The organism is Lunatimonas lonarensis (assembly GCF_000390185.1).
Lineage (GTDB): Bacteria > Bacteroidota > Bacteroidia > Cytophagales > Cyclobacteriaceae > Lunatimonas > Lunatimonas lonarensis.
In genome coordinates this window covers 115344-173014 of sequence record NZ_AQHR01000088.1, presented here as the reverse complement: position 1 = coordinate 173014, position 57671 = coordinate 115344, and the positions used below count along the sequence as shown (strand labels likewise).

Sequence of the window (57671 nt, the reverse complement as noted above, 5' to 3'; positions counted from 1 at the left end):
TTTTCCAAGCGGCAAATACCAGCAAGTGCGATCCCTCCACGATCTGTGGCTGGTTAAATGCCACCTGCTGAATCTTCTTACGCACCTCCAAATCACTGATAAGCAGCAGTGTAAAAGGCTGTAATCCATTGGAGGTGGCCGTCAGCCGTACTGCCTCCAAAATCGTTTCCAGTTTATCTGCGGGAACCTCGTTTCCGCTCATTCGCTTGGTGGCGTAGCGCCACCTCAAGTTTTCTATTACCGTGTTCATTACGTGTATAAATATTTAATGTATATACATTTAAAAGAATGTAATTGTTCTCGAAAGTGGTAAAATGATTTTCCGCTAAGTAGACTGGCAGGTCGGCGCTCCCGGTCAATAGCCGAGGGACTGCACGGAAGGAAAGTTTGTGTTGCTGTTTCGTGAAGTCGATTTTTCTGGTGTACCGAGCGAAAAATCGTGATAAAACGCTAAATTGAGCAATCAAAAAAGAGATCAGGTGAGTTAATGTGGTTAAGTATACTGAAACCCAGACAGGCGCTGAACAAAGCCTTCTTAAAGGTAAAACCAAACCGTGCGGACATAGAACGGTTTAAGCGTGGCCTTATCCAATTGCTCGATACTACCAATGAGGTGAGTTCTGAGGAGTTCCATAAAAACCTAGTCATCGATTTTTTGAGGAAGACCTACTATGATCCGGGCTACTTCATCAATACCAAGGAAAAAACAGACCTGGTCATCCACAATGGTCCCAAGCCGGATAGCTCGGTGGGAGTCATTGTAGAAACGAAAAAGCCCACCAACAAAAGCGAAATGCCCCAGGCATTCGAGACCCCTAAAAACAAACAAGAAGGAGGCCAGATGGTATCGGCTGAAAAGCTAAATACCAAAGCCTTCCAAGAGCTTGTCCTATATTACCTGCGAGAACGGATTACCCACAATAACCTTGAGGTACGCCACCTTATCATCACCAATATCTACGAATGGTTTATCTTTGACGCTGGCATTTTCGATAGATGCTTTGCCCAAAGTAAAGGCCTGGTCAAACAATTCAATGACTTTGAAGCGGGCCGCCTTGCGGATACGCGGACGGATTTTTTCTACAAGCAGATCGCGGAGCCTTTTATCAACGGCATTTCCGTAGAAATCGAATTTACTTACTTTAACCTGAAGGAGTATCAGAAGCCTCTACGCAACGAGGACAAGGCGGATGACAACAAACTGATTGCCCTGTATAAGTTGCTGTCACCCGAGCACCTGCTGAAGCTCCCCTTTGCCAATGACAGCAACAGCTTGGACAAACGCTTTTACAGCGAATTGCTGCATATTATCGGCCTGACTGAAACTAAAGAGGGCGACAAGAAGCTGATCGGAAGGAACAAGGAAGATGACCGCAACACCGGGAGCTTATTGGAAAACACGATCCTCCGATTGGACAGCTTGGATAAGATCCGGTTCCTCGAGCGGCCCTCCCGGTTTGGACTCACCTATCAGGAGCAACTCTTCCAGGTAGCCCTGGAGCTTTCCATCACGTGGATCAACCGAATCCTGTTTCTGAAGCTCTTGGAGGCACAGTTGATCACCTACCATCGGGGGGATACCACTTATTCCTTTCTCAGCTTGGATAAGGTCAAAAACTACGACGACCTGAATAGTCTATTCTTTGATGTTTTGGCAAAGAAGTATGACGAGCGGAACACCGATGTCAAAAAAACGTTCGAGCGGGTTCCCTATCTCAACTCATCCCTTTTTGAGCCCACAGAAATCGAACATGCTACCCTGTTTATCAGCAATCTAAAAGACGACAAGACCATTCCCATTATTCCATCTACGGTGCTGAAAGATGGGCAGGGAAGGAAGCGATCAAGTAAGCTGCCTACCCTGGAGTACCTCTTTGCGTTCCTGAATGCGTATGATTTTAGCAGCGAAGGCTCGGAGGAGATCCAGGAAGAAAACAAAACCCTGATCAACGCATCCGTGCTGGGGCTGATCTTTGAAAAGATCAACGGCTACAAAGACGGATCTATCTTTACGCCCGGATTTATCACCATGCACATGTCCCGTGAAACCATCCGAAGAGCGGTGGTGCAAAAATTCAATGAAGCCAAGGGATGGAGCTGCAAATCCTTTGAAGAGCTGAAGGAGGATATCCAGGAGGAAATAAAAGGCGGGGACAGAAAGGAATTGAGAAAAGTAGCCAACCGGATCATCAACAGCCTGCGGATCGTAGACCCGGCCGTGGGATCCGGCCATTTTTTGGTGTCGGTACTGAATGAATTGATAGCCCTCAAAAGTGAGCTGCGGATATTGGTAGATGCCAACTGGGAGCCAATGAGCCACTACAGGGTAGAAGTAGCCAACGATGAACTGGTGGTCAGCGACGAAGAGGGCGCCATTTTCCAGTATAACCCCAAAAACAAAGAGAGCCAACGCGTACAAGAAACCCTTTTTTATGAAAAGCAGACCCTGATCGAAAGCTGCCTATTTGGCGTCGATATCAATCCCAACTCGGTGAAGATCTGTAGGCTACGGTTGTGGATAGAGCTACTGAAAAATGCCTACTATAAAAGCCCTACCGAGCTCGAAACCCTACCCAATATCGACATCAACATCAAATGCGGCAATTCCCTGGTCAGCCGCTTTGCCCTCGATGCCGACCTGAAGCAGGCGCTGAAGAAGAGCAAGTGGAGCATCGATGCCTACCGTATCGCCGTAGACACCTACCGGAATGCCCAAAGCAAGGAACAAAAACGGGAAATGGAGCGGTTGATAGCCGACATCAAATCGGATTTCCGCGGCGAGATCGCCAAAAACGACCCCAAAATCAAGCGTAAAGCCCAGCTGGCCGGCGAGCTGTACAACCTGACCATGCAGCAAGGTCTATTTGAAGAGAGCACAAAGGAGAAAAAGGAGCGCAGCGGCAGGGTGGCCAAGCTGGAAGAGACCCTCCACAAACTGGAAACGGAAATAGAGGAAATAAAGGCCAATAAGATCTACGAAAATGCTTTCGAATGGCGCTTTGAATTTCCCGAGGTGCTCAACGACGAGGGGGATTTTGTGGGGTTTGATGTGGTGATTGGTAATCCGCCCTATATCAGGCAGGAGGAATTTTCTACTCTCAAGCCCTATTTGCAAACTGCCTTCAAAACCTTTCTAGGCACAGCTGATCTCTACGTCTACTTCGTAGAGCTCGGTATGAACCTGCTGAAAAGGTCAGGCAATTTCATTTTTATCATTCCCAATAAATGGCTGCGGGCTTCTTATGGAAAAGCGCTCCGAAGCTACGTCAAGACCTTTGAGATTCAGGAATTATTGGACTTTGGAGATTTACCTGTTTTCGAAGAAGCCACTACCTATCCATTGATCATGGGGCTGGGAAAAAGAATGCCATCCAAAAAGTTCACGGCGGTAAACCTCAACACACTGGATTTTCCAAGGGGAATGGGTAGCTATCTGCATGAAAATCGGATTGAGGTGCTGGTGGAGGCACTTGCCGAAGATGGCTGGACTTTGACTGACAGGAAGTCTCAGGAATTGCTTCTCAAGTTAAAGTCCAAAGGGGTACCACTCTCCGAGTATGTAGATGGAAAAATCCTCTACGGAATAAAGACGGGATACAACGAAGCCTTTGTCATCGATCAGGCGACTAGGGAACGGCTAATTGCCGAAGATCCCAAAAATGCTGAGGTAATCAAGCCGTTTTTGGCGGGAAGGGATATCAAGCGGTATCAGTCGCCCGAACCGGAAAGGTATCTCATTCTTTTTCCTAAAGGATTTACCATCAAAAGAAATTTGCCCGACGGTGATCCGAATAAGATAAGCGAAGTAAACGAGCCACCAAGATATGGGTATATGGAGTATGACCCGGCTTGGGAGTGGCTCCGGAGAAATTACCCAGCCATCGCAAACCACCTAAAGCCATTTGAGAAGGCAGCAAGAAGGCGCACTGACAAGGGGGATTTTTGGTGGGAGTTAAGGGCTTGTGACTACTATGGCGAGTTTGAGAAAGACAAGATCATGCTTCCGGATATTTCTATCAAAGCAGAGGCGTTGTTGGACCGAAATGGCATGTACTGCGTCAATACAGCCTATATAATTCCGAAAGCGGATTCGTTTTTATTGGCTCTTCTCAATTCTTCGTTGGTCCACTTTTTCTATGCCAATCTAACATCTACCATCCGAGGAGGGTATTTGAGATATATCCGGCAATATTTGGCCCAGATACCGGTAATTGATCCACCCTCCGAGGTTCGGGAGAAAATAGAACAGCTTGTTTCGAATATCATTGAAACAAAGAGAATATCCCCGGTAGAAAACACCTCCCCAATTGAATCCGAAATAGATCAACTGGTTTACCAGCTTTACGGGTTGACGGAGGAAGAAATCAATCTCGTTGAGGGCAATGGCAAAGTTCCATCGTTATTGGTCAACTAATTGACGTAAACAAAAAACAACTACCATCGAAAAACTGAAAACCATATTGCAACAAATGGGATCAATCCCGGATAGGGAGTTTGACCGGTTTATGGGACTGGGAGAATGCGCATTCCGGCCTAAGGGAAGCCGGTTATTGGAGCCTGGGGTACGCTGCGACCGGTTGTTTTTCTTTGACACAGGGATAGCGAGGAGCTTCTACCTGCGAGAAGGGAAGGACGTCACCGTGAGCTTTACCCGACCGGGGGAATTCGTCACTTCCATGGCTAGTTTTATTACCGGGGAGCCCAGTTACGAAGGCTTGGAGATCATTGCTGATGCCCAGGTGTGGTGTGTGTGCCGGGAGGCTCTCATGGGACTGGTACAGCAGGATCTCTTTTGGGCGGAGGTGTACCGGCGGGCCTTGGAGGAATATTATGTGCGCGTGGAGGAAGCCTTCATTTTTTCCAAATTCAAATCAGCCCGGGAGCGGTACGAGGAATTGATCCGGACAGGCCCTGAAATCATCCAATCTGCATCCATTGGACACATCGCTTCCTACTTGGGGATCAGTTTGGAAACCTTGAGCCGGATCCGGGGATCCAGGTGATTTTTTGACATTTGTCAAATGGTGCCCGTTTCTTTTTTCAGTAGTTTTGAGGGTCAAAAAACCCTAGCCACGTATGAAAGTTGCTCCCATTGCCCGTTTGCCCATCATTCTATTTGTCCTTTCCCTTTGTTTTTCCGCCTGTAATTCCACCAATACCGAGATGACCTTTGATTCCAGCAAGCTTCGAAGGGCGACGGAACAGGAGGTGGAGAAAGTCATTGAGGCCTTTATACTGGCAGAGGACGACGCGTTGATCGAGATACCCGCAGGTTTTTATGAATTGAAGACACAGCTTATCCTAGAGGGAAGGAAAAATGTGCGCATCGTGGGTGCGGGCATGGCCGAGACTGTACTTTCTTTTCGGAATCTCCGTACCGGAGGTGAGGGGGTAAAGCTGGTAGGCGATAACGTGACCATACAGGACCTGAGTATTGAAGATGCGCCGGGTGACGGCGTGAAATCCCAGCACTGCGATGGCATAACCTTTCGGAGGATCAATGTGACCTGGACGAATGGGGATAAATCTAAAAACGGCACCTATGCCATCTATCCGGTACAATGCAAAAATGTGGTCATCGATGAGTGTATCGCTTCCCATTCCAAGGACGCGGGTATTTACGTAGGTCAGTCAGAGAATATCGTCGTGAAAAACTCCCTTGCCTTTGGCAATGTGGCCGGCATTGAAATCGAAAACTCCGACAATGCAGAGGTCTTTGGAAATACAGCCCGAGATAATTCCGGGGGAATACTGGTCTTCAACCTGCCCGGATTGCCCAAAGCAGAGGGCCGCGGCACCAAGATCTACGACAACGATATCGTATCAAACAACCATGTCAATTTTGCGGTACCGTTGGGTGATAATCCCAACGGGAACACCGTCACCATGATTCCTCCGGGCTCCGGTGTTATTTTGTTGGCGGCTAAGGAGGTCGAGGTGTTCGGCAACCGGATTCACCGAAATAAAACCGTAGGTATTTCCATTGCCAACTACCATATCACCGGGTTTCCTACCGAGGCTGCCAATTGGTCGCCATATACCTCGGAGATCTATATCCATGGAAATGACTACAAACGGACCTGGAAATTCCCCGACCTAACCAAGGAATTTGGGCAGCTTATCAGCGTATACAATGCCCACGGAAAAGGAAAAACCCAAGACATCATTTACGATGGTTTTTGGGACAAGGAACTTGCTGCGGATTGGCGGTCTAATCCCATGCGAATCTGTATTCAGGAGGAGGGGCAGCCGAATTTGAGGTTTAGTCATTTCGATCTTTCCCGCGGAGCGGATGACATCACTGCATCAAAGGAATATGCCGATTTTTCCTGTTCGCTCAGCGTTCAAACCGATGTAAAAGCCCTTTCAAATCGATAAGGTATGCGGCTATTGCGTTTCATTTATGGGTTCGTTTTGGTGGTTCTTCTGGCTTCCTGTGTCAAGGAACAGACAACCGTGGAAGTAGACGATGTCATACGGATACCCTATGGCGACTGGGAGGCCCCTATGCTGGATACGGAAGAGCTGGATTTCACGGCGATTCCCTTTCCAAAACTTTCAGATTACGGGTTGTTCGAAGGAAAGCTTAGGGAGTTTCAAACGGCCGAAAGGGTGATTTCCTACGAGCCGGTTTCGGCATTGTTTACAGACTATGCGCACAAGTCCCGTTTTGTATGGATGCCCTCCGGAGCGGAGGCAAGGGTGTTGGACGATGCGGAGGGAACCATAGCATTTCCAGATCGGACGATCATCGTAAAAAACTTCTACTATCCGGCGGACTTCCGAAAGGAGGACGAGCAGATACGTGTGTTGGAAACCCGGCTGCTTGTGAAGCGGGCGGGTAAATGGGAAGCCTTCCCGTATGTGTGGAATGCCGATCAGACCGATGCGGTGTTTAAGGTGGTAGGGGCTGAAATTCCCGTTAAGTGGACGGACCTGACGGGAGAAGATCAGGTGATCAACTACATCGTGCCCAACAAAGCCCAATGCAAGAGCTGCCACAACGTGGGCGAAGAAATGCAGCCCATCGGCGTGAAGGCCAAGTACCTCAATTTTAGTAGGGGTGGGCAAGAGGCCGAAAATCAGCTCCGCATGTGGGAAGGACACGGATTTATCCCTCCATTAGATAATCTGGAGGCATTTCCCAAAATGGCCGCCTATGAGGATGAAAAGGAGGCACTGGATGCCAGGGCGAGAGCTTATTTGGACATTAACTGCGCCCATTGCCACCGGGCGGAGGGGCCGGCCAGCACGTCAGGGCTTTTTTTGACCTATGAGGAAACAGACCCCATGAAGCTGGGGATTTTCAAAACACCGGTAGCAGCTGGTTTTGGTGCGGGTTCGTTTACGTATGATATCCTGCCCGGAAACTCCGCCGAATCCATATTGACCTATCGAATGGGCACCAATCAGGTGGGAGCCGCCATGCCGGAGATTGGCAGGGTAAGTGTGCACGCAGAAGGCTTGGCATTGATCAAGGCTTGGATTGATGATATGGAGGGAAAATAACCGGAAAATTGAGTGGAAATCTGGCGTTAGCGGATTTCGGTCTCTATCTTTCGACTTGTTTTTTTACATCAGGGAACAGCTAGGGCCATGAGGTAGGGAGTTTTTCGTCCCGAAAATCAAATCCCTTGATAATAGGCTGATGTCAAACCCAACGTAAAAGAGATAGCTACATGCAACGAATTTTCGAATGGATTAGATCTAGGCGGTGTATTGGAATACTGTTTGCCGTATTGTTCGCCTGTGAAGGGCAGAAGGAAGACGACTTACGGGCAAGACCCAACGTGGTAGTGATCTACACAGATGATGTTGGGTACGGAGATATTGGCTCCTATGGTGGTTTGATTCCTACACCGCATATCGATCGGTTGGCAAAGGAAGGATTATTGCTGGAAAATGCCTATGCCACCGCTGCCACTTGTACTCCCTCCCGGTATTCCATGCTCACTGGCGAGTACGCATGGAGGGCACAGGGAAGAGGCGTAGCTCCCGGGGATGCCTCTGCGCTCATTCGTAAGGGCAGGGAAACCTGGCCGGCAATTATGAAAAGGGCTGGATACCGCACAGCGGTGGTTGGAAAGTGGCACTTGGGGCTGGGCGGTGACGCCGGTCCGGAATGGAATGGCGAGATCAGTCATGGACCTTTGGATATCGGGTTTGACTATGCATTTATCATCCCATCCACCGGTGACCGGGTGCCTACCGTATACGTGGAAAACAGGCACGTGCTGAATTTGGATTCACAGGATCCGATAGAGGTGAATTACCGTGAAAAAGTGGGGGACAGGCCCACGGGGCTGGATCATCCCGAGCTATTAAAAATGAGGTGGTCTCACGGCCACAACCAAACCATCATCAATGGGATCAGTCGAATCGGCTATATGGCTGGAGGGGAATCGGCCCTCTGGAGAGACGAGGATTTTGCGGATATTTTTGTGGAGAAGTCCGTTCAGTTCATGGAGGATGCAGGTGATTCGCCATTTTTTCTTTTTTTGGCTACTCATGACATCCATGTTCCCAGGATGCCGCATGAGAGGTTTCAGGGAAAATCGGACTATGGCTTCCGGGGAGATGCCTTGCTTCAATTGGACTGGACGGTCGGTGAAGTGCTGAGATTCTTGGATGAAAAGGGACTTGCCGAAAACACCATCGTTGTCTTCACCAGCGACAACGGCCCGGTCCTAGACGATGGTTACCAGGATATGGCGGAAGAACGCATCGGTGCCCACAAGCCTTGGGCAAATTTACGGGGAGGGAAATACAGCGCATTTGAGGCAGGTACCAAGGTCCCTATGGTGGTGAGATGGCCGAAAGGAATCCCTGCCGGCATTGTCAGCTCGGCTTTGTTTTCACAGGTGGATTTGATGGGGTCTTTTGCGGGCTTTTTGGAGGCATCGTACGATAAGAAACAAGCTGCGGATACCAGAGACAGCTGGGAGGCGTTCGTCGGATCGGACAAGGCGGGAAGAGAAGGGCTGGTTCAGGAGGCGATACAGGGTGTACTAAGTTATGTCAGTCGAGACGGCTATAAATTCATTCCTGCCCACCAAGGGCCTGAACTGGTACCTTGGGGTACCGGTATCAGTACCGGGTTTTCTCCCGTCGACCAATTGTTTTATTTGCCCGATGACCCGGGCGAGAAAGTGAACCTTGCAGCTGCCCAACCGGAAAAGATGGAAGAGATGAAAACCTTGCTTGCTGCGTTGCGGAATCCAGAGGTGGAAAAGTAATTTGGGCGGAGCACTGGTAAAAGGGCAGTTGTCAGGTATACCCATTGTGAGGGCTGCTCCTCAAACGAAAATTCCCTTTCACCCAGGGTTGGGGAAAGGGAATTTTCTAAGTGGTTGTCAAGGACGTAGGTGCAGAGACCTTTTCGATAATAAATGTTCTTTTTCCAGCGGGCAATTGCCATTCGAACTCCTTGCCTTTCTGAAACCCGATCAGGGCTACACCCAGTGGCGAAAGAATGGAAACACGCTGCTCCTGTAGGTTAGCTTCGCCGGGTAGGGTAAGTGTCAGGCAGAGTTGCCGCTTAGAGGTTATTTCCCGCACTTCAAAGTACGAGCCTAATTGAATGACGTTTTGGCTGATTTTGTCGTCTTCCACGATTTTGGCTCTGCGCAATTCGCTCTGAAGCGTCCCCACTTCTTTGGTTCGCTGGGTAGGGTGGATGCCTTCGATCAACGCTTTGATCGTTTCATAGTCGCTTTTTTTTAAGATAGGTATCATCATGATGTTTGGAATGTTTAAAATAATGTATGGAAATGCCCATTGCTAGGCGGATGCAAATGTGTGTAAGTAGGAGTTTTCCCCTGCTTCGTAGGTACTAATAAAGGTGAGAGCAGGGGGTTATATTACAAAGGCTTTTTGGTGGGTATGGAATAGGCATACCTTTTTCAGGCCCGGTTTGCCGGGCGAAAAAATCTTATTTGCGGTATCGTAAAGTCCTTTCCTCACGTGAGTTAAACGCCTGCTGTAGTTGAGACGATAAATAAAGGAAAAGTTAGTCATAAAAGTTCATTTTCGAAAGGAATATGTTGTGCTGGATGATTAAATCTGAATAGCCTGTACCGCGGTTTCTTGTTTTCAAGGCCATTCGTGCAGGATTTTTTTGTTAAATCCGGCTCACTGAAATTTTTTTTCAGTGAGCCAGCGTATTTTGGGGGTTCATAATCCGCAGGAAATGATCCACCCTCTCTATATTTGTATAGTCAAGCAGCTTTTCACCATGCAGCTCTCGCTGCCCACCAAACTTTCGGTTTTTGGTTGGGTGGTTCCTTTTATACTTCCCTTCTCGCTTATCGTTGTGTTTTTTCTCTATCGTCTTTGGGAAGACTTCAGCTACCTGTACCTTTATTCAGCTTTTCTGATTTGTTTGGTGTTGTTTAGTATGGCGAAATTCCATGGCCATGCCTATTTGGATCCCATCCACCTGTTTCCACAGGGTGCGGATCCGATCAAACGAAGGGCCTTGGTTTTGTTGGCAGGACTCGGGGGCCTCGGTATGTTTCTGTTGGGTTTTTTTGGCGTGATCTTGGGTATTCACGCTTTACATCCCGTGCGTGATGTTTCCTTGCTGATTCTTTTTTATGCAGCGTTTATAGCTTGTGATACCGCTATGCTGGAGCCAAGTTTGCGGATTAAGTGGATACGGATCATTTATCGGTATGGCTACTTTTTTTTCCTTCCATTTTGTTTTGCAAACACCCGGTTTTTCCCTTATAATTTCGATGATAGTATTGCGCAGGCTGCCTTTCAACAGCGTGCAGATGGCTGGTATCTAGAGAACTATGGTCTCTTGTTTGGAGGTACAGCGTTCATATTAGCTTGCGGAATTTTTTCGTTTTTTGTCCTTGGCGGTATTGCCCAAACCCGAAAGCCCTTTATCCGGGAATTCAATGATTTCAACCAATTTTTTTAGGAGGCAATGATGTTTAGATTGTTATCGGCCATGAGTATATCCGAAGGATTTCTGTTGAAGTCACTGCTGGTTGGGTTGGTGGCCTTACCGTGCTACTTGGTAAACCCGTATGTGCCGGTGATCGTGGTGCTTGGACTAATGATGAAAGCAATCTTGGAGGCATATTTTCCTACGGAGGGAGTGTATGCGAACTATCGTCTATACGGAAGCAATTTTTTGGGTATCGTACGCCAGCTGGATGCCTTTGTATTTATCGTGCTCAATGGGTTGAATTTCATTGGCGTTGTCGTACTCCTTGTCCTGAACCCCGCCTTTTCTTTCGGGATGGTGTTTCCCCAGACGATGTTCTATAACGGATCGATACTTTGGGTCCTGATTTATACGCAATCATTGGCTGCTTATAGTTTTTACAGTGGACGGCCCGAGGTGCTTCGAAGTATTTGGGCGCTTTTGGCAGGGGTGATAGTGATGTGTTTGGGATGTTTATTCTGGTTGTGGGTCGGTTTTGAACAGGTCGGCAGATGCTTGATCCTAGGGTTGGCGCTACTTAGCTTATGGTATTTTCTGCCTATGCAACTGGCGGCTCGTATAAAAAAATCAATGGTGGATGATGATATCGGTGAGAAAACTTGGTAAGAATTTTGGCAAACAACGGGTGTTGGAAGGATTGGATCTTAGTGTCTCCCCAGGCGAGGTAGTGGCCTTAGTTGGTAAAAATGGTTGCGGAAAGAGTACCCTGATACAGGCGATTGCCGGCTTGATTCCGGTAGATACCGGTACGGTACTCATCGACGAGGTACCCATTGGCATCCGGTATCACAGGATGTTGAGGCGGGTAGGTTTTGTCTTTGACCAGCCGATTTATGTGGAGGGGTTCAGTGGGTGGAAGTACCTGGAGTTTGTAGGCAGGCTTTATGGATTCGATAAGACGGAAAGTCAGCGAAGGGCCACGGAGCTGGTGGAGTTTTTTGATCTACCCACCGGGCGAAAGAAAATCGCCGATTATTCCAAGGGCATGAAGAAAAAAGTGTCCTTTGCCGCGGCGTTGGTCCATCGTCCGATGTACCTGGTACTGGACGAGCCCTTTGACGGGATGGATGCAGCGACTGTGTTAAAGGCCATTGAGCAGCTACGCGAACTTGCCCTGCAGGGAACGGGTGTTTTGTTGGTTACCCATCACAACGGGCTGATTCGAGACCTTGCCACAGCAGTGGCTACCATGGAGCAAGGCAAAATCAGTCAGGTTCGGCCGGTAGAAGATTGGTGGCAGGAACTCCCCATCCTTCAGCGAAGCGAGGTACTCACAGCCTTTTTGGGGAATTGAGGATTTTAGGCATTGATTTTCTGCCTTTTTCCGATAAATTGTACCAGTGTATTTTTACATGCGTTAAAAAATGAAAATAAGGTTTTGTTACTTCAGTTTGGGATGGATTTTGCTTGTACTGCTCCTACCCGCATTTGCTTTTGGCCCGAAGAATCTTTTCGATTTCCGTTGGATGGTGGATCATATTCCAAGGGTTTGGACAGATGAAGCCATGAAGGAATGGGAGCTTCCCCATGCAAATCCTGCCTTTTCTGCCGAGCCAGTCTCGGAGCAGTTTTATTACAAGCTTCCCGAGCGGGTTATCTACAGGACCTACCCGGTGTATCATCCCGATCATGAACCGGATGGGTATTGGGAGTGGCTGCATGAACAGGAGGCTGAGGTAGTTTTTGACGAGGCGCAGCTGGTGACAGAGGAGGATTGGGTACAGGCTGGCGAGCTGCTTTTTGATTACCCCATCGACACGCTGGGAGCGGTCATCAATACCCAACATGTGCGGAATAGGGAGTTTTTTGAGGCTACTGCCATGCCTGTCACTTCCGAAGGTATAATGCCTTTTGCCAAATGGGTGGTAGCCGGAAAAGGGAAGGTTTACCTGGGTAATCTTTCCTGTGGCATGTGCCATACCCGGGTGATGGATGACGGGTCGCTGCTAAAGGGGGCACAGGGTAATTGGCCTGGAGACAAGGCATTTGCTTTTGCACTGGAAAGTGATGGCGTATCTGAGAGGGGTGTGCAGGGAATAACCAGTTTTTTGTTTGGAAGCCCTTTTGCCGAGGGGGATCCCCATGGCAAGCTGATCGAAAGTGGCCGGGAGCAAATCATTCAAGCATACAAGGCCGTACCGGAAGGGGCTTTTGGCAGGCAGGGAACCAGTATTTTGTTTCCGCCACAAGCCCCCAATTTAATTGGCGTAAAGGATAGGAAGTACCTGGATCATGGCGGTTTGGGGCAGCATCGGAGTATAGAAGACCTTATGCGTTACATCGCAATGAATCAGGCGTTGGATTTTCTGAATTTTTACGGTGATTATAATCCACTGGGTTTGACAAGAGAACGGCTAAACAGCGGGGATCCTATCTTCTTTCCTGGCACCTACGACAGGCATTCAGATGCGCAGCTATATGCGATCGCCAAGTACGTCTATTCCCTCCAAGCTCCGGAAAACCCGAACAAGCCGTCAGAAATCAGTGAACGGGGCAAAATCATTTTTGCCGAGCAGGGGTGTGTGACCTGCCATACGCCGCCTTTGTTCACCAACAATAAGCTTACCCCCGCGGACGGATTTGACATACCGGACAGTCATTACGACTCCTACGATATCTTTGATATCTCTGTGGGCACAGATCCCGGGTACACGATGCATACAAGAAGAGGCACCGGTTATTACAAAGTGCCCTCCCTGCTGGGATTATGGTACAGGGGGCCATTTTTGCACGATGCCTCCTTGGCTAGGTTGGAGGATCTTTTCGATGCTCGGCGCCTTCAGGAAGACTATGTTCCCACCGCTTTCAAGCCTCATAATGTGGAAACGAAAGCAGTAAAGGGGCATGAGTTTGGGCTGGATCTACCCGAGTCTGATAAAATGGCGTTGATTGCTTATCTGCTGACCTTATGAGGAAGAAGTTGCTTTTATTGCTGCTCGTATCTGCTTGCCCCGCTTTGTTGTGGGCCCAATCCATCCAGCCCGATCAGCCCATTCGGTTTAAGGTCAAAAATGCAGGGATAGTCGTAGATGGAAGCTTTGCTGATTGGGAGGTGACGGTGGATTTTGACCCCAAGCGTCTCTCTGCATCGAGCATCCGAGGGACTGCAAATCCCGCAAGCATCGACACTGGTATCCGGCTGCGGGATAAGCATTTGTTGGGGCGGCAGTATTTCCACACCAATGCGTATCCGGTAATCCGGCTGGACTCCAAGGGATTTCGATCAAATGGTAGAAATGCATTTATCGGCGTGTTCGATTTGCAGATACGGGACGTGATCAAAGAGGTGGAAATACAGTTTACACTAATCCAGTCAGGTAGACAGCGCAAATTCAAGGGTGAATTTGTCATTGACCGGCTGGAGTATGGATTGGGGGAGAAAAGCTTGGTATTGGCAGATGAGGTTACCGTAACAGTGGAGTTTTGAAACCGCAAGTCAACAAGCGGCTTGAACCCTTTGTGATTGTTGGATAGACACGCTAACATTTTGTTTTTGAATACGTATTCAGAGGATAGGATTCACTTTTACCAACAGCATATATGATGAAGATCGGGATTATTGGTTGTGGCATGATTGCAGAGTTTGGCCATATACCAGCCATTCAGCAGGTTTCAGGATTGCAAGTATATGCCCTTTACGATAATGATTTCTCCAGGGCGGTACATTTACAGCACCGATTTCATGTTCCCCATGCGTACCCGACGGAGGAGGATTTTTTTACATCCGACATCGATGCCGTAGTGATTTGCACGCCCGCTCCGATTCATTACAAGAATGTGATGGATGCTGCCAAGCACCGCAAGCACGTTCTGTGTGAAAAGCCACTCGGTATGGATGAGGAGGAGATGCTGGAAATGAAGCGGGTGATGGAAGAGGCCGGGTGCATGCTGTTTACGGGTTTCAACTACCGATTCAGTCAAAGTGCCAAAGATATCCATAGGCTTGTGCGTGAAAAGGCCATCGGAGAGGTGCGTCTGCTGAGGCTCGTTTACAACTGGCATCTCCATGGCAAGTGGCACTGGAATGAAAAGGGAGAGCGTGTGGACAGTGCACTTCGGGTGGGAAGAATGCTGGAAGGAGGACCTATGGTGGACTGTGGGGTTCATCAGATTGACCTTGCCCGGTGGTGGCTTGGCTCTGAAGTGGCCTGGCAGCATGGTATTGGCGTTTGGTTGGACAACTATGAAGCCCCCGACCATGTCTACCTCCACATGGCCCACGAATGTGGTGCCCATACCATGGTGGAGGTGAGTTTTTCCTATAACACAACATCAAAGGAACCCCGACCCCATTTTCAATATGAGCTGATCGGCACCGATGGGGTAATTAGGTATAACCGGGAGGAGCATTCGTTTGAGGTTCGCAATTCCCACGGTACCCAGTACCTGCCGTGGCATCCGGAGAAGAGTTTTACGGGGATGTATATGGAGCTGCTCAAGGCATTGCAGAACGGCACCCCCGGAGAGCTTCCTACTGCGGAGGACGGTATCAAGGCCACCCGCATCGCCAAGGCCGCCACCGACCAAGCCATCCGTGAACGAGATAAGCCGAGCAAGGGATGTCCATCTACCAAATCCCGAGCGGAAATCGGTAGGCTATATCCCGATGAGGTTCCAATGGATTTTTACGACTGAAAGTAGGATAAGATCTAAATTTCTGATCAAGTGGGCAATATGCCAAATGAATAAATCGAATACTACGCAGATGACACGCATCGGGATGTTTACATAACCCGTGATACCGGCTATACCATAGCGGGCTGTCCAAGTAAAACCCGATATTTCTCTATTACTTTAATGGTGGATAGTGTTGACACAAGGTGAAAAAGTTATATTTTTGTGTACTTGGGTACGGTTTTTTCAAACTGTTCGACGGTCGTTGTAGAGAACAAAAAGGTATATGCGAAGATTTGGCCGGATACTTAAAGCGGCGTTGTGAGATAAGGCGTATATCTTGAAGTTGGATTAGCGTTTTTATCGAAAGATCTGTCAGGAAGATTGGGGGTTAATTGTAGGTTTTACCTTTCCATTGGAGGGCTGTCTTACGAATTTAGCCAATAGTTGGATCCAAGCATCAAACCTAATTGTTTTGAGAGCTGATTTGAGTGATATGGATCGGTAAAATCGGAGCTTCAAATACCTACGGCCATTATTTGTGGTTTAATAATTGGCGGTAACTAGGATGGAAAAAGGAGGGGTTGGATTGCAGATTCCGGATTATTTGCAAAAGTCAAAAACTTTTTTGCTGGTAGTAATTGATTTTGACGGGAACTATCTTTTTGGGAATGAATTGTTTCAGCAAAAATACTCATCGATAGATAAAGACTTTATTGGTAAACCATTCCAGCTTACTGTTCACCCCGATGATTTCGAAAAATGTAAACAGGCGGCTTTTAGGTGTTTTACCAACGAGGAGTTTTCCACTGTCTGTGTGAGGAAACCTGGGCCTTCAGGGGATGTTTTTTTGTGGACGCAATGGGAATTTTCCATTTTCAAAGGAGCGGATGGAAATCCGGTAGGCATATTATGCGTAGGTTTCGATATTACAGAAGCCGAGAAGGCGGCCATTCAGGTAAAGGAGTTTGCGGAAAAAGTTGAGACAATCCTAAACGAGATTCCAGATGCCTATTTCCAGTTGGATGCAAATTTAAGAGTGATTGAGGCAAATAATTTGGCACGTGAGCAATTCGGAAAAATTGGAACCCAGGTGCTTGGAAGCTCCATTGGTTCCATTTTGGTTGGATCCTCCGATAATTCAGAAGTGGTAAAGCTAAAAAAGGTACTGGAGGAAAAACGGTTTGCGAGCTTTGAGTATTTAAACAAGAGTTTATGTACTTGGTACCAGGCTTCGGCCTATCCATCAGGTGAGGGATTGACTGTTTTTTTACGGGATATTTCGCAGGATAAACGGAGATGCGAGGAACTAGAGGAATCCAAAAGGGAGCTAGATTCCACCTCACGAAAACTTGAAAGTATCCTTAATGGTATGTCGGATGTAGTTTGGTCGATAAGTCTTCCAGAGCGGAAGATGCTATTTGTGACGCCCTCGGTACAAGTTATGTTCGGACTTTCAGTCGATGAAAGCATGGCAGATAGTGGATGGTTGGAGAAGCGGATTTTTGATGAAGACAAGGAAGTGGTTCCTGCTTTATTCAACAGCGTCCAAAAGGTAGGCCAATTTGAAGAAGAATTCCGTGTGATAGATGGAAAAGGGCTGATAAGATGGGTGTCCTGTAAGGCCACAAAGATAGCTGATGGATCAGGTCGTGCAGTTCGAATCGACGGAATCATTCGAGATGTTACCGACAAAGTCCTGGCGAAGAAGCAGCTGGAAAAAGCAAGGGATTTTTTAGCGCATACCAATAAGGTAGCTAAAGTGGGAGGTTGGGAGTTTAATCGATTGACAAAAGAGGGTTTTTGGTCGGATATGGTTTGTTGCATCCACGAAATGCCTCCTGGTTTTTCTCCTTCGATCGAAGAGGCGCTTCGGTTTTACGTTCCTGAGAGCAGATCTGTTTTGGAAAATGCGCTGAAAGCAACATTTGAGACCGGTCGTTCATTTGATTTGGAATTACAGCTACGGACGGCGAAAGGAAACCTGATTTGGGTAAGAGCGATAGGGAATGCAAGCTATAATAGCGAGGAGATCACGGGTTTGTTTGGAACTCTCCAAGATATATCAGAGCCCAAACGAAATGAAGAGTACAGAAAGGCATTGCTGGCCAGCATCCCCGATCTATTATTTGTGCTCGATTCGGAGGGTGTCTTTTTGGATTTCAAGGCTGAGATTGACGATTTGCACACTGATCCATCTTTGTTCCTGAATAGAAAAACTACAGAAATACTGCCTTTTGATATAGCTACGCGTCTTGTAAATTCGATCAAGCTCGCTTTGACCAAGCGTACCACAACAGAAGTGGAGTACCTGCTGGAAGTGAATGGAAGGGAGCGATTTTATCACGCACGCATAAGCCCACTGGGTACCGATAAGGTGATAGCTGTATCTAGGGAATTGACGGAAATTAGGGAGAAGGAGCTGAAATTATCGGAGAGCGAACAAAAGTTACAGAGAACCATTGAGGCAATTCCCCACCCATTTTTAATTTTAAGCGAAGACTTCGTTGTTCTTGATACGAATAGGGATTTTGAGAGTGTTTTTGGCTATTCAAAAGAGGAGGTGGTCGGAAAACCAATAGATTTTTTGATACCGGAAACATATCCGAAAGGTGGAACCTCAGCATTGTCGAGACGTCTACCTAACGTACCCAACTTTGGTATCGAGGATTTCCTGCCCGTATTGACCAAATTTGGCACGGAGGTGTTTTTAAGTATCAGCAGTAGTAGCTTTATTTCGGGAGGGAAGGTATGGATAATTGCGGTTTTACAGGATGTTACCAAATTGGTAAAGACCCAAGAAAGGATTTTGGAGCATAACGAGACCCTGCGTGAGATAGCCTGGCAACAATCCCACGAGCTGCGCAGGCATGTGGCGAATATTCTAGGGCTTGCCGATTTGTTGAAAAATCTAACCAGTGAACCGGATGAAGTGAAGCAGGAGCTCATTGACTACATCATTCTTTCGGCAAATCAGATAGATGATGTTATACATAAGATTGTACATCAAGCGACAAAAGGTCGGTTTTGAGTCTGGGTATGATAAATAGTGCGTTGTGTCTGTTGGTTAGGGGTTTTATCGGCGGAGATCGCTGGGCCGTTTTGAAGAGGTGCTCCAGAAGACATATCAGAGACCTGTTTAGTAACTTTACCGTGCTACTGCCTTAAAGAAAGGTGGACCGCTCGTAAGCAGCGGTCCACCTGACAAAGCAATAGCTTAAAACTACCTTCGAGATTCGCTCGAGATCATCTACCACGCCGGGGTGAAATTCAACCCAAAAACTCCTCCGGTCCACTCCCGCTGCCAAGGTACTGCGTAGAAGGCCTCCATGATGATGTAGCCCAAGAGGTTCGCACGTAAAGATACTCCCGTACTAGCCACAGGTCTGCGAACGATATCCACTTCGCCGGTCAGCCCGATGGGTGGGTTGACCAAGCCCCGGTTGTCCCAAGCCATGCCACTGTCCACAAATAGGGACAATTCCGTTGGAAGTATCTGAGAACGAAGCATGGACAAGCGTTCGGGACCCGAGAGCGGATACCGCACTTCAAAGTTGCCAACAGCAATCTTGTTTCCGGTCAACTGATTGATCGTAAAGCCTCCGGCCTGATTGATGTTGTTTTGGACAAAGGAGTTTCCGGTAAAGCCACGTACCAAGGTAGGCTGCCCAATGAACAGGGGAGGCAGCAGGTTTTGCCGCGCATCCTGCCCATACCGCCCGTAGTGGTATAGCCGTGTGGCAAAGGTTACCGGAGCCACGCGCAAATACCTCCTAAAGTCAGCCAGCGCAGTATAGAAATTCGTGGCGCCGAAATAGCGCTCCGCCTCAAACCGGAAGCGTGTTCCCCTAAGCGGACCCACCGTTCCGAAACTGGTGTTATCGCCTACATAGGCCAGGTTAACCTGGCCGATATTAAACCCGGGCGGTGATGGTTCTCTGGTTCTCCGTTCACCGATCAGTATGCCCCGGTGGAAGAAGTTGCTTACACGATCCACCCGGAAATGATAATGGGTAACGGATAAGCCACCCTCCAGCCGCAGGGATCGGGAAAGGGGGTAGATGCCAAAGCCTCCCACGCGGGTTTCATAGGTTCGTATCAGGTCAAGGGCACTGTTGACCACCGGAATTTGTATTCCTTCCCGGGTTAAGGTGTCTAGGAACATACTGCTGGTAGCAGACTGGTAGGGGACATGTGAGAATAACCCACCCCAATTGATGGGGTTTTTTCGGTTGATATAGGCACCCTGAAGGCCAATATCGAAGATCTCTCCATTAAGGGACACCGCCGAAAAAACCTGGTGATTTCCCAGAATATCACTGAAAAGGGCATTTACCCCACCGGCCAGTCCCGTAGCAAAGGAGCCTCCCACCATGTTGATCTCCCCCGTGTTACCGATGTAATCCAGCTTGAATTTTGGACGGAATGTCTGTTCCGATATTTCCTCCACATCTACCGAGAAATTTCTGTCAAAGGCCGCCAGCCGATCCGCCTTTCTTTCTATCGGTAGACTATGGGTTGGGGGAAGCGTACCGGCACTTTTGTCTACCCGTTTTCCGTCCGAGTTTTTATATATCGCGTAGAAATCAGCTGGATCTGCCCTGTAGATATAGTATCTGCCGTTGCGGTACAGAGAGTAGGCCATCAGTCCGTTGTCCCTGGCAACAGTAAGCGCGGGGGACCAGTTGGTAATGCCGGATATGCCGGTGAAATAACTGGTGAGCCGGTACATCTCATCCCGAACAATACTGTATTCGTACAGGTCGCGGAACCCATCGGCATTTGACAAAAAGTAGATTACGTTTCCGTCCATGCTGAATTGGGGATTCATATTGTCCGCCCCCGGAAAGATATCCAATACGTTGATTTCATTCGAATTAACGTCCAGGAGGCAAATGTTGAAACCTTTTGTGCTGAAACCATTCGAATCAGTAGACGTGTTCCGGTCGGAGACAAAGGCGATCCAATTGCCGTCCGGAGACCAAGTGGCCTGAATGTCGGAGTGGTGGTCGTCCGTGAGCTGGCTTAGCTGTTTTCGATTGAAATCATACAAATACAGGTCAGACTGTCCTTCTTTCAACCCAGTCATTACCATATACCGGCCATTGGGAGACCAGGAAATATAGTTGAAGGCCTCCAAACCCGGCATCGCGATTTCCTCCAGCGTGTTTCCGGTACGGGTGTCGACAATGACCAATTGGTTTCTGCCCTTGCTGTATACGGTATACGCAAACCTTCTGCTGTCAGGTGAAAAGGTGCCTACAGACTCGATGAAATTGAAGTCGTCCACGTGCATAGACTCCAAGTGGGAAGTCAGCTTCCGTATAATACGCCCTGCCCTGACATCTACCAAAAATATGTCGATGGAAAATAATGCCTTTTCGGAAATAAACGCCATGTACCGGGCATCTGGACTATAGACGGGAGATAGGTTGATATTGCCCGTGTTTTCAGGATGAAACCACCTTATCCCGGTCACTTCGGTAGTGTCTTGGGTGAATGGCTCGTAATAGGATCGGGTCTGGTCAGCCCATTGTTTGGAAAACTGCTCCTCAGTCATTCCAAGTACGCGCTCAAGTGCCCGTTCGTAGCCAAAGGCAGCACTGTTCAAAAACAGCGGACGGATGATTTCTTCTCCCCAAATTCCGGTTACATAAGCCCAAAAGGCATGGCCAAACCGATAGGGAAAAAACTCGAAGCTACTTGTCATTTGGCGCAGTGTGGGAAAGCGGTCGTTGGCAATGGCATCCCGCATCCACATGGCAGTATGGGAATGTTCCCTGCCCAATGACATGTATTCTGCCATGCCCTCTACCAGCCATAGGGGCAGGTTGCGCATGGCGGCTACACCCAAGGTGTCACTGCTCAACATATTAAACTGCATGGCGTGCACCATTTCATGACCCACTACGTGGCCTGTCTGGGCCTGTGTGTGGTTGTAGGGCATGATCACCCGGTTTTTTAGGCTTTCGGCCACACCTCCCGTACCGACCGAAATCTGCCCGGAAATGGTGTTGGTCTGTTGGAAGTCGGCATGGTGGTTATAGAAAATGATAGGGTTGCGGGCTCTGAGGGAATCCTGCAGAACTTCCAAATGTTTTTTATACCACCATTCATGCCATTTCACGAGGCGCTTTGCGGTAGAGTCGTTTTCCAGGTAGTGGTAAAGGTTGAAGTTTGGTGACTGAAGTAACCGGGCCTCGTTGCGCTTAAAACGAGGCTTGTTGCGTCCGAAATATTGCGCGTAGGAGTCAACACCCACCGAAACAAACAGGAGGAAGAAAAGGATGCATTTCCTGAATAAGCTCCTACGAGACGCAAGAATAGATACACGGATTTCCCTTGCCATAATTTACATAGCATATGTTACCAGAAAGAAATGTGAGAGAAAGAGAGGAAAAACAGGGTTTCCGCTATAGAATGGGAAACCCTGTGCAAAACGGACCTACTGCCGTGGATCGGTATTTGAGCTGATAAAGTACGGCGTCTTGCCGTCGCTGATGATAATCTTGGTGGCGGGTGAACTGGCCAAGTCGGATAGGGTCTCCAGGCTTCGCAGTTCGATGATTTCTTTGGTCAGGCCTTCTGCTATGATCATCTGGGCATCGCGCTTGCCCTCTGCTTCGATGCGTCGGCGCTTGGCCTCCATTTCTTCGCGCTGAAGCACGAACTCCATTCGCTGTGCATCCTGATCTGCAGTTAGCTTGTCTTCAATGGCCCTGGAAAGACCGGCCGGCATGCGGATACTTTTCATGAGCACTGACTCGATAATGAATCCACGGTCACCTAGAACCTCGTCCATGCGTTGCTGAATCGCTCGCTCGATGGTCGCTCTTTGTGCGGTGTGCATATCTTGAGCAATGAACCTCGCTGCTATATCAGCTGCCGCTGAGCGGAATACCGGAAGGATCATATCTTCTTCATAGGTAACGCCCACCTCGGTAATTATTTTTGGGAATAGGGCTTCCTCTATCCGGTAGAGAATCGAGATTTCTGACTGGATCGTCAATCCCTCCCGGCTGGGTAGGTTCAGAAATACCTCCAGGTTGTTGGTTCGAATCGGAGCCTTAATGAACTTGGCTACGATGGGGTTGTACCAATACATGCCCGGTCCGTACGTGTTTTCGGAGAGTCTTCCGAATTTTTGCTTTACCCCTACTTCACCCTGCCTCACCACTCCCGGTGCGCAGGAAGCAAACAGCATCATGGTAGCTGCGGTTGCCAAAAGCATCCTTGTTTTCATAGTTTGTAGATTTTATAGTTGGCTTAATTAATTTGTTCGGCACAAAAACCAATTAACAGCTGGTCTAAGGGCATTTCCAAAAGAATACATTAGTTACGGTCAGTATAAAATGCTACATGTAGGATCAAGTTGAGAGGTGGATTTGATTGAAAATTTTTACTATAAATTATTTGCTTTTGCAAGTTTTTACGAGGGTTTTTTCTGAAGGTTTTGTCAAATGGACAAATTCTTTTTTTGACGGAGCCGCATAAAAATATCAATGTGAGGGAATTCGGATTCAATGGGTTAAAAGTGAAGGGCTTTGTTGACGTATTACAAAATGGGGTAATCGCCGCAGGATTCGCAGCTTAAAGGGTTAAGAACGTGCTGATTTTCTATTGCAAGTAGGTGCCTGCACCGTTTTGTTCCCAAATTTCTTTTAACCATTGAATCAACGCGAAAAATGTATAAAATAATTTGCTGTTTAAAACAAAAAAAAATACTTTTGGATACAATTTATTTTGTTTAAAGAGCCTATGTTGTTCAATTCAATTGAATTTGCTGTTTTTTTGCCGGCAGTTTTCCTTGTTTATTGGTTTTGCTTAAATAAGAACCTGAACTATCAGAATATCTTTCTCCTTTTGGCAAGTTATTTTTTTTATGGTTGGTGGGATTTCCGTTTTTTGGCTTTGTTGTCGTTTAGCTCTTTTTCCGATTATTTTCTTGGTATAGCCATCGAAAGGGCCGGTATAGCTCGGCAAAAAAAAATGCTGCTGGCAGCGAGCCTTATTGTGAACCTGGGGATACTTTGGTTCTTTAAATATTATAATTTTTTTATCGAAGGGTTCACCGATGCATTTACGTTCTTTGGTGTTCCTTTTTCAGGAGATAGATTGAATATTATATTGCCCTTGGGGATTAGTTTTTATACATTTCAAACCATGAGTTATTCGATCGATATCTATCAAGGGAAAATTAAACCCGTTACCAAAATCGTCGATTTTTTTGTGTTTGTATCCTTCTTTCCTCAGATGGTTGCCGGCCCGATTGAAAGAGCTACCAATTTGCTTCCTCAATTTATGAAGCCGAGGGTATTCAATTATACTAGGGCGATGGATGGTATGAGACAAATATTATGGGGGTTGTTCAAGAAGGTTGTCATTGCGGACAATTGTGCGATTTACGTCAATGATATTTTTTCCAATCATACCGACTACAACGGAAGTACCCTTCTTTTGGGCGGGTGTTTGTTTGCCATCCAGATTTATGGAGATTTCTCGGGTTATTCCGATATCGCAATTGGTGTGGCCCGACTTTTTGGATTTAGTTTGATGAGGAATTTTGCCTTCCCTTATTTCTCAAGGGATGTATCAGAGTTCTGGAGGCGTTGGCACATCTCCTTGTCGACTTGGTTTAGAGATTACCTTTATATACCACTCGGTGGAAGCTTGGGGCCACTTAGTTTGAAGATAAGGAATGTCTTCGTTATTTTTATTGTAAGTGGAATCTGGCATGGAGCCAATTGGACATTTTTAGTGTGGGGAATTCTAAATGCCCTCTATTTTCTTCCTTTGTTACTTACTTCTGCCAATAGGACACATATAGAAACAGTGGCGAAAGGCCGGCATTTGCCGAGTTTGGTTGACTTTCTGAAAATATTGCGGACTTTCTTTTTGACAGTCATAGCTTGGATATTTTTTAGGGCTGAAAATATATCCCATGCGCTGGACTATTTAAAAAATATGTTTGGCAATTCGCTTTTTAAATCGCCGATCAGGGATTTTTGGAGTATGAACACCGGCAATCACCTAATTTGGCTTACTGTGTTTTTGGTTCTTTTCATGTTGACGGAATGGGTGCAACGTGAGAAAAACCATGGGCTCGAATTTAACGAGGATTCAAGATTACCCTACTTGGTAAAATGGCCAATCTACTATGCAATTGTAATCGCCTGTTTTATGATGAATGGAGTGGAAAAGGATTTCATTTACTTTCAATTCTAAGAAATGGGAATCACGCTGTTTATAAAGAAGTTAATTTACTTCATGCTGCCGTTCGGGGTGTATTTGATCGTTGTCTTTTTCGTTGACCCTTTCAATTACATTAACAGGGTACCTTTTTCACACGATCCTGAAAAGACAAAGATAGCCCTGGAAGAATCCCCTCATCTATTTAAGCTGGTGGCTTTTCGGAATGACCCCAAAAGCAACCTTGTACTAGGGGATTCTAGATCAAATGGTATTTATCCTCAATTTGATAACGGCTCGTGGTCAAATCTGGCTTATGGAGGGGCTAGCCTAAGAGAGATCATCGATTCCTATTGGTTTTCAGTAAAATATGCGCAGCTAGATACCGTCTTGATAGGTGTAAGTTTGAGTCAGTACAGTCGTTTTAACAAACGATTTTGGGTTGAGGAAACCATCGAGCGACAGAGTTCCTTCCTTGCCTACACACTCAACAAGCATACTTTCAATGCTACGTTCAGGTTTCTTGGGAAGCGTTTGCTTCCTGACGACCACTCCCCTTCTGTTGATTCTCAAGCAACGGAGGATTTTGAGGCCGAAAAGCAATATCATTGGTCTAAGAAGCTTGATGAGGTCGATAAGTTTTTTTCCAATTTGGGATACCCAAGCGACTATTTTGAGCAACTTAAGGAAATTGCGGCTGATTGCGAAAGAAGGGGCACGGTTCTCTTGTTTTGGGTGCCACCTAGTCACACTGATTATCGAAGTAAGGTGCTTGAATACCAGGTGGACGAATATGAGGCCACGTTTCTTGAAGACCTATCGTCGCTCGGAAGTGTTTACCACTTTGACTTCCCTTCCACGTTGACGAATGACTATGAAAATTTCCGGGATCCGGTTCATTTTACAGATCCAATTGCAAGGGTTTTATTCGAGGTTTTGACCGGATTGAAGGATCATGTAGGTATCTATCGTTTACTCTAATCATGCTCAAAGAAAATTTACCTCGGTTCTGAAGCAAAAGATTTGATTTTTTGTTTTTGTTGGGCATCGCGGGTTATCGTATTGGCCCAAAAACCTAGTCCCCTTTGCTGATTTTACGTTAACTTGTGGAGCGAAACAAAATTAATCCCACTAGTTATGCATAGTTACCTATCCAGTCGCTTGCTTCCATCTTTTTTTCTGCTGCTCACGTTTTTTTCTTTCTCCTGTCAGCAACGTGCAGACGAAAACCATGCGGTTTCCCTGTCGGCGCTTGAGAGGCATATTCAAATCCTCTCCTCCGATGAATTTATGGGGCGAATGCCTTTTACTGAAGGAGAAACAAAAACAGTCGCCTACATTACGGAAACGTTTAGGGAAATGGGCCTTTCACCGGGAAACAACGGGAGTTACAAGCAGCAGGTACCACTTAAGTCGGTTACCACGAAAGCAAATGGAGAGATGACAGTCCGCAGCGAAAAAGGGGTACATACTTTCGAAGGCCTCAAGGATTATGTGCTTTGGACACAGCGTACCGAAACTCCGTTAATCATTGGGGAGGCGGAACTGGTTTTTGCAGGTTTTGGCATCGTTGCTCCTGAATACGGTTGGAATGACTACCAAGGTCTTGACGTAAAAGGCAAGATTGTGCTCGTATTGGTGAATGATCCGGGATTTGGATCGGATGATGCAGCGTTTTTCAAAGGAAATACCATGACTTACTACGGACGCTGGACGTACAAATTCGAGGAAGCGGCCAGGCAGGGGGCGTTGGGATGCCTTGTAATCCACAATACCATTCCGGCGGGATATGGGTTCAATGTCGTGCAGAACAGCTGGAATACTACCAAACTTTACCTTGATGGGGCGCAGGAAACAGGAAGGGATATGGCTGTGGAGGGATGGGTATCTTATCCGATGGCTACGAAGTTGTTGGAGCTTGCGGGCTACAACGACCGTGAGTTGTTGGCAAAGGCGAGAACTACCGCGTTTCGTCCGATTCCGTTGGGACTAAGGGCAAGTACAGACATGGAAGTTCAGGTAGCAACCAACTCCTCCGTAAATGTAATTGCCACCATCCCCGGTACTACTCGAGCCGACGAGTATATCGTCTACACCGCCCATTGGGATCACTTGGGCGTAGGCAAGCCTGACGAACGAGGGGATTCGATCTACAACGGTGCGCTTGACAATGCCAGCGGGACCGCCGCATTGCTAGAAATCGCCCGATTATTTGCCGGGTCACCGAAAAAACCGGAGCGGACTGTGGTGTTCTTGGCGGTTACTGCCGAGGAACAGGGATTGCTGGGTTCTGCCCATTATGCCCAAGATCCGGTGTTCCCCTTGGAAAAAACGGTGGCCAATATCAATATGGACGGCATCAATCCCTATGGCAGGATGCGGGATATGGAGCTGGTGGGTATGGGACAGTCGGAGCTGGAAGATTTGGCGGCGGAGGAGTTGGAAAAGGTAGGACGTTACGTGGCACCAGAGTCCAACCCAAGTGCCGGTTTTTATTTTCGGTCCGACCATTTCAATTTTGCCAAAAAGGGCGTTCCTGCCCTATACATGGGGACAGGGATTGACCATGTCGAGAAGGGAAAGGAATTCGGCAAGGAGCTGGCCGATAGCTACGTAGCCCAGTATTACCACAAGCCTTCTGATGAATACGATCCAGACCGCTGGAACCTCGAAGGAGCCGTAGAGGATGTGGGCATTTATTACCGTGTTGGGCACCGATTGGCCTTTTCAGACATTTGGCCGGCTTGGAAGGATGGTTCGGAATTTAAGTTGCTTCGGGAAAAGTAGCTGTTAATATTTTAGTTTTAACGAAATAATTAATAAATTAAGGCTTCATTCAAACTTGGTTCCAATGAAGCTTCCCATCCTCCCTTCTATCCTAACGGTTTTTATTTTGTTGCACGCTGCCTGTGGAACGCAACAAAACAATGAATCCGAGCGAAAGTCATTCGAGTTGGTGGTCTTCGATTCACTGACATTCGAGCACTTGGGGCCTTACAACCTGCTGGATTATCACAAGGACAAGGGTTTGTATCTGTTTTCTGCGAAGCTGTTAGAGGGAACCTACTACTTGGTAAACGACGCAGGTGAAGTGGTCGCAGAAAATTCGCTGGCAGATGGTCCCAACGGGTTTGGCATGGTGCTTCATCGGGCGGGATTTGTGGGCGATGAGGTTGTGTTGGTAGGCACCAACCGTGTTTTTGTATACGATCTTCAATTGGTGCGACGGCGCGATTACCCATTTGAACAAGAGGTTCGTTTTCGGCTGATCCATGCCGTTCGTGATTACCTGGCTACTTATCAGTTGGACGGGAAGGAGTGGCCCTTGGTCAATATCAGCGAGCAGATCCTTCCCCGCTATCCGGTGGATTATTTCGATACCTTGAACTTGGTACATTTGATGGATGTGCAAACAGGAGAGGTCCGGAAGGGCGGAAAACTGGATGCACAAAGTGCCTTTATGCAGGGGCAGCTGAGTCCCTGGAATGACAAGCCCGTGTACTTTTCCGATAGGGAATCTGACCTGATCAGCGTGGTGCTTTTTGGAGACTCGGTACTATACCAGGTTGATCCCCGCCGTTCGTTTTCTACGGCAAACCGAATTTCATTGCCCCGTCCTCAGCCGGATGAGTGGCATGGCATTCCCATGGCGGATGCCACCATGGAAAATGTGCAGGCCGGAAGGCGAAAATCGGTGCTCAGCGGCACATTTTTTAATATGATGGGAAAAGGGAATGCTTTTTTGTTAGCCTATAAAACCGGCGGTAATGGCATGCTTTTGTCTGAAGAAATGGACAACGAGGCAAGGCGAAAGTTTCAGGAATCCCGAAAAGTTTTTTACATTCCCGTACGGGATGGAGAAGTTCAGGGCCATCCCATCGCCTGGGATAAGCCGGGGGACTTAGTGCTTGGAGTGGGAGAGAACCGCTACATACAGTATGCAACAGACCAAGCCGTCCTGCATGATTATGAAAAGGATTATCAGTGTTTTTACATTTTTGAGCTGCGGGAAAAGCATCCCTAGCAATAGACTGATCCATTGGTGTTTTTCAAGGTTGGATATGAGGACAGAAACCGCTATCTTTTTGACGGTTATTCTCATGTAGATTTATGTCCCTGTCTTTCCTTCGCCTTTCCGTTCTCTCACTGGTTACTATCCTATTTTGCTGCCTACTTCCCTCGGTCCATACGCCCGCACAAGGACTTCGTGCGGCTGTGGTCAAGACCGACATCACCCCCGAAAGCTCGCAGTGGCTGGTTGGTTATGGTCCGCGCAAGTCCACCGGCATCCACGACCGCATTTATCATCGGGTGTTGGTATTGGATGATGGGAGCACTACCTTCTGCCTCATCTCTTCCGACATCTGTTTGGTATCACCAGCAGAGTACGACCGGGTGGCGGCGCGTGTCCAACAGGAGCTGGGAATTGAGCCACAAAACCTTTGGTGGACGGTAACCCATACCCATTCGGCCCCTGAAGTAGGGCCTCCCGGATTGCCGGAGGTGTTTATGAGTGAACGCTACGAACACGAGTGGGACAGGGAATACACGGGCCTGGTGGAAGACAGATTGGTTTCCTCGATCGAAACAGCTTTGGCCTCGCTCGTGCCCGCCAAGCTGGGCATAGGTTGGGGCCATTCCAATGCCAATATCAACCGGCGGGCCATAGGTCCGGATGGCCGGGCTTCTTTGGGACTGAATCCCGACGGCCCGGTTGATCGGCGTATTGGGCTGATTCGGGTAGATCATCGGGATTCCGACCAACCCCTGGCATTGGTAGCCAATTATGCGATCCATGGAACCGTGCTCGGGCAGCCCCATACCGAGATCAGCGGGGATGCCCCGGGCATTATATCGGCCTACGTGGAGGAGAAAATCGGTGCGCCCATGCTCTTTATCAACGGTGCGGCCGGCAATATTGCCCCGATCTACAGCACCTACCCAAATCCCCGTGCGGGACATCTGTCTCAGTTTCAAGTATTGTTGGGCGATAAGATCTTGGAGGCCTATCAGCAGGTGCTGGGTACCTCCTCTGACATCACGTTGTCATCCGGGGGGTTGACGGTGCTCACTCCCCGCAAGGAAGGACTGGGCTGGCCGGAAGACCTGCATGCCTATGCCGCACAGGCTCCCGATGGCAGACCCCTGATTCGCCTGCCGATCCGATTTCTTCGTGTGGGTGGGCAATTGGCCATTTGGAATGCTCCCCTGGAGTTGTTTTGCGAAATTTCCAATGAAATTCGGGATAAATCACCCTTTGACTACACCTATTATTTCGGTTACGCCAACGGATGGCTGGGGTACTTGCCTACTGCCGCTGCCTACGCACAAGGCGGCTACGAGACGGATGTGGTCTCGGCATTTACCCCACGTGCCGGAGAGGACCTGATACAGGCCGTGCTTTCTTACCTGCATGGCCCCATGAGGTCCGCAAGAATCCACTCCCCTGATAATCCCTGAAACAGTGATACTACACCCCCATGGCTTTACCTATTTCATGCCTGTTCACCCATTTTATGAAAAAATCAGTTCATTGTAATACCGCTTTAATCGTGAAAGTTACATTTCCTTACCTACCTACTTGGGTTTTCAGATCCCTATTGCCAATACTTGGATTTACCGCAGTTTTAGCTTGTTCGGGTGCGAAGCAGGATCAACTTCCGCCCATCCCTTCCTTTGAGCTGATGGAGGGTTTTCAGATCGAGCTGATTGCTGCTGAGCCCTTGGTGGCTGACCCAGTGGATATGGAGATTGACGAATACGGACGCATGTATGTGGTCGAAATGCACGGATATCCGCTGGATCTCAGCGGCACGGGTAAGGTAAAGCTTTTGGAAGATACCGACGGGGATGGAGTGATGGACAAGAGTACGGTGTTTGCTGATAGCCTGGTACTTCCCACAGGCATCATGCGTTGGAAGCAGGGGGTATTGGTGACCGACCCTCCCCACGTGTGGTACTTAGCAGATAGCGATGGGGATGGAGTGGCTGATATAAAGGAGGTCCTATTGACCGGTTTTGCCCGGTCCAATCCGCAGCACAATGTCAACAGCCCCCGCTTGGCGATGGATAACTGGATTTACCTGGGCCACGAACCTGCGGTGACCACCAATCAGTACGAAGAACTGCTGGGAGATAAAGGCAGCGAAGTGCACTTTCCAGCAAATGCAGCGGGTGTGCGCTTACCCGTGAACGCCGCAGGCCGTGGGGTTCGGTTTAAACCGGAGGGGCATTCCTTGGAGCTATTGTCCAGTCGCACCCAGTTTGGTCATACCTGGGATGCGCATGGCAACCGTTTTTTGGTCAACAATAACAACCACGTCATCCATGAGGTCATTCGTGCGGAGTACCTTGGGCATAATCCCTATTTTCCGGTATCGAATACCACTCAGTCCATTTCCGATCACGGAAATGCCGCCGAGGTCTATTCGGTGACCCACCAGCCCGAGCATCAGTTGCTCACGGATATAGGGGTAATGACCTCGGCCTGTGGCCCGCTGATCTACCTGGGCGGTGCCTTTCCGGAAGCTTTTGAGGGGATGTACTTTGTCAACGAGCCCGTCAGCAACTTGATTCATGCCGACCGTCTCACGGCCAATGGTGCTACCTTTTCCGCCGGAAGGCTACTTGAAAACACCGAATTCCTGGCGTCCAAGGATGCCTGGTTTCGTCCCGTAAACCTCTACGTGGGACCGGACGGGGCGATGTATGTCGTAGACTATTACCGGCAGATCATCGAGCATCCCGAGTGGATGGCCGAAGAGGTGGTCAAGTCCGGGGCCCTATATAACGGTACCGACCAGGGCAGGATCTACCGCATCACGCCTAAAGGTACAGGTAGGGCCACCTGGAGCCATCGGCTGCTGCTGGGCGATGCAGGTCCGGCCGAACTGGTATCTTACCTGACCCATGCAAATCAGTGGTGGCGGAAAAACGCACAGCGCCTACTGGTAGATCGCAGGGATCCATCTTCCATTCCGTCCCTGTTGGCCTTGGCAGTGGATGACGCCAACGAGCTTGGCAGACTCCATGCGCTCTGGACACTGGAGGGAATGGGTCAATTGACCGACAAACTGATTGAGGATGCGCTTCAATCCGCATCGGCAGGCATACGTATGAATGCCGTAAGGCTGGCGGAAAGCCGTTTGCCTAATTCCTTGCCGCTTACCAAGTCCCTATTGGCCCTCTCGGCCGACTCCGACCCCCAGGTACGGTTTCAATTGATGAACACACTGGTTTTTGCGGAACATCCCGAGGTACCTTCGGTACGGCAAAAGCTTTTGATGCAGGACATGGCCGATGAGTGGGTCCAGGTGGCGGCCCTTTCGGCAAGGTTCGAGCAGGTAGGCCCCATGTTGCCCCTTTTGCTGGAAGCGTATGATCCGAACAATGCATCGATGGGTTCTCTGGTGCGAAAGCTTGGCCGCATGTTGGCGGTGCAGGGTGATGGGGAGGTATTGGGTAGGTACTTGGATCAAGGGTTGGCCCAGCCGGCTAGGGCTTGGCAGGGGCCTTTGCTCAGTGGGATTCAGGAGGGCCTGCGCAATCCCTCCAAACTTGGCCTTATATCAGATGTTCGTTCAAAGGCACTGGCGTCGGCTGTATTGGGGCAGTCTGATTTGGAACTTAAGGGTGCCGCGGTTGAATTATTGGAAAAATTGGGCTCCAAGCGAATGGTATTGGATCGTGAGCAGCTGGCGATAGCGAAGCAATGGGCCAAAGATCCTGGGCTAAGTGGCGAGGAGCGGGCGGTGTACCTACGCCTCGTTGCTATGCATCCCGAGTCGGATTTTATGGAGAACCTGAAGAGCTGGATTGGCAGCACGGAACCGCTTCCCGTGCAGCGGGCGGCCCTGCGTCAGTTGGCGCAGCAATCGGAAGAAGATGTGCCGGCTTTTTTGTTTGGACGTTGGTCCAGACTAACGCCCGAACTTCGGGAATCGGCCCTACAAGTGCTGATGGCCAAGCGGCAGTATATCGTCGCCTTATTGGATGCCTTGGACGAGGGAGTGGTGCACCCTTCCCACTTGGGTTGGCCCCGCACGGTGCAGTTGATGAACCAGCAGAATTTGGCGCTAAAGGCGCGGGCTCGGGAGATACTCACCCGGCATGAACAGGAGCGGGAAGGTGTGTTGGCTTCCTATGCCGAGTCACTGACGCTGGAAGGATCGGCCCTTGCAGGCGCACAGGTGTATGATGCCAACTGCGCCGTGTGCCATCAGATGGGCAAAGACCGTGGCCAGGCCTTTGGGCCGGATTTGGCATCTTTACGAAACCGGCGATTGGAAAACATATTAAGCGATATCCTGGATCCCAACCTGTCCATTGCGGACAATTACGACCTATGGTCGCTGGAGCTGGTAACAGGGGAGACGGTACAGGGGCTGGTTGCCTCCGAGACTACGACGGCTCTGTCCATTCGGCAGGCGGGAGGGGTGGAGCGTACTATCGCCCGGGATCAGATCCGAACGATTCAGACCCTCGGCGTATCGGCGATGCCCGCCGGTTTGGAAGCCGGCATCAGCAAGCAGGAGATGGCGGATTTACTTGCGTTTATTAAGCAGGGGGGGTAATGGCAAGGAGAGTCGGGAAAAAGCAGCGTTATGCCATCTGGTCTTTATTTAATCCCCTGTACGGGATCTCAGAATCTTTATTTATCGTCGCACCATTGGTGCTTTCGGGACTTGTGATGATCCGTTTGCGTAGCCCTAACAGGCCATGCTAATGGTTACTGCACCGGTGGTGCTAGAATAGCGTGGCCGAACGATTTTCAAAGGCATGTGGGCTATGTTTTTTTCCGTCGCAACCTTATTGCTTACTCAACTATCCGCACCAAAGGTGTACCATCTTTAGCCTTGGGCAAGGCCCAAGGAAGCATAATTAAAGTGATACCAAAGCACCAAAGGTGCGGAATCACTAGCAGACCCAGAAGACTTAGGCCCTGCGTATATCTACCATGCACCCCGGCTTGGAAGTTGACATCAGTAAGCAGGAGATGGGTGATTTGTTGACGTTTATCTCGCGTACCTTTGGTGATTAGAAAGAACCTCCTGTAACAGAACCATCCAATGCCGTTTTTGAGCAATTTTAGGATAGGCATCTACTCCAATTTAGGATCAATCCGATGTTTTTTCTTAATTCAAGATGCACTTCCAGTTGCCGCAGCATCATCTTCTAGACCTAAGTCTAAATCAATGTCTAAATAATGCCAAACAGGTTCTATCCAATGTTTTTTCATAGTTGTGTTGCGTTTGAAAAACGGTAAGTTATAGAAATCATAATTTTAAAAAAAAATTATGAGAGCAAATTTCAGCAAAAAGTGGAGACGACAATCCATTCGTTTTTCATGCGCATTGCTGTTTTATCCTGAGAACACAAGGTTTTAATTTTTCAGGATTTTAACAAGATTATGTGATAAATCATGGGGAATTAAAGGGAAATATGCTTGTCAAAATAACCTGCCGCAGCATCGTTTTATGAGGAACAAAAATCCCCCTAGGCTCTTACCTGATGGTGTAGGTAAGGCCTGAGGAGGATTTGTTATTTTGCCGGGCCATTAGCCGTGTACGGCCACTGCCTTACTCCAGTCGACCCAGCCTCCGGCGTAATTCTTCACGTTGTCAAAGCCGTGCGCCCGTAGGATGGAGTAGGCGATTGCCGCCCTGCCTCCGCTCTGACAATGTACGATTACGGGACGGTCTTTTGCAACCTTGTCCAAGTTGTCCGTAAGCTTGCCCACAAAGAGGTTGTCGGCACCCTCGATATGGCCCTTCTTGTATTCGGCCACGCCGCGCACGTCGATTACCTGGGTATTGCCTGCTTCCAGGGCCGCTTCCACTTCCTCTCGGTCTATAGGCTGGTAGGTTGCCAGGTTGCCGGATTCATAGGCTCTCAGTTGGGTGGGGCTGATGTATCCGTGGATATTGTCCAGGCCTATGCGCATCAGCTTGCGGGTCAATTCGTCCATCTCCGCTTCCTCGGCGATCAGTACGAAGGACTCCTCGTAGTTCAGGTACCAGCCCATCCAGGTGGAGAAGGAGTTGTTATGGGTGATGTTATACGACCCCTGTAGGAATCCCTGGGCAAACTGCTCGGGGCTACGGGTATCGATCAGCTTGAGGCCGGCGGCCTTCGCATCCCTATAGGCTTTTTCGCCGAGATTGGGTACCTTAGGAACCTCAGTTAGGAGTTTTCGGTCTACCTTGTTCAGCTTTTTCATCATCGCAAAGTACTTCGGCGGCTCGGGCTGATCGGCTAGCAATTCCTTCGCAAAGGCTGTTTTGTCGTTGAGCAGCTGTAGAGCCCAGTTTCTGATTTTTTCATACCCTACGGTGGTCATTGGTACGGCACCCAAGGCCTTGCCGCAGGCGGAACCTGCCCCGTGTCCCGGCCATACCTGTATATAGTCGCCGAGTTGGACAAACTCGTGTAGGGAATCGAACATCTGCGCGGCTCCCACATCTTGCGTGCCTTTAAGGCCTGCGGCCTGTTCCAGCAAGTCTGGTCTGCCCACGTCACCGACGAATACAAAGTCACCGGTAAATAGCATCACGGGTTCGTGGGATGCAGGCTTATCGGTCAGGAGGAAGCTGACGTGCTCGGGGGTGTGCCCCGGTGTATGCAATACTTCGAAATTCAGGTTGCCCAGTTTGATGTTGTCTCCGTGCTTGATCTTGTTATGCGGAAAGGCGTATTTCCAGTTTTCATCCCCCTCGTCGGAGAGGTAGAGCTCGGCACCGGTTAGGGCCGCCAGTTCCCTGGATCCGCTTAGAAAGTCCGCATGGATATGGGTTTCCAAAATGTGGGTAATCTTCATGTTGTTGGCCTTTGCTATCTGAAGATAGGTGTCCACATCTCTCTTTGGATCGATCACCGCGGCCACACCCCCGGCCTGACATCCAATCACGTAACTGGCCTGCGCCAAACTTTTGTCGTATACTAATTCGAAAAACATCTTTGTCTTATTTTTTGGTTTTCACTGCTTGATTGCGACGGGTAAGACTTTCTTCGGAAAGTTTTACGGTTCCCCCGCTCGTTTATGGATACAAAATTGGTACCTTTTGGGTCTGTTTTCAGTGACAAAAATTACCAAACACCCGCGAATGGGCTAAATAGACATGATGAACTGCCGCTTAATTGCCTTGCTGGGAATCTGTTTTTGGGTGGGTTCCCCTACAAACGCCCAAGTGGAGTGGATGCAAAGCGCCAAATTATACCTGGTATCCGAAGGAAGGGAAGCATCGCTCCCTGAGTTAGTAGCTACCTTGGAGGGGGTAGATGTGGTGTTTTTCGGCGAGGAACATAACGACAGCATCGCTCACCGCATGCAACATGCCCTATATGCCAAAATGCTGGAGGCCTATGGATCTGTGACGCTTAGCATGGAAATGTTTGAGCGGGACGCCCAACTGGTCCTTGATGAGTACTTACAGGGCCATATCACCGAAGCGAAGCTGAAAGAGGAGGGCAAGGCCTGGCGGAATTATGCAGATTATGCCCCCTTGGTGGAGTTGGCCAAAGGATCGGGGCAGCGGGTGCTTGCCGCCAATGTGCCCACCCGCTACGCCAACCTGGTAGCGAGAAGGGGATTGGCGGATTTGGAGGCACTTCCAAAGGAGGCCCGTCGGTGGATGGTACGGTTGCCTATTGATACACAGCGCCCTGCCTATCAGCGGAAATTTGACGAAGCCATGGGGGGGCATGGCCACGGCATGGGGCCATCTGTCTTTCATGCCCAGCTGTTGCGGGATGCCACCATGGCCGAAAGCATTTGGCTATCCTACCGAAAGGATAGAAAGACGCCGATCCTGCACATAAACGGTCGTTTTCACAGCGACAGTCGCTTAGGTACCGTAGAGGAACTGTACCATCTCACCAAAAAGCCAAATGTGTTCACGATCAGCTGTTTTCCCTCCGATGATTTTAAGGATCCCGACTGGGCATCCTATGCAAGCCTTGCGGATCTGATTATTCTGACCGATCCGGCCATTTTCGAGTGATGGCGAAAACATGAAACAGTAAGTCAATTTAAGCTATTGAAAGTGTCTTTTCTTTCGGCCAAACGCAATACATTCAGCCTTTTGGCCGGTAAGTAGGCCGCATCCGGGTACCTACCATCTTCGTATCCTGATATTTCTGAAGTAAACCTGATCTCCGTGATCGGTAAGAAGGATATGGCCGCTTTTTAGCTCGCCATAGTTTCGGTCGTTTTTGAACTTGGTCTGTGCCTTACGCTTTAGAAAGTCCTTACTTCCCCGCTTGTAGGACACGACCTTAACGCCGTTGAGCCAATGCTCTACCTTTTTTCCTTTGGCCACTATCTTGCCGCTGTTCCACTCCCCGTGGGGGTGAAGGGTTTTGTTTTTGGGGGCGTACAACAGGTAGCCGGAGGCGGTTGAGCTCAGCCCGTTGGGGTCCTTTTTGATCTCAGGATGATTGAAGTCATCGATGATCTGGTACTCGGGACCATTGATCATGGTGGTTCCGGTTTCCTCGTTTACCAGTTCTCCCACAAAATACTTGATGCCGCTGTTGGCTTTTTCGGTGAGGTTGAATTCAAAGACCAGTTCAAAGTCGCTGTAAACCTCTTTGGTGATGATATCTCCGCCCTTTCCGTACAGGAAGAGGACGCCGTCTTTGTATTTCCAGGCATGTGCTGGAAAGGCCGGGTCTGTTTTGCCCCGCCACTTGTCCATATTGGATCCGTCAAAGAGTGTTTCCCATTCCCCCTGCGCCCGCAGAGAGGAGGAGACACCTACTAATGAAACGACAAGAAGGACAAAAGATAGTTTGTACATGGTATTTACGTTCGTTGATGTCAAGTGTAGATTAGTTTCCTTCCGTGGGAAGGTGAAGGGGCCGAAGGTCGATTTCTTCGGCCAGTTGCCCAATGGCGGTGAGGATGCGTTCCTCTATGCCCTTTTCCCAGGTGCTAGGCAGCCCGTAGACCATTTGGGAGGAGTAGCCTTCGTATCCCCCTTCTTCCAAGATGATTTCCGAAGGGATGTATCCCATCACGTCGTTGGAATAGGCCATTACAAAGCTGTCCTGCCCAAAGGTTTGTTTCAAGGCATTGGCATAGGCCACCGTAACCTCCCCGCCTAGGTTAAAGATCAACTGATGGCCCAATTGCCATACCTGAATGGGATAGGGGTAGCTGGTCGGGTGCTGAATTCCTTGTGTTTGCTCGGTCAACATCCGTTCCGCCCAGCGTTTCAGGTAGCCTGATTGTTCGTTGGCCATTCGGGTAAGTTCGGTCTGACTGGGTGCCGGGGCAAAGGGCAGATCGATTTCGGCGTAAGCGGTTTTTGCAGTAGCTGCCATAGGCTGCATTTCTTCTTCTAATACCCGTTCCACGGCTGCGGCCAGTGTTTTTCCATATTGCTTGGCTAAAGGCAGGGTACGGCGTGGGATGGGGTTTTGGTCTCCGGAGGCACCCTGAAAGAACATGGCCATGGTTCCGGGATATAGCTTTTCCAATTCGATCTGGGCAAAACCAGGATAATCACCAGACCAGGAATAATGGTCAAGAACAGTGGGATGACAGGCATAGCCAAACAAAATGGCTAGGAGGTTGCCTGCCTGGTCTTCAATTTTGGTTACCGGAACGGCATGGTCTATAGGCCCGGCCAGAGCGGTCTTCGAGGCAATGTCCCGCTCTACATTTTCTCTGCGGTTTACTTGAAATCGAGCTACCCCGTTGGCAGAGGAAAGTTTAGCTGGGCGCAGGTTTTGGTGTGCCTCCTCCACAAGGGTCAGTACGCGCTGTTCCAGCCACTGGGAATAAGATTTCACAAGGGCGAGTTGCTCTGTGTCCAGGGGGTAGATATCATAGAGGGCTTCTTCCAGTACGGGGCCAGAGTGGGTGTGGCTTCCATTGAGGATGATCTGACTTGGGTTCCAGCCATATGTTTCCAGAAGTTTCCGGCGAATTCGGTCGGACATTTTCTTTGGAAACCCAAGAATATCGGAGGTGACCAGTACAAGCTGCTTACCGCTTTGATCTTCCAGTACCATTACCTTTGCCCATAGGTCATGGTAGACGCCCGTGGCGGGGGTGGTCCTCGCTGCATATCCGGCCATCCACATGGGCGTCTCAGGGGTAATCACGCTCTTGCTGAGGCCTATTCTCCAAGTCATGTCGTTTTGGGCATGGCTTTTTGGTACCATGCAAAACAATAGGAGCGTACAAAGAAGGATCGATTTCATGTGTCTATAATTGATTTTCAGGGGTCACAATTTGTCCGTGTTTATAGGGATATCTGCCTTTCGGCAGGCAGGTTGCGGGCTTGACAGTCGATATCCTGGTGAGCGATGGACAAGTTAGCTCTTTCCGCCTTTGGTGGCCTCGTTTTCATTTATTTTAGTGTCCAGTCTATACTTTGGTAGAGCAGTTGGATAAATGGCGTGGTACTGAAATCCGTCGGAAAACCCAATGAAGTGTAAAACACTTTACTCTTTCCTGCCCGCCGGAGGATGGCAATAGGTTCCTGATGCCCCGCCGATTTGCCGGTAAGCAAGGTTTGGGTATTTGAATGCAGTAGCGGACTGATCAGGTAAATATTGCCCTGACTTGTCCAATCCGACACCGGAAAGTTTTTTAATATCGAATGCTTGCGCTGTAGGGATACTTGGGTTGGCTGTTCAGCGGATCCATACCCCCTATTTTCATGTCCCAAAATGGCGGGAACAAAGTCCCACCAAGCTTCGTGACCTTCCTGAAGGGATTCGGGAGGAATGGAAAAAGCATGGTTGGCCGTTCGGATGCCCAACAGGGGTTTGCCCTGCGCCAAGTGGTTTTTTATCAAAGCCAATTGGTCTTTTGGAAGTCCTACCCGCCGGATAAACACCACCAGCAAGTCCGATTCGGGGATGGTTTCGATAGCAGGAAGTGTATACCCTTCCCGAGGCCCGGAACCTATCAGTACCTGGGTTCGGTATCCCCTGTCATCCTGAAGTGCCTTGGCAAATGCAGGAATCGTCCAGGTTGCCTCGTAATTATTGGGGTCTTCACTGATTAAGAAGGTGACGAGTTTCTCTCCATTTTTGGCTTTTTTGGCTTCAGAGAGGCGGGATGGGTTTATCCGGACCTTTCCTTTCACCGCCAACTTATAATCTTTGTAGGTAGAATATCGGCCGCTAAGCCAAAGTACAATTTCTTTTTCCTCGTCGGCCAAGACGATAGGCCGGATATTGTTTTCTTTGGACTGGTAGGTGACAGGGGTCCATTCCCATTGGGTCTCGGTGGTGCGGATACCCCGGAAGATCTCGTAGCGACGTTCGCCATCCACCAGCAATGGTTTTCCATTTTTGGGATCTACGTCGGTGGAGATGTACACAACGTCCGATCGGAGGGGATGGAGGCTAATGAGTCCTGTGTATTCGTTTTCACCGGGGTACAGCCGGCTACCCGCATAAGCGATTTCCCTTTCTTGCCAACGTTCTCCATCCCATGAGGCAAAATGATACCTGTGGTCAAATCCGCCTAGAGCCGTATTTCGTGTTTCCCCTCGGGTAATGGGGTCTTTGGTTACAGAAAACACGACATAGGGCCTTCCGAATTCGTCCAAGCGGATATCGCTGGTCCAGGCCACATCCGCACGGGTAGATCGGTCTCCATCGTATACCAAGGTAAAATCGGTAGGTTTGTAGGGACTGCTGGCGGTTCGGCTAATAGGCCCTACCAGGGTGCCGTCGCTCCGGTACAGGTTTCCCTTTTCGTAATATCCGTGATATATGCTGTTGTTGTAGTGGCGCGGATGCTCTTCTGTGGTGATAAAATGGATTCTGCGTTTTCCGTCTGATGCATACCGAAGGTAGGCACGTCCGAAATCCTCAAAAAGCCTGCCTCCAAACTCCCAATGGCTGCCGTCATCGTTGGAAAGGAGGAAATGGGGGTTGTTTTGATTGCCACGGTAAAAGTTAAACGTCTCTTCGGTTTCACTTAGGCGGTATACATTGGAATAACATACCCGGCCGTTCGTCTTGAAGGTTTCTTCTGGTCCCCAGCTGCGTATGTCCCCAGGCTGGTCGGAAAGACGGAATCTCACAAGCGAGTCAATGGAGTGGCCGGCATAAACCGCCAGGTACCTTCCATCAGGACGTACCATAAGTGCACTTACATTGTGGTCATCCGGAGGGAGTGTTCCTTGCGTCAGGTTGAAGGAATGCGTTTGGTTTGTTTTCAGGTTCCATTCTGTCACGGTATTGTCTCCTGTGGAGGTGACTCCGGAAAAAAGCACCTTGTCGCCTCGTAAAATCGCCCGATCATCCTGAAACCAGCACCAACTTCCGTCTTCGTGGAGGGTAATGTCCTCGCTTGCGAGAATAGCCTGATGGAATTGAAAGGCATAGGTGAATGGGGCGTTCGCAGTAACAAAAAGCAAGGCGCACAGTGCAGTGGTTCTTAGGTCAATGGGAGGGGAAGAAAACATGTATTTGATACTATATGAAGCGATGGTCGGACTACTTTTTGGGTAAGTTTACAAAAAAAATCTTGCCATCCGACCAAATCTAGGCCGGGCGGAAAGTGTATTTGATGGCTTATATGTTGTGGCCAGTTGTCAATGGCCTATTTGGGGACAACTTTCACGTTGGTAAACCATAGCGATTGCATTCCCGCGTCGTTTTTATGGTCCAAGGTTAGCATAATACCTTCGAAATTCTGGATATTATCCCAAGTTACCGCTCTTCCCTCCGGTCCATTTCCCCTCCGAAATACCCACTCAACGATTTGGAGGTCGTCGTTAAGATATAGATCGTAGGCATCGCCGGGCGTGTAGCCATCGCTGTCATTGTAGATGATGGAAAGTTTGGTGGCAGGTATTTTCTGTATGGGGGAGGATAGGTTTTCCGCCACTTCATAGCGATAGCCGCTGTCCCAAGCCAACTGAAATGGAAACATCAGCCAGTACTTGTCGTTGATAAAACGTTGGTCAATGGCGTCTAACTCGGGTGTTTTTTCGGCCAGCAGGTAAGTGACCGTTGTATCGGGCCCAGCATAATGCACTTCGCCTTTGACCCGGTTCCATCTCCAGTCGCGGGACACTACCGTCACGCTATCCCGCCGGACATTCCAGGTGTAGGAGATTTCAGCTATGTTTTCCAGGTTTTGAAACCCATAAGCATCCGCTACCTGTAGGGGCAGGCTTTTTTCGTCGGCCGGGGGGGTGCAATAGGCCAACAGGAGGGCGATCACGGGTAGTATTAGAGATCTTTTCATATTATTTTACTTTTTTTTCAAAGGCCATATGGAAACCCTGCCTTCCGGCAGGTTGCGTTTAAAGAAGTCATCCCATTGTGTGTCTTTTGCTCCATGCTCGATTTCATGGATTTACAGTTGTTTACACGTCGGGCGTTCATCGGTATTACGTTCGATAGCAGTCAGGTTACTCTGCTTGGTGGGAATGTCCATAGCTGTAGTGGTTTCCCAATACATCCTCACCAAAATCATTGTTCAAATCACGCACTACCGTATGTACATGGTTGGCGTTGTTTTGAACGTTGTCGTACTCAATCAGTAAATCGGGGTGCTGAATACGGTAGTAGTGGGGCTGCCCGATGGCATTAACCGTACTTCCGGCCCAGGCAAAGTGTACGTGCTGTATGCCGGTACTTCGGACTTTTCCCCATAATCGATCACGCACCGAATCTGTGTAATTGATTAGGTAAACGGCAATCAACTCTTCCAACATTTGCTGTTGGGATTTGGTCAGCTGGGAGTAGCCTATGCCTTTTGGGCTTTGCAGGGAGGCTTTTCGGTCGTTGCCTGTTAGGATGTCATTGGGTGCTTTGTCCGTGTAGATTGCGATTGCTTTTTGTGATTCGTCGAGGCTTTCGAGGAAGGCGAATCCTAGGTTGGTTTCCTTTTCGAGCACCTGTTTGCCCCGGTGCAAATCTACTTGGACGATTCCGGGATTAGAGCCAAAGAAGGTGGGGGTAGCGGACGCAATCGTTCCCCGTTTGGACGAAAAGTTAAGCGACACATGGTGTCCCTCAAAGCGCCATCCCCATTCCCCAGAAGCGTCGGGAGTGCCAAAGAGGGAGAAGAAGTAGTTGTCCGGATCTCGGTAGGTGTCGTTGGGAGGGCGGTTTTCCACCACCCTAAGAACGTTTTCCAGTTCGATGATAGCTTGTGTTTTTTCCTGTCCGGGCAATCCCAATGAAGCTTTGAGTAGCTGTAGGCCGGCCTCCGTCTGGACGGGGTTTAGGTCGTGAAAATTTACGCCTTTCCGTTCCCTAGGAATAAAGTGCCAGTTAAACCGCTCCGAGTGATCGAAGGGGAAGGTGGCTTTTTGTCGCAGGTTGGGATCCAATGTTTCTAGGAAGGCTTTTGCCTTGGAAGACAAATCTTGGGCAAATAGATCCTGTGTGAGCCAGATACTGACAAGGATGATTCCCAATGTGAGGATGCTTTTGGCGTACATAGTGCGGGAGTTTTAGTGGGCTTATTGGCTTCTGTTCCAGTAAATTTTTAGGTTGTTGGTGGCTCGTCCTGCGGCGATGATATCGGGCCTTCCATCTCCGTCCAGGTCTGCTACCTGTAGGTCTTCGCAGGCCATGCCACCCTCGTCTACCCACACCACATCCCATTCATTGGCTGCGTTGGGGATGTACAGCTGTACGCCGATTTCGCCCGCCGGGTTTTTTTCGCGCCAGCCCACCACCAACTGATCCTGCCCCATTTTCAGCAGATCAACAGCTGCCAGTCCGTGACCTTGGTTCAGTTGGTCGGTAAGGACGGTACGCTGGAGGTTTTCCCGTCTAAATAATTGGGTATTGGGTATGTATGTTGTCAGGAGATTGCCGTGAAGGGGTTCGATGGCTGTAAGGAATTTCCGTCCTCCCTGACCTCTACCTATGCGTAATTCGCCAAACGAATGCCCTTGGACAAGCCATTCCCCGTCGCTGTGTGCGACCCAGCGGCCATTTTTGAATTGGAACGCCTTGACTCCTTCTTTTCCACCTATGTAAACGGCGTCCCCATTTTCTTCCGGAAAGACGTCCAGGTTGTGGGTAATATGCATGGTATTGTCGATGATGTGGTGGGGCCAGGCTTGGGTAGGGTCTGCCGGAACTTCGTAGGCAATGATGTTTACACCTACACCCTCACCGCCTTTATTGCCCCGACCGTGGAGTGGAGCCATAATAAGCTGGTAGGAATCACCTGCCTTGGCCCAGCGCATGCGGTGTACAGTCGGCTCGTGATGCAGCTGCACAGGGGTCCATTTTTGCGTGGGGTCTGCGGGGCGGATCAGGTAATGCACGGATCCGGATTTGGCAGGATCGCTGGTTTCTCCCGGATTCCACTGGGCACCTACTGCCACTTCAACCTTTCCATCGCCGTTGATGTCCGCGGCGGCAATGCATACATTGTCTGATTCGGTGAGGTTTTCGACCATCACGAAGCGTTTCCAGTCGCCATTCCGGTACCAGACAAATTCTTTTTTGTCTACCAGCAAGATATCGGGCTTGCCATCCCCATCCACATCACCAATGGCCAATCCATAGCCTATGGCCACTTGGTCATCCAGTAATTGGGTTTCGAATCTGGGCGTAAGCGCGGGCGCTGGGTCGGCCAATAGCCATTGAAAAAGCATGAAGTACCACATCGGTCGGGTTATGTTTGGTTTACAGCTCAATATAACCACTTTTTTGCATTTTTTACCTTTATAAACCAATCCGGACAGATCCAGAGGCAAATTTCTTCACGCACCACTCATTTTTTTGTCAATAATGGTTCTGTCCTGTGTTTTTTGGATCCATTATGAGTATATTGGTTGTCAAAACAATAACCCAAGACCTGCATTATGTCGATTTTTCTTTTTGTATTGATGGCCTTGGCCCTTATTCTGGTTGCCATCATTCGTTTTAATATACATCCCTTTCTTGCGTTGTTTGTTGGGGCAATTCTCTATGGATTGTCGACTGGTATGTCCACGGACCTCATCGTTAAGTCCATCTCCGATGGGTTTGGAGGAGTACTGGGGCGAATCGGCCTCCTGATTTTATTCGGGGTTATTATCGGAACCTTCCTCGAAAAAACGGGTGGGGCTTTCGTAATTGCCCAGCAGGTGCTGAATTGGATAGGCAAAAAGTTTGTCATGCTGGGTATGATGATCACCGGTTATATTTTATCCATCCCGGTATTCGGAGACAGTGCCTTTATCATGCTGAACCCCATCAATAAGTCCTTGTCATTTAAGGGTAAGCTTCCGTTTTTGGCTACGACAGTGGCGCTCACCTTGGGGATAACGGCTACCCACTCGCTGGTGCCTCCCACCCCTGGTCCTATCGCGGCCGCCGGGATATTGGGAGCGGACTTGGGGATGATCATCTTTTATGGTTTGATCATCAGTGCGGTAGGATTGGTGCCCTGTTATTTTTACTGCAAATACTACCTTTCGAGGTTCCATTTGGAGCCTGTGTTTGCAGTCGCGGAAGGAGAGGCGGTAAAGAAGAAGTATCCAAGCCTCGGCAAATCCTTTCTTCCGGTGATCATCCCCTTGGTGCTGATTGTGTTGGCTTCGGTGGCAGCCTATCCCACCCGTCCCTTTGGAGAGGATAACCTGTTCACACATGTCATTCTGTTTGCCGGCAATCCCATCATTGCCCTGCTTATTGGTGTGTTGTTGTCTTTTTCCCTTCCCGAAAAATTTGATGTGCAGCTCCTTTCCGCCTCGGGTTGGTTTGGAGAAGCCCTTTTGATAGCTGCTCCGGTGATTCTGATTACCGGAGCAGGTGGGGTGTTTGGTAAAATGCTTGAAAATTCGGGCATTGCGGATCATGTGGGGGCGTCTCTCCTTCGCGGGAATTACAGCCTTTTGCTACCCTTCTTCATGGGTTTTTCGCTGAAGTCCGCGCAGGGCTCCTCTACCGTGGCACTGGTCACCACCGCTTCTATTATGTTGCCCCTAATGGTGACCCTTGGGCTGGATAGCGAACAGATGAAGGTCCTTACCGTCCTATCTATTGGGGCAGGTGCCATTGCGGTTTCCCATGCCAATGACAGTTTCTTCTGGGCGATGACTCAGTTGACCGGTATGGATATAAAGAAGGGGTATATTTCCCATAGTGTGGGGACGGTGATTCTGTCCCTCACTGCCATGGGATTGATTTTGCTGATAGCGAATTTTGGCTGATGGGCGGTTTTCGTTGCCCTTCAAATAGTTGTGGTAATTTAAATGGCTGAAAAGTCTAGTTTTTACTCGGGAATAGCCGGAGTTAGGAAAGGGGTAGGTTTACAGGTTAGGCAGTTTTCCGCCTATTTATGTATATTTAGAAGCTTATTGATTTGAATGGTTGCGGGTCCAACCCCTAATAGTGTTGTAGAATACGATGATGGTAGTCAATGCAAACTATAGCAGTTTTTTTGCCCTAAATCCTTTTCCGTCTTGGGTATACGACCCGTCCTCCCTTCAGTTAATGGATGTGAACCAGGCAGCGCTTGACCTCTTTGGTTTCCAACGGGAGGTGTTTTTGGGTTTGAACCTGCGGGACCTGATCTGTGTGGAGGAATGTGCCAGTTTTCTGAATGCGCATGATGAGGTGAAAGAATTTGGAGTAAACGCCTGTTTAGGTGTGTTTACCCACAGAAAGCATACGGGAGGGAGCGTACGTTTGGAGATTCACGTCCACAAGGTGGAGACCGACGGACGTTGCTGTTTTGCAGTCACTGGTAGGGATGTGACGCAACAAGAGAGCAGTGAGCTGCGGTTGAGGGATTTTGAGGAAAAGCTAAAGGCTCTTTCAGCCATGGCCAAGATCGGATACTGGCGGATGGAAGCGGATGGGGTCAACGTCTACTGGACTGATGAAGTTTACAGGATTTTTGGCAAAAACAAGGATCGGGTTGAGCTGAATTTTGATCGTTTAGCGCAATCGATCCATCCCGATGACAGGGAAATGGTGGATAGGGAGCGAGATGCCGTTTTTGCAGGAGAGAGGGAGTTGGATGTCGTTTTTCGTATTATCCTCGATGAGGGCGGCGTGAAATGGGTATATGCGATCGGGAGATTGGAACGGTCTGATAATGGTACTCCCATCGCGTGTGAAGGCACCGTTCAGGACATTACCGAGCAAAAGGGATTGGAACTTCGCATGGCAAGGATCAGTGAAGAGCTTAGAAAAAGTGAACATCGGTTTAAAGCTGTGCAGGAAATCTCTCCAGATGGATTTTCCCTACTGCGACCTTGTCGCGATAAAAATGGAAAAGTTGTTGATTTTACATGGATTTTCCAGAATAAGGCCATTGAAAAAATAAACGGCATCGACTCCAATGAGATTGTCGGCAGAAACCTGTTGGAGTTGTTTCCTTCCCATCGGGAAACCCCACTCTTTTCGTCGTATGTGGAGGTGGCAAACTCAGGCGTTTCCAAGATCATGGAGGAAGTCTACGCAGGTGATCTTGTTTCCACTCCTACCTGGCTTCGGATTGTTGTTGTTCCTCTTGCAGGGGACATAGCGATTTTAAGCCAGAATATAACCGACCAAAAAGTCGCACAGGAAAAGTTGCGGGCGAGCGAGGCTAAGTACAGGACGATTTTTGATATCGCTTCCGTCGGGATCGCGCAGGCAGATCCTAGAACAGGTAGAATTACCTTGGTCAATTCATATTACGAAACGATAACAGGATATAGTCAGGCCGAGTTATATGCGATGAATTTCAAAGAGTTGACCCATCCGGATGACCGACAGCGGGACTGGGAGATATACAGCAAAGCTGCGAGGGGCGAAGCGGAATACAAAAATGAGAAGCGTTATGTACGCAAAGACGGTTCGATCGTATGGGTTCGCCTTCATGTGGTATTTGTTAGGGACGAGGAGGGTGCGCCCATACTGTCGGTAGCTATTTGCGAGGAAATTACCGAACGAAAAACCTATGAGCAGCAGTTGCTTGCCCTGAACGATTCGCTGAAAAAATACGCCCATGAACTGGAGCAATCCAATGCTGAATTGGAGCAGTTTGCCTTTATCACTTCCCATGATCTACAAGAGCCTCTTCGAATGATCTCCAGTTTTATGGATCAGTTGAAGAGAAAGTATGGGGATCAGTTGGACGAAAAGGCCAATCAGTACATACACTTTGCCTCAGATGGTGCCAAGCGGATGAAGCGGATAGTGGTTGACCTACTGGAGTATTCCAGGGCAGGAAAATGTGAGGATTCAATCGAGTACGTGGACTTGGCTGAACTCGTGGCGGATTATCAGTTGCTTAGGAGAAAAGTAATGTCTGATAAATTTGTTAAGTTGAATGTTGCCAAGCTTCCTACTGTCAAATGCTGCAAAGCCCCGCTTATCCAGGCCTTACATTGTTTGCTGGATAACGCCATAAACTATTCCAAACCGGGGGAATCACCTGTGATATCCATCCAGTCGGCTGAATTGGAGGGTTATTGGGAAATCAGTATCAGCGACCAGGGTATTGGCATAGCTCCTGAAAACCATGAGCGTATTTTCGTCATCTTTCAGCGGTTGAACAATCAACAGGAGTATGCCGGAACCGGCATAGGCCTGTCAATTGCTAAAAAACAAGTGGAATCCTGGGGAGGGAAAATACGCGTGGAATCCACGCTTGGCGAAGGGTCTACGTTTTATTTTACCATCCCGAAGGGATAATCTTCGTTTTAGGACATTTTACTTCGCCGTCCAGCCACCGTCTACAGTTACCATGGATCCCACCATATAATCGGCAGCCTCGCTGGCCAAGAAAATGGCTGCTCCTTGTATCTCTTTCAATTCCCCCCACCTAGCCAGTGCGGTGGCCCCAACGATGAAGCTTTTTGCCTCCTCGGTATGGGCGATGGGCAGGTTCATTTCTGTGAGAAAAGGGCCCGGGCAGATGCCGTTTACATTGATGTGGAAAGGAGCCAGTTCCAGGCCCAATGCCCGCGTCATCTGCACGACGGCCCCCTTGCTGGACGTGTAGGGAGTACGGTTTGCCAAGCCCACTAGGCCCAGTGTGCTGGCGAGGTTAATGATCTTGCCGCTTTTTTGGGATTTCATGTAAGGGGTCACTGCCTTGCAACATAGCCAAGTGCCGGTGACGTTGATGCGCATGACTTCCTCGAACTGCCCAAGGGTTAGCTCATCTATGGCCCCCCGAATATTGATGCCGGCACTGTTGATCAGGATATCGATGCGACCAAACCTGTCCATGGCAAATTCTGCCATGGCCGCTGTTTGTGCTTCGTCGGTTACATCCACTGAAAAGGAGTCGACCTTTACGGGGTAATTTGCCGCTACCTGTTCGGCGGCTTTCCGGCCTTCGTCGGCGTTTCGGTTGGCGATCAGGATAGTTGCTCCGGCAGAAGCAAGCCCCTCAGCCATGGCTAAGCCTAGACCTTTGGAGCCGCCGGTGATGATCGCGGTCTTACCGCTGAGGTCAAACAGTTTGATGCCGGGTAGGGGTTGGTTCATGGTTTTTAGGGTTCTTGTTTTTCAGGTTTCTGCTATTTCCTAAAACTAAGTTATCTTATTCGGTATGCCAAAGAGCTTACCACATTTTTTTCTTCCAGCGCCAGCAGTTCCCTGGCGGGCAGGTGGCTGACCTTGGGTAGGGGGTTACGGTGTTGCGTTACCATGGCCAAGATGCCTGCAAGTCTGGAGGCGGGTACCCTATCTCCGAATGTGGCCCAATACCCGTCGGTAAGGCATGGAATCACCAAAGGGTCTCGGGTAATCATTTCCAAGTTGAAAGTGACCTGAGGGTTGTAGCGTCGACATAGTTGACCAATTTTTTGGAGGTCAAGGATGCCTTTACCCAAAGGTACTTCGGACATGCTAAATCCATTGGAATGTAGGTCTACCGCCATGTCTTTGATGTGGGTGCTGAATACATAAGGTGCCAGTAATTTAGCTGTGTATAGTGGTTCTTCCATCAGTGCGATGCTGTTTCCAAAATCCAACGTCACACCCACCCATTCGGACTCAAGCCGGTGTAAAATGGCCAAAAGTTCCTCGCTCCGCCAATCTTTGTGGTTTTCTACCGCCAAGCGCATGCGGTGCTTCTCTAGGATGGGCACGGCAAGCTGCAGTGCTTTTAACCCTCGCTCTTGGAAGTCGAGGAATTCCTGGTAGCTATGCAGGGACTCGTACCTCCGAGGGCCTAGGCTTACGCATCGCAGTACGTTGATGCCAGCTTCCTTTGCGATTTGCACCTCTTGGTCGAAAAGGCCGAGGACGGAAGCATCCTTGGGCAGCGCGACAGACCCCTCCACATACATCCCAACCTGCTCGCTTTCTTCCCTTAGCTGCCGGGCGAATGCATTTGTCCACCCCCGTATGGCTGTCTGTATGCCTCCAGCCCCGATGCTGTGACAGTGCCGTAAGAGTCCCAGGGCATCGGTGATTGGGGGAAACTGCTCATCGGCGGTTTTAGATTGCCACCTCGCCGCATAGGAATGTACTACCACGCCGGTACGATTGGTGGCGGCTAGGGCAGAAAGCAAGGGCAATTGGGTCGCCAGGGCACCCAATGCAGCCAGTCGAATGAAGGATCGCCGGTCGGTGGACAGGTTTGTTGAAGCAGTCATAAGCGGTATTTAGGGGGAAGGGGGTGATTCACGGTTGATGTAGTTACGAAGCTCTTCCGCCGACCAGGGCAATACCCGGCCTTGGGTGACATTTCGGGCTGTTGCCACAAAGCGTCGCTCAATGGCCCCGGCTTGGTTGCCCCATTCATTGCGAATATAGGTGAGGATGGAGGCAAGGGTTCCATCATCCAGACGGGTATGGGCAGGCATGGAGGGGAGAATCTCGGGACTGTCGTATAGGACTCCGTTTACCTCGATCGGGCCTTCCATGCCGTGTAAGACGATCAGGGAAAGCTGCTTTTCGTCACCAATGACCCATTCAGAACCTGCGAGAGGCGGCCCCATTCGTTTCACCCCAGCTCCATCCGAGCCGTGACAACCGGCGCAAGCACTGAGGTAATGGGACCTCCCCTGTGTGAATAATGCCAGATCCTTGTCTGACAGTACTGAGGTAACAGATGCCCGCGGGGGGGTTGGAATATGTCCGGGCCAGGTGAAAAGTTGTTCTATTGCGACAGACTGTTCGGGGCTGAGAAGAGGGCTTTCGCTTGAGATCAGGGTAGGCGCATGCAGGAGGGGAATGGGATCAAGGGAAGGGTTTCTAGACAGCAGGGATATGGCAGCTAGGAGAGGTCGGGCAGTCCATTTTCCACTCTCAAGTAATTGGGCCAGCGACTCCGTCAGCTTTTGGGATTCTGTGGGATCCTTGTGCCGTAGGATGGACAGCGCGACCATTTCCACAAAAATCTCCCCATCTTGGTCGGAGGTATGCCAATCAGGATGGATGCTCAGGGCTTGGAAAAAGCCAAAGGTATCTTTTCCCAAGCTACTCAGTACAGCGTCCCGAAAGAGGGGAACATCACGATGCTGACTGATAAGGTCCACTAGAAGTTTTTGGGATACATCCGGTGAAAACCAACTGGCCGATAGGCACATTTGCAAAGTGAGCACAGAGGGATTGGTCTGCTTGAAGGGTTGAATAGCTTCCAAAACCTTTGCCTGTAGGTCTGGGGTAGCGCCTGGCTCGGAGGTGATGAGGCGTAGGGCAGTAGCTGCCAGATAGGGGTTTTCTTCTTTCAGAAATGTCAGAAGGCTGTCAGGGTGCAGGGCATGTAATCCCTGTAGGGTCCACAAGGCGTGAAGGCTTCCCCAGCTGTCCCGTTGTTGATGGGCCATCTTCCAAAGGTGTGTGATGACCGTCGTGTCCTCCCGCTCCACCAGCAGCCGCTGTGCCATGTCCCTCTGCCAACCATCTGGATGGGCCAGGCGGTTAACCAATTGATCGGAGGGTATGGCCGAGAGGTGTTCGGCTGCCCTCGCTTTCCATCCTTTGGGGACTATCCGCCAAATTCTGCCCCGGTTGATGGGCAAAACGAGGTTTCGGCTCAAGGTTATTTCCTTGAGGTAAGGAGAAATGTAGGCCCCGTGCTGCACCAATCCCCGGTACATATCGGCAATGTAAAGGGCTCCATCCGGTCCGCTGCATAGGTTTACCGGCCGGAACCGCTCGTCCGTGGAGGCGAGAAATTCGGTTCCGGGATTGGGATCGATTGCCCGGAGGTTGATTCCTTCTTCGATAACTTGGTTTCGTTTGATCAGGTTTCCAGACGGTTCGCAGACAAACACATTGCCATAAAACGCCTCAGGTAAAGCGGTGCCACGGTAAAAAAAAGGCGCGCAGGCGGCCGTAAATTCCTGCAATTTGCCTTCTTCATCCAGTATGCCGGGGATGTATCCGCGATTGATAGCCAGATTTGGCCGGATGGGATAGATGCGTCGCTCCACTGTGAGTCCGTGGTCGATACCTGTTGTGGGCTGGTGGTAGGGGTTGCGCTGTAGCAAGTTGGGAGGTACCAGGTCGCCATGGAGCTGGGACCAGTTGTAATTGTAGATCAACCGGCCGAAGTTGTCCTGGCTGATGCCCCATTGCCCTCGGAACTCGGTGCTGTCGCGTAGCCACCCATCGCCTGTCAAGCGATACCGGAAGGTGGATTTGGCATTGTAATACCAGTTGTCCATGGCCCGCAGGAGCCCATTGGCCGAATGCTCGGGCAGGTGACTTCCGGCATAATCCGGGTCTATGGCGGTTTTCACGTCAGCTTTCCAGTCCCCGTCCAGATCCTCCGTCCACCACAGTGTGCCGTTCTCTACTACCAGCGCCCCGTTTTTTACCAATGCCAATGCCCTGGGCATGATCAGACTGTCCAGGTAGATGGTGCTTGTATCCATGGTGCCGTCTCCGTCGAGGTCTTCGAGGATGTTTATTCTCCCCACCGGTTCCTGCTCGCCGATGCCGTCAATGTCGGGCATAAATCCGCGCATCTCCACTACCCATAGACGTCCGTCGGCATCAAATTGGATGTGAACGGGATCCTGCACGAGGGGTTCCGAAGCCACCAGACGTATCTCAAGTCCATCGTGCAGACGGAACGTTTTCAATTGGTTTGAAGGAGAGAGGGCAGGGGAAGGACCGCGTGTTTCAGAGGTACCAACAAAGAAAAACCACCCGGCCGACAGGCACAGGATGCAAAATAGGGCTCCAAAAAAGGCTGTCTTTCGCAAAGGGTACTGGGTTGACTGTCAATCTCTTTAAAAGTAAGGGATATTGAAGAATATTTGAAATGCTTTTGAGGTTAATTTTTTTAATTGTCTGATAAACTATTAGTTTTGAAATTATGCGAGGTAATTTAATAGTTGGTGTTGGATTTTTGGCGTTGTTCAGCGCATGCAGTGGTCAGCACGAAGAAATTCACACTGGTAAGCTTGGGGAGTTGATTGTCGGTACTTATTCGTTTGAGCGGGATGTGACGACCTCTTATTTCTCCAGTTTTAGAAGTTGGAATTACGATGGAAGGGATTTAGTAGTCTATGAGACGAACTCTCCCGAAAGGAACAGTGGAGTGAGGGTTTCGGTAGTTGACTTGGAGACCCATGATGTGCTTGCACGTTGGGATATTCCCCGGGAAGGGCCGGAATCTATGAAGTCATTTCCTGATCTTAGAATGCCATTGTCATTGGATACGTTGTTCGCTGCCAGTGCATCTGGAAGAGTCGCTAACTATGATACGTTAGGCAACAAGATCCGCGATATCGAATCCAATGCACGCTTTCCTACCACCAAAGAAGCCTATGTGCGCTTTTTTCCGATAAATGGGCTGATGTTTCGTAAGGAAAAGGAGGTTTTTGTAGGGCTGAATCCCTACAATATTTACCAGGAAGCTGCGCCTAGCGACTATGCCGCTTGGATGGTGCGTCTCAATATGGAAACCGGGCTACACGACCAAGCCTACTTTAGGATGCCCAGTGACTACGCCCGTTTCTCCGCGGATTTGGCAGCCTTTCAGACGTATGGTGGATTGGATCGGTTACGAGGAGAGTTTTGGTTTGGTTTTCCGTATTCCGATACCTTGGTCATGTTGCGTGGTTTAAAGGAGATTAAGCGATTGGCACCCAAAACTAATCACAGGTTTACCTATCTTCCTTCCGAGCTTAGAGACTATGGTAGCTTTAAGGTATGGTTACAACCAAAAGAGGCATCGAGTCATTTGGGACTGTTATACGATGAATTCCGGGATCTTTTCCTTATGCTAACAAAGCTCGGAGAAACGGGAGATGGGGACAACACGTTTGATCGTACCAAACATTACCTGATACGGATCTTTGATGGGGACTGGACGCTGAAGGGAGAGTATACGGTTGACTACCCTGGCAGAGAGGAGTTGAAAGATTGGTTTGTTACCAGAAACGGCCTATTTGTCAATGCAGCGTTTCAGGACCTTGAAGATGAATACCGCTTCGATCAGGTAGATCTGTCAACCTTTCTGCCTCCCCGCTGACCTATTCCCCTATCCCGATGGGTTTGTCGTTGCGGGACCACTCGCTCCAGGAACCAACATACAGTTTTGGTATTGGAAGCCCTGCATGTGCCCAGGCCAAAAGGGTATGGCAGGCCGTAACGCCTGATCCGCAATGCACCGTCACGTTTTCAGAAGCGGAATTGTCCGCGAAGGGCTTGTAGAGATGTCTCAGTTCCTCGGGGGATTTGAATCGGCCTGTGGCGTTCAGGTTGTTGGAAAAGGGGATATTGACCGCCCCGGGAATATGACCTGCTACCAAATCTATGGGTTCGACGATTCCCAGGTATCGGTCTCGTTCCCGGACATCGATCACCGTTTTGTTGGGGTCTGAAGCAGCAGCCTCCGTTTCTGCCATATTTACCAAGGGCAGTTGCCATGCCTGAATAGGATAAGGCGCAACCGGGATAGGAATTACCTCGCCTGATTCGGTTGGAAATCCCGCTTCTACCGCTGCCTGAAACCCACCGTCGAGTACCTGTATTTTTTCGTGTCCCGCCGCGCGTAGCATCCACCAAAACCTTGCCGCGGACATGCTCCCCTGCTTGTTGTCGTAGACAATTACATGGGTATCGGATTTTATGCCCCATTTTCCCAAGGTAAGGGCAAACTGTTCCGTAGTAGGAAGGGGATGCCGGCCACCTTGGGCAGCGTCCGGCTGTATATCGGAAAGGTCCGCGTTCAGGTCGGCATAAATGGCTCCTTTTAGATGGCTGGCTTCATAGGTGGATTTGCCAAAGCTCGCGTCAATTAATAGATAGCTTTTTTCCGCAATTGAAAAGAGCTCTTCGGGCGAAATCAATGGAAGTAGAGGTTGTGTCATGGTTTTTGTGAATTATCGCCAATGGCGGGTTTGTATACTGAATTGGCAGAATGTTGGTGAACTCAGGGTCTGACCTGTCCATCTCCCCGAATCACCCACTTGTAGGAGGTGAGTTCTTCCAATGCCATGGGGCCGCGGGCATGCAGTTTTTGTGTGCTGATACCGATCTCTGCGCCCAAGCCAAACTGGGCCCCATCGGTAAACGCCGTGGAGGTATTGGCATACACGGCAGCAGCATCTACCGCCCGTAGAAAGTGGTCTATCGTCGCCTTGTCTTCGGCAATGATCGCCTCGCTGTGCTTGGAACTGTACCGGGCAATATGGGCCAAGGCTTCCTCCAGGCTGTTTACGGTTTTGATGGATAGTTTCATGGCGAGAAATTCCGTGCCGAAATGTTCTTCTGTGGCCTCCGAAAGCAAGGTGTCGGGATAGGAGCCTTTCAAAATTCGGTAGGCCGGCCCGTCTGCAAAGATCTCCACTTCTTTCTTCGCCAATTCCTTTCCGATAGGGAGCAGGTCCTGCAGGCGATCTTGGTGGATCACCAGACAGTCCAACGCGTTGCATACACTTACCCGGCGGGTCTTTGCGTTCACGATCACGGGCATTCCCTTTGCCAGATCGGCGGAGCGGTCATAATAAGTGTGCACGATCCCGGCACCGGTTTCGATGACCGGCACCTTGGAGTTGTCCCGCACAAAGTTGATCAGTCCCTGGCTTCCCCTTGGAATGATAATGTCGATGTAACCGACCGCCTGTAGCATCTCCTTGGTGGCCTCTCGGTCTGCGGGAAGCAGGGTGACGATATCCGAAGTAATCCCTTCTCTTTCCAATACCCGGTGGATGCAGGCCAAAATGGCGGTATTGGAGTCGTGGGCATCCGATCCCCCTTTGAGCACCAGCGCATTTCCGGTTTTTAGGCAGAGGCTAAATACGTCGAAAGTAACATTAGGCCGTGATTCATAGATGATGCCGATCACACCGATGGGAACCCGCACCTTTTCGATATGCAGGCCATTTTCGAGTGTTTTTTCGCTCAGCTGCGCTCCCAGGGGCGTGGGGAGGTTGGCCACATTTCGGATATCGGACGCGATGGCTGAAATCCGTTCTTCGGTCAGTAACAGCCGATCATACTTGGGATCCTTGGGATCCATCCGGGCAAGATCCAACTTGTTTGCTTGCAGGATGGTTTCCACCGACGCCAATGCTTCATCGGCAAGAGAGCGTAGGATGCGGTTAATGGTATCTTCCGAGAGCATGGAAAGGGCTCTGCTGGCATTTTGTACTCGTTTGAAGGTGCCTTCTAAACTCATAATAGCTTTTAATTCGGTAATTGGATGATTATTTTAGGTCGTAAAGGTATAGGTAGTCGTAATGCACCAAGGGTCGCTGATGCGGCTGCCCGATTTTCTCCGCTGCTGAACTGGCCCCATACTCCGCTTTTCCCAAGCCCAGTATCTGGCCCGCCTCGTCCACGATTCGGATGATGTCACCTTTCAGAAAATCGCCTTTTGCAGCTACGATCCCTATGGGAAGGAGGCTGGTTATTTTTTGGGAATTGAGGGCATTTTTGGCACCTTCGTTCACCACTACTTCGCCTTTGGAGTAGTTTTCACTGTGGGCGATCCATTTTTTCTGGTTGTGTCGGGTTTTGCCCGGTTCAAAGTAGGTGCATACCAGCGTGCCATCCGCAAACCCCTTTAATACATCGTCCCGTTTACCATTGGCTATCAATACTTCGATGCCCAGATCCGCTGATTTTTTGGCCATGGTCATCTTGGTGAGCATGCCTCCCCTTCCAAAGGAGGATTTGCCGGTGGTGATGTATTGACTGAGGTCGGGTACCTGCCTACCCACTTTGGTGATGAGTTCCGAGGAGGGATCTGAGGGGTGTCCTTTGTAAATACCATCCACGTTTGTAAGCAGTACCAAACTGTTGGCATCGATCATGGCCGCTACCAATCCCGCCAGCTCGTCGTTATCGGTAAACATCAGTTCGGTGACCGCCACCGCATCGTTTTCGTTGATCACCGGGATCACCTGGTTTTTGAGCAGCCCATCCAGGCAGTTTTTCATATTGAGGTAATGTACCCGGTCGCGAAAGTCCTCTTTGGTAACCATCAGTTGGGCAACGGTATGGCCTTTTTCCAGAAAGAGGTTTTTATAGGAGCGGATCAGCTCAATCTGACCGATAGAGGCCCAAACCTGCTTTTTGGTGATGGAATCCGTCTTTGGGTTGAGGGGCAGGGCCTTTCGGCCAAAGGCTACCGCGCCCGAGGTAACCAGTACAATTTGGTGACCGATCTCCTTGAGAAATACCATTTGGCTCACCAAGGAGGCCATGCGGTTGTGGTCAGGAGTGCCATCGTCCTGGGTCAGTACATTGGAGCCTATTTTGATGACAACCGTCTTGGCCATAAAAACATGGGGTTTGGCGTGAATTTAATAGGCACAAAAATAGAACTCTTTGGGCAATATGGCTATTTTGTACCCGAAAACCTACCAACAACCAAAACCGACCGACGTGGGAGATTTAATCATTGAATTTAGTAATTGGATATGGGGTACGCCGCTGTTGCTGCTATTGCTCGGCGGCGGGCTCTACATGTTTGTTTATTCGGGCTTTATCCCTTTTGTAGGATTTAAGCATGCCCTGAAGGTCGTTGGAGGCAAGTACGATGACCCCAATGCCACCGGCGACATCA

At 49.4% G+C, this 57671-nt stretch carries 40 protein-coding genes (2 of these 40 cut by a window edge); 23 read left to right on the top strand and 17 right to left on the bottom strand.

Annotated features, from left to right (window positions below):
- Positions 1–250 carry the start of an NAD(P)H-dependent oxidoreductase gene (locus ADIS_RS15030; RefSeq protein WP_035806261.1) on the bottom strand. The gene continues 383 nt to the left of window position 1, outside the view, so only the first 250 of its 633 coding nucleotides appear in the window; the start codon lies at positions 248–250; its stop codon lies beyond the left edge, outside the window.
- 237 nt (positions 251–487) lie between these two features.
- On the opposite strand from ADIS_RS15030, the gene ADIS_RS15025 reads away from it, so the two are divergent.
- The 5 genes from ADIS_RS15025 (at position 488) to ADIS_RS15005 (ending at position 9236) form a co-directional block, all read left to right on the top strand.
- Positions 488–4414, top strand: coding sequence for a class I SAM-dependent DNA methyltransferase (locus tag ADIS_RS15025; RefSeq protein ID WP_010855457.1), 3927 nt, complete (start codon positions 488–490; stop codon positions 4412–4414).
- 55 nt (positions 4415–4469) lie between these two features.
- Positions 4470–5003, top strand: a complete 534-nt coding sequence (locus ADIS_RS15020) for a Crp/Fnr family transcriptional regulator (RefSeq protein WP_010855456.1) — start codon at positions 4470–4472, stop codon at positions 5001–5003.
- A gap of 73 nt (positions 5004–5076) precedes the next feature.
- Entirely contained in the window at positions 5077–6378 is a 1302-nt protein-coding gene (locus ADIS_RS15015; RefSeq protein WP_010855455.1) for a parallel beta-helix domain-containing protein, read from the top strand.
- 3 nt (positions 6379–6381) lie between these two features.
- On the top strand, positions 6382–7509 hold the full coding sequence (locus ADIS_RS15010) for an SO2930 family diheme c-type cytochrome (RefSeq protein ID WP_010855454.1): 1128 nt from the start codon (positions 6382–6384) through the stop codon (positions 7507–7509).
- 170 nt (positions 7510–7679) lie between these two features.
- Complete coding sequence (locus ADIS_RS15005) at positions 7680–9236, top strand: sulfatase-like hydrolase/transferase (protein ID WP_010855453.1); 1557 nt, start codon at positions 7680–7682, stop codon at positions 9234–9236.
- Positions 9237–9342: 106 nt separating this feature from the next.
- Here ADIS_RS15005 and ADIS_RS15000 read toward each other — a convergent pair whose 3' ends face one another.
- Positions 9343–9738: a GreA/GreB family elongation factor gene (locus ADIS_RS15000; protein WP_010855452.1), complete on the bottom strand. Its 396-nt coding sequence runs from the start codon at positions 9736–9738 to the stop codon at positions 9343–9345.
- Between the two features lie 412 nt (positions 9739–10150).
- Between ADIS_RS15000 and ADIS_RS14995 the strand changes: the two genes are divergently transcribed.
- The 7 genes from ADIS_RS14995 to ADIS_RS14965 all read left to right on the top strand — a co-directional run bounded on the left by ADIS_RS14995 (position 10151) and on the right by ADIS_RS14965 (position 18602).
- Positions 10151–10927: a hypothetical protein gene (locus tag ADIS_RS14995; RefSeq protein WP_010855450.1), complete on the top strand. Its 777-nt coding sequence runs from the start codon at positions 10151–10153 to the stop codon at positions 10925–10927.
- 30 nt (positions 10928–10957) lie between these two features.
- Complete coding sequence (locus ADIS_RS14990) at positions 10958–11563, top strand: hypothetical protein (RefSeq protein WP_155907515.1); 606 nt, start codon at positions 10958–10960, stop codon at positions 11561–11563.
- Positions 11535–12251 (top strand): ABC transporter ATP-binding protein, encoded by a 717-nt coding sequence (locus tag ADIS_RS14985; RefSeq protein WP_010855448.1) that lies wholly within the window; start codon positions 11535–11537, stop codon positions 12249–12251. Before ADIS_RS14990 ends, ADIS_RS14985 begins: the two co-directional genes overlap by 29 nt.
- A 70-nt stretch (positions 12252–12321) precedes the next feature.
- Entirely contained in the window at positions 12322–13869 is a 1548-nt protein-coding gene (locus tag ADIS_RS14980) for a hypothetical protein (protein ID WP_035806256.1), read from the top strand.
- Positions 13866–14384 carry a YceI family protein gene (locus tag ADIS_RS14975; protein ID WP_010855446.1) on the top strand — a complete coding sequence of 173 codons (519 nt, stop codon included), beginning with the start codon at positions 13866–13868 and terminating at the stop codon, positions 14382–14384. The genes ADIS_RS14980 and ADIS_RS14975 overlap by 4 nt, the downstream gene beginning before the upstream one ends.
- 113 nt (positions 14385–14497) lie before the next feature.
- On the top strand, positions 14498–15592 hold the full coding sequence (locus ADIS_RS14970; protein WP_010855445.1) for a Gfo/Idh/MocA family protein: 1095 nt from the start codon (positions 14498–14500) through the stop codon (positions 15590–15592).
- Positions 15593–16139: 547 nt separating this feature from the next.
- Complete coding sequence (locus ADIS_RS14965; protein ID WP_010855444.1) at positions 16140–18602, top strand: PAS domain S-box protein; 2463 nt, start codon at positions 16140–16142, stop codon at positions 18600–18602.
- A gap of 219 nt (positions 18603–18821) precedes the next feature.
- On the opposite strand, the gene ADIS_RS14960 is transcribed toward ADIS_RS14965, so the two are convergent.
- Positions 18822–21920, bottom strand: a complete 3099-nt coding sequence (locus tag ADIS_RS14960; RefSeq protein WP_010855443.1) for a DPP IV N-terminal domain-containing protein — start codon at positions 21918–21920, stop codon at positions 18822–18824.
- 96 nt (positions 21921–22016) lie between these two features.
- Positions 22017–22814: a prohibitin family protein gene (locus ADIS_RS14955; protein ID WP_035806251.1), complete on the bottom strand. Its 798-nt coding sequence runs from the start codon at positions 22812–22814 to the stop codon at positions 22017–22019.
- Between the two features lie 920 nt (positions 22815–23734).
- Here ADIS_RS14955 and ADIS_RS14950 point away from each other — a divergent pair.
- The 6 genes from ADIS_RS14950 to ADIS_RS14925 all read left to right on the top strand — a co-directional run bounded on the left by ADIS_RS14950 (position 23735) and on the right by ADIS_RS14925 (position 33333).
- Positions 23735–24796, top strand: coding sequence for an MBOAT family O-acyltransferase (locus ADIS_RS14950; RefSeq protein WP_316931241.1), 1062 nt, complete (start codon positions 23735–23737; stop codon positions 24794–24796).
- A gap of 3 nt (positions 24797–24799) precedes the next feature.
- Positions 24800–25741 (top strand): hypothetical protein, encoded by a 942-nt coding sequence (locus tag ADIS_RS14945; protein WP_035806249.1) that lies wholly within the window; start codon positions 24800–24802, stop codon positions 25739–25741.
- Positions 25742–25897: 156 nt separating this feature from the next.
- Entirely contained in the window at positions 25898–27547 is a 1650-nt protein-coding gene (locus tag ADIS_RS14940; protein ID WP_010855437.1) for a M28 family metallopeptidase, read from the top strand.
- A gap of 64 nt (positions 27548–27611) precedes the next feature.
- Positions 27612–28784, top strand: coding sequence for a hypothetical protein (locus ADIS_RS14935; RefSeq protein ID WP_010855436.1), 1173 nt, complete (start codon positions 27612–27614; stop codon positions 28782–28784).
- 86 nt (positions 28785–28870) lie between these two features.
- Entirely contained in the window at positions 28871–30220 is a 1350-nt protein-coding gene (locus tag ADIS_RS14930; protein WP_010855435.1) for a neutral/alkaline non-lysosomal ceramidase N-terminal domain-containing protein, read from the top strand.
- 92 nt (positions 30221–30312) lie between these two features.
- A complete protein-coding gene (locus ADIS_RS14925; protein WP_162141575.1) occupies positions 30313–33333 on the top strand; it encodes a PVC-type heme-binding CxxCH protein in 3021 nt (1006 codons plus the stop codon).
- A 983-nt stretch (positions 33334–34316) separates the two neighbouring features.
- Here ADIS_RS14925 and ADIS_RS14915 read toward each other — a convergent pair.
- Entirely contained in the window at positions 34317–35714 is a 1398-nt protein-coding gene (locus ADIS_RS14915; RefSeq protein ID WP_010855433.1) for an MBL fold metallo-hydrolase, read from the bottom strand.
- Between the two features lie 166 nt (positions 35715–35880).
- Here ADIS_RS14915 and ADIS_RS14910 point away from each other — a divergent pair, with 166 nt between their 5' ends.
- On the top strand, positions 35881–36759 hold the full coding sequence (locus tag ADIS_RS14910) for a ChaN family lipoprotein (RefSeq protein WP_010855432.1): 879 nt from the start codon (positions 35881–35883) through the stop codon (positions 36757–36759).
- 111 nt (positions 36760–36870) lie between these two features.
- Here ADIS_RS14910 and ADIS_RS14905 read toward each other — a convergent pair whose 3' ends face one another.
- The 6 genes from ADIS_RS14905 to ADIS_RS14880 form a co-directional block, all read right to left on the bottom strand.
- Entirely contained in the window at positions 36871–37581 is a 711-nt protein-coding gene (locus ADIS_RS14905) for a 3-keto-disaccharide hydrolase (RefSeq protein ID WP_238325445.1), read from the bottom strand.
- A 7-nt stretch (positions 37582–37588) separates the two neighbouring features.
- On the bottom strand, positions 37589–38968 hold the full coding sequence (locus tag ADIS_RS14900; RefSeq protein WP_010855430.1) for a neutral/alkaline non-lysosomal ceramidase N-terminal domain-containing protein: 1380 nt from the start codon (positions 38966–38968) through the stop codon (positions 37589–37591).
- Between the two features lie 149 nt (positions 38969–39117).
- Positions 39118–41193, bottom strand: a complete 2076-nt coding sequence (locus ADIS_RS22405) for a BNR-4 repeat-containing protein (protein ID WP_010855429.1) — start codon at positions 41191–41193, stop codon at positions 39118–39120.
- Positions 41194–41330: 137 nt separating this feature from the next.
- Complete coding sequence (locus ADIS_RS14890) at positions 41331–41981, bottom strand: hypothetical protein (protein ID WP_010855428.1); 651 nt, start codon at positions 41979–41981, stop codon at positions 41331–41333.
- Positions 41982–42147: 166 nt separating this feature from the next.
- Positions 42148–43185, bottom strand: coding sequence for a DUF3500 domain-containing protein (locus tag ADIS_RS14885; RefSeq protein WP_010855427.1), 1038 nt, complete (start codon positions 43183–43185; stop codon positions 42148–42150).
- A gap of 21 nt (positions 43186–43206) precedes the next feature.
- Positions 43207–44370 carry an FG-GAP-like repeat-containing protein gene (locus tag ADIS_RS14880; protein ID WP_155907513.1) on the bottom strand — a complete coding sequence of 388 codons (1164 nt, stop codon included), beginning with the start codon at positions 44368–44370 and terminating at the stop codon, positions 43207–43209.
- Positions 44371–44568: 198 nt separating this feature from the next.
- On the opposite strand from ADIS_RS14880, the gene ADIS_RS14875 reads away from it, so the two are divergent.
- Positions 44569–45900, top strand: coding sequence for a GntP family permease (locus tag ADIS_RS14875; protein WP_010855425.1), 1332 nt, complete (start codon positions 44569–44571; stop codon positions 45898–45900).
- A 196-nt stretch (positions 45901–46096) separates the two neighbouring features.
- Entirely contained in the window at positions 46097–48376 is a 2280-nt protein-coding gene (locus ADIS_RS22400; RefSeq protein WP_051113329.1) for a PAS domain S-box protein, read from the top strand.
- A gap of 18 nt (positions 48377–48394) precedes the next feature.
- Here ADIS_RS22400 and ADIS_RS14865 read toward each other — a convergent pair whose 3' ends face one another.
- The 3 genes from ADIS_RS14865 to ADIS_RS14855 are packed head-to-tail and all read right to left on the bottom strand — an operon-like array spanning position 48395 to position 52854.
- A complete protein-coding gene (locus tag ADIS_RS14865; protein ID WP_010855422.1) occupies positions 48395–49177 on the bottom strand; it encodes an SDR family NAD(P)-dependent oxidoreductase in 783 nt (260 codons plus the stop codon).
- A gap of 50 nt (positions 49178–49227) precedes the next feature.
- The gene (locus ADIS_RS14860; RefSeq protein ID WP_010855421.1) at positions 49228–50292 is read right to left on the bottom strand and encodes a sugar phosphate isomerase/epimerase family protein; all 1065 of its coding nucleotides are present in this window, start codon (positions 50290–50292) and stop codon (positions 49228–49230) included.
- A gap of 9 nt (positions 50293–50301) precedes the next feature.
- Positions 50302–52854, bottom strand: coding sequence for a DUF7133 domain-containing protein (locus ADIS_RS14855; protein ID WP_010855420.1), 2553 nt, complete (start codon positions 52852–52854; stop codon positions 50302–50304).
- A 113-nt stretch (positions 52855–52967) separates the two neighbouring features.
- Between ADIS_RS14855 and ADIS_RS14850 the strand changes: the two genes are divergently transcribed.
- Positions 52968–54128 carry a hypothetical protein gene (locus ADIS_RS14850; RefSeq protein WP_035806244.1) on the top strand — a complete coding sequence of 387 codons (1161 nt, stop codon included), beginning with the start codon at positions 52968–52970 and terminating at the stop codon, positions 54126–54128.
- A 1-nt stretch (position 54129) separates the two neighbouring features.
- Here the strand turns inward: ADIS_RS14850 and ADIS_RS14845 are convergent, their stop codons facing one another.
- From ADIS_RS14845 to proB, 3 genes are all read right to left on the bottom strand, one after another.
- Positions 54130–54969: a sulfurtransferase gene (locus tag ADIS_RS14845; RefSeq protein ID WP_010855418.1), complete on the bottom strand. Its 840-nt coding sequence runs from the start codon at positions 54967–54969 to the stop codon at positions 54130–54132.
- A gap of 62 nt (positions 54970–55031) precedes the next feature.
- The gene (locus ADIS_RS14840; RefSeq protein ID WP_010855417.1) at positions 55032–56279 is read right to left on the bottom strand and encodes a glutamate-5-semialdehyde dehydrogenase; all 1248 of its coding nucleotides are present in this window, start codon (positions 56277–56279) and stop codon (positions 55032–55034) included.
- A gap of 28 nt (positions 56280–56307) precedes the next feature.
- Complete coding sequence (proB, locus tag ADIS_RS14835) at positions 56308–57384, bottom strand: glutamate 5-kinase (RefSeq protein WP_010855416.1); 1077 nt, start codon at positions 57382–57384, stop codon at positions 56308–56310.
- Between the two features lie 106 nt (positions 57385–57490).
- Here proB and ADIS_RS14830 point away from each other — a divergent pair, with 106 nt between their 5' ends.
- A protein-coding gene (locus ADIS_RS14830) for an alanine/glycine:cation symporter family protein (RefSeq protein ID WP_010855414.1) crosses the window boundary here: on the top strand, positions 57491–57671 show its 5' end (the start). 1175 nt of this gene lie beyond the right edge of the window; 181 of the gene's 1356 nt are visible here — the first part of the coding sequence; its start codon is at positions 57491–57493; the stop codon falls past the right edge of the window.

Coding starts and splice junctions, on each gene's coding strand:
- ADIS_RS15025 (WP_010855457.1), top strand. CDS start 488: ATGTGGTTAAGTATACTGAAACCCAGACAGGCGCTGAACAAAGCCTTC.
- ADIS_RS15020 (WP_010855456.1), top strand. CDS start 4,470: ATGGGATCAATCCCGGATAGGGAGTTTGACCGGTTTATGGGACTGGGA.
- ADIS_RS15015 (WP_010855455.1), top strand. CDS start 5,077: ATGAAAGTTGCTCCCATTGCCCGTTTGCCCATCATTCTATTTGTCCTT.
- ADIS_RS15010 (WP_010855454.1), top strand. CDS start 6,382: ATGCGGCTATTGCGTTTCATTTATGGGTTCGTTTTGGTGGTTCTTCTG.
- ADIS_RS15005 (WP_010855453.1), top strand. CDS start 7,680: ATGCAACGAATTTTCGAATGGATTAGATCTAGGCGGTGTATTGGAATA.
- ADIS_RS15000 (WP_010855452.1), bottom strand. CDS start 9,738: ATGATGATACCTATCTTAAAAAAAAGCGACTATGAAACGATCAAAGCG.
- ADIS_RS14990 (WP_155907515.1), top strand. CDS start 10,958: ATGAGTATATCCGAAGGATTTCTGTTGAAGTCACTGCTGGTTGGGTTG.
- ADIS_RS14985 (WP_010855448.1), top strand. CDS start 11,535: ATGATGATATCGGTGAGAAAACTTGGTAAGAATTTTGGCAAACAACGG.
- ADIS_RS14980 (WP_035806256.1), top strand. CDS start 12,322: ATGAAAATAAGGTTTTGTTACTTCAGTTTGGGATGGATTTTGCTTGTA.
- ADIS_RS14975 (WP_010855446.1), top strand. CDS start 13,866: ATGAGGAAGAAGTTGCTTTTATTGCTGCTCGTATCTGCTTGCCCCGCT.
- ADIS_RS14970 (WP_010855445.1), top strand. CDS start 14,498: ATGATGAAGATCGGGATTATTGGTTGTGGCATGATTGCAGAGTTTGGC.
- ADIS_RS14965 (WP_010855444.1), top strand. CDS start 16,140: ATGGAAAAAGGAGGGGTTGGATTGCAGATTCCGGATTATTTGCAAAAG.
- ADIS_RS14960 (WP_010855443.1), bottom strand. CDS start 21,920: ATGGCAAGGGAAATCCGTGTATCTATTCTTGCGTCTCGTAGGAGCTTA.
- ADIS_RS14955 (WP_035806251.1), bottom strand. CDS start 22,814: ATGAAAACAAGGATGCTTTTGGCAACCGCAGCTACCATGATGCTGTTT.
- ADIS_RS14950 (WP_316931241.1), top strand. CDS start 23,735: ATGAGTTATTCGATCGATATCTATCAAGGGAAAATTAAACCCGTTACC.
- ADIS_RS14945 (WP_035806249.1), top strand. CDS start 24,800: ATGGGAATCACGCTGTTTATAAAGAAGTTAATTTACTTCATGCTGCCG.
- ADIS_RS14940 (WP_010855437.1), top strand. CDS start 25,898: ATGCATAGTTACCTATCCAGTCGCTTGCTTCCATCTTTTTTTCTGCTG.
- ADIS_RS14935 (WP_010855436.1), top strand. CDS start 27,612: ATGAAGCTTCCCATCCTCCCTTCTATCCTAACGGTTTTTATTTTGTTG.
- ADIS_RS14930 (WP_010855435.1), top strand. CDS start 28,871: ATGTCCCTGTCTTTCCTTCGCCTTTCCGTTCTCTCACTGGTTACTATC.
- ADIS_RS14915 (WP_010855433.1), bottom strand. CDS start 35,714: ATGTTTTTCGAATTAGTATACGACAAAAGTTTGGCGCAGGCCAGTTAC.
- ADIS_RS14910 (WP_010855432.1), top strand. CDS start 35,881: ATGAACTGCCGCTTAATTGCCTTGCTGGGAATCTGTTTTTGGGTGGGT.
- ADIS_RS14900 (WP_010855430.1), bottom strand. CDS start 38,968: ATGAAATCGATCCTTCTTTGTACGCTCCTATTGTTTTGCATGGTACCA.
- ADIS_RS22405 (WP_010855429.1), bottom strand. CDS start 41,193: ATGTTTTCTTCCCCTCCCATTGACCTAAGAACCACTGCACTGTGCGCC.
- ADIS_RS14890 (WP_010855428.1), bottom strand. CDS start 41,981: ATGAAAAGATCTCTAATACTACCCGTGATCGCCCTCCTGTTGGCCTAT.
- ADIS_RS14885 (WP_010855427.1), bottom strand. CDS start 43,185: ATGTACGCCAAAAGCATCCTCACATTGGGAATCATCCTTGTCAGTATC.
- ADIS_RS14880 (WP_155907513.1), bottom strand. CDS start 44,370: ATGTGGTACTTCATGCTTTTTCAATGGCTATTGGCCGACCCAGCGCCC.
- ADIS_RS14875 (WP_010855425.1), top strand. CDS start 44,569: ATGTCGATTTTTCTTTTTGTATTGATGGCCTTGGCCCTTATTCTGGTT.
- ADIS_RS22400 (WP_051113329.1), top strand. CDS start 46,097: ATGATGGTAGTCAATGCAAACTATAGCAGTTTTTTTGCCCTAAATCCT.
- ADIS_RS14865 (WP_010855422.1), bottom strand. CDS start 49,177: ATGAACCAACCCCTACCCGGCATCAAACTGTTTGACCTCAGCGGTAAG.
- ADIS_RS14860 (WP_010855421.1), bottom strand. CDS start 50,292: ATGACTGCTTCAACAAACCTGTCCACCGACCGGCGATCCTTCATTCGA.
- ADIS_RS14850 (WP_035806244.1), top strand. CDS start 52,968: ATGCGAGGTAATTTAATAGTTGGTGTTGGATTTTTGGCGTTGTTCAGC.
- ADIS_RS14845 (WP_010855418.1), bottom strand. CDS start 54,969: ATGACACAACCTCTACTTCCATTGATTTCGCCCGAAGAGCTCTTTTCA.
- ADIS_RS14840 (WP_010855417.1), bottom strand. CDS start 56,279: ATGAGTTTAGAAGGCACCTTCAAACGAGTACAAAATGCCAGCAGAGCC.
- proB (WP_010855416.1), bottom strand. CDS start 57,384: ATGGCCAAGACGGTTGTCATCAAAATAGGCTCCAATGTACTGACCCAG.